Origin of the sequence: Tardiphaga sp. 37S4, from assembly GCF_021044645.1 — a bacterium.
Taxonomy (GTDB): Bacteria; Pseudomonadota; Alphaproteobacteria; order Rhizobiales; family Xanthobacteraceae; genus Tardiphaga; species Tardiphaga robiniae.
This window is the reverse complement of record NZ_CP088008.1, coordinates 2959778-3017448: the sequence shown is the minus strand read 5'-3', so window position 1 is coordinate 3017448 and position 57671 is coordinate 2959778. Positions and strand designations below refer to the sequence as shown.

The 57671-nt window shown below is 61.2% G+C and carries 48 protein-coding genes and 3 pseudogenes (2 of these 51 running past the window's edge); 20 read left to right on the top strand and 31 right to left on the bottom strand.

Translation table 11 applies throughout. The annotated features are described in order from the left end of the window. Window positions 1–71, bottom strand: partial view of a pyridoxamine 5'-phosphate oxidase family protein gene (locus tag LPB73_RS14670; protein ID WP_231080990.1) — the beginning only. 2005 nt of this gene lie to the left of the window's left edge; 71 of the gene's 2076 nt are visible here — the first part of the coding sequence; it begins with the start codon at window positions 69–71; the stop codon falls past the left edge of the window. A 57-nt stretch (window positions 72–128) separates the two neighbouring features. After that, window positions 129–746 carry a glutathione S-transferase family protein gene (locus tag LPB73_RS14665; RefSeq protein WP_231080989.1) on the bottom strand — a complete coding sequence of 206 codons (618 nt, stop codon included), beginning with the start codon at window positions 744–746 and terminating at the stop codon, window positions 129–131. 374 nt (window positions 747–1120) lie between these two features. On the opposite strand from LPB73_RS14665, the gene ccmI reads away from it, so the two are divergent. From ccmI to LPB73_RS14645, 4 genes are read left to right on the top strand one after another with little or no spacing between them, the layout of a single operon-like run. Beyond that, a complete protein-coding gene (gene ccmI / locus LPB73_RS14660; protein ID WP_231080988.1) occupies window positions 1121–2239 on the top strand; it encodes a c-type cytochrome biogenesis protein CcmI in 1119 nt (372 codons plus the stop codon). A gap of 6 nt (window positions 2240–2245) precedes the next feature. Further along, complete coding sequence (gene ccmE, locus LPB73_RS14655; RefSeq protein WP_231080987.1) at window positions 2246–2755, top strand: cytochrome c maturation protein CcmE; 510 nt, start codon at window positions 2246–2248, stop codon at window positions 2753–2755. Continuing rightward, window positions 2752–4734, top strand: a complete 1983-nt coding sequence (locus LPB73_RS14650) for a heme lyase CcmF/NrfE family subunit (protein ID WP_231080986.1) — start codon at window positions 2752–2754, stop codon at window positions 4732–4734. Before ccmE ends, LPB73_RS14650 begins: the two co-directional genes overlap by 4 nt. 4 nt (window positions 4735–4738) lie before the next feature. Beyond that, on the top strand, window positions 4739–5236 hold the full coding sequence (locus LPB73_RS14645) for a cytochrome c-type biogenesis protein (protein WP_231080985.1): 498 nt from the start codon (window positions 4739–4741) through the stop codon (window positions 5234–5236). Window positions 5237–5278: 42 nt separating this feature from the next. On the opposite strand, the gene LPB73_RS14640 is transcribed toward LPB73_RS14645, so the two are convergent. The 3 genes from LPB73_RS14640 to LPB73_RS14630 form a co-directional block, all read right to left on the bottom strand. Further along, the gene (locus LPB73_RS14640; protein ID WP_120290905.1) at window positions 5279–6010 is read right to left on the bottom strand and encodes a sulfite exporter TauE/SafE family protein; all 732 of its coding nucleotides are present in this window, start codon (window positions 6008–6010) and stop codon (window positions 5279–5281) included. 568 nt (window positions 6011–6578) lie between these two features. Beyond that, a complete protein-coding gene (locus LPB73_RS14635) occupies window positions 6579–8348 on the bottom strand; it encodes a hybrid sensor histidine kinase/response regulator (RefSeq protein WP_231080984.1) in 1770 nt (589 codons plus the stop codon). A gap of 51 nt (window positions 8349–8399) precedes the next feature. After that, window positions 8400–9062: a response regulator gene (locus LPB73_RS14630; protein WP_231081155.1), complete on the bottom strand. Its 663-nt coding sequence runs from the start codon at window positions 9060–9062 to the stop codon at window positions 8400–8402. 147 nt (window positions 9063–9209) lie between these two features. Here LPB73_RS14630 and LPB73_RS14625 point away from each other — a divergent pair. Further along, window positions 9210–9713 (top strand): annotated as a pseudogene (locus LPB73_RS14625) (IS630 family transposase); the annotation flags it as partial. A 43-nt stretch (window positions 9714–9756) separates the two neighbouring features. On the opposite strand, the gene LPB73_RS14620 reads toward LPB73_RS14625, so the two are convergent. After that, window positions 9757–10443, bottom strand: coding sequence for a GntR family transcriptional regulator (locus tag LPB73_RS14620; protein ID WP_231080983.1), 687 nt, complete (start codon window positions 10441–10443; stop codon window positions 9757–9759). Further along, window positions 10440–11348 carry an amidohydrolase family protein gene (locus LPB73_RS14615; protein ID WP_231080982.1) on the bottom strand — a complete coding sequence of 303 codons (909 nt, stop codon included), beginning with the start codon at window positions 11346–11348 and terminating at the stop codon, window positions 10440–10442. The genes LPB73_RS14620 and LPB73_RS14615 overlap by 4 nt, the downstream gene beginning before the upstream one ends. A 136-nt stretch (window positions 11349–11484) precedes the next feature. On the opposite strand from LPB73_RS14615, the gene LPB73_RS14610 reads away from it, so the two are divergent. From LPB73_RS14610 to LPB73_RS14595, 4 genes are all read left to right on the top strand, one after another. Further along, window positions 11485–12453, top strand: coding sequence for a Bug family tripartite tricarboxylate transporter substrate binding protein (locus LPB73_RS14610; RefSeq protein ID WP_231080981.1), 969 nt, complete (start codon window positions 11485–11487; stop codon window positions 12451–12453). 38 nt (window positions 12454–12491) lie between these two features. Continuing rightward, the gene (locus tag LPB73_RS14605; RefSeq protein WP_231080980.1) at window positions 12492–12887 is read left to right on the top strand and encodes a carboxymuconolactone decarboxylase family protein; all 396 of its coding nucleotides are present in this window, start codon (window positions 12492–12494) and stop codon (window positions 12885–12887) included. Between the two features lie 188 nt (window positions 12888–13075). After that, a complete protein-coding gene (locus tag LPB73_RS14600) occupies window positions 13076–14671 on the top strand; it encodes a Do family serine endopeptidase (protein ID WP_231080979.1) in 1596 nt (531 codons plus the stop codon). A gap of 279 nt (window positions 14672–14950) precedes the next feature. Continuing rightward, window positions 14951–15631, top strand: a complete 681-nt coding sequence (locus LPB73_RS14595; protein ID WP_068730718.1) for a response regulator transcription factor — start codon at window positions 14951–14953, stop codon at window positions 15629–15631. 94 nt (window positions 15632–15725) lie between these two features. On the opposite strand, the gene LPB73_RS14590 is transcribed toward LPB73_RS14595, so the two are convergent. The 4 genes from LPB73_RS14590 to LPB73_RS14575 form a co-directional block, all read right to left on the bottom strand. Then, entirely contained in the window at window positions 15726–17078 is a 1353-nt protein-coding gene (locus LPB73_RS14590) for a hypothetical protein (protein WP_231080978.1), read from the bottom strand. 312 nt (window positions 17079–17390) lie between these two features. Further along, window positions 17391–18047, bottom strand: a complete 657-nt coding sequence (locus LPB73_RS14585) for an HD domain-containing protein (RefSeq protein ID WP_175367416.1) — start codon at window positions 18045–18047, stop codon at window positions 17391–17393. 41 nt (window positions 18048–18088) lie between these two features. Continuing rightward, window positions 18089–19063 carry an alpha/beta fold hydrolase gene (locus LPB73_RS14580; RefSeq protein WP_199712083.1) on the bottom strand — a complete coding sequence of 325 codons (975 nt, stop codon included), beginning with the start codon at window positions 19061–19063 and terminating at the stop codon, window positions 18089–18091. 38 nt (window positions 19064–19101) lie between these two features. Then, a complete protein-coding gene (locus LPB73_RS14575) occupies window positions 19102–19842 on the bottom strand; it encodes an SDR family oxidoreductase (protein WP_231080977.1) in 741 nt (246 codons plus the stop codon). Window positions 19843–20090: 248 nt separating this feature from the next. On the opposite strand from LPB73_RS14575, the gene LPB73_RS14570 reads away from it, so the two are divergent. The 3 genes from LPB73_RS14570 (at window position 20091) to LPB73_RS14560 (ending at window position 26237) form a co-directional block, all read left to right on the top strand. Continuing rightward, window positions 20091–21674 carry a winged helix-turn-helix domain-containing tetratricopeptide repeat protein gene (locus LPB73_RS14570; RefSeq protein ID WP_231080976.1) on the top strand — a complete coding sequence of 528 codons (1584 nt, stop codon included), beginning with the start codon at window positions 20091–20093 and terminating at the stop codon, window positions 21672–21674. A 142-nt stretch (window positions 21675–21816) separates the two neighbouring features. Beyond that, on the top strand, window positions 21817–23277 hold the full coding sequence (locus LPB73_RS14565) for a sensor histidine kinase (RefSeq protein ID WP_231080975.1): 1461 nt from the start codon (window positions 21817–21819) through the stop codon (window positions 23275–23277). After that, window positions 23274–26237: a bifunctional [glutamine synthetase] adenylyltransferase/[glutamine synthetase]-adenylyl-L-tyrosine phosphorylase gene (locus tag LPB73_RS14560; protein ID WP_231080974.1), complete on the top strand. Its 2964-nt coding sequence runs from the start codon at window positions 23274–23276 to the stop codon at window positions 26235–26237. The genes LPB73_RS14565 and LPB73_RS14560 overlap by 4 nt, the downstream gene beginning before the upstream one ends. A gap of 87 nt (window positions 26238–26324) precedes the next feature. On the opposite strand, the gene LPB73_RS14555 is transcribed toward LPB73_RS14560, so the two are convergent. The 12 genes and pseudogenes from LPB73_RS14555 to LPB73_RS14500 form a co-directional block, all read right to left on the bottom strand. After that, a complete protein-coding gene (locus LPB73_RS14555; protein ID WP_231080973.1) occupies window positions 26325–27293 on the bottom strand; it encodes a Bug family tripartite tricarboxylate transporter substrate binding protein in 969 nt (322 codons plus the stop codon). Between the two features lie 362 nt (window positions 27294–27655). Then, window positions 27656–29980, bottom strand: a complete 2325-nt coding sequence (locus LPB73_RS14550) for a PAS domain-containing sensor histidine kinase (RefSeq protein WP_231080972.1) — start codon at window positions 29978–29980, stop codon at window positions 27656–27658. Between the two features lie 244 nt (window positions 29981–30224). Continuing rightward, window positions 30225–31193: a zinc-binding dehydrogenase gene (locus LPB73_RS14545; RefSeq protein WP_231080971.1), complete on the bottom strand. Its 969-nt coding sequence runs from the start codon at window positions 31191–31193 to the stop codon at window positions 30225–30227. 20 nt (window positions 31194–31213) lie between these two features. Further along, window positions 31214–32209 (bottom strand): NAD(P)H-dependent flavin oxidoreductase, encoded by a 996-nt coding sequence (locus LPB73_RS14540; RefSeq protein ID WP_231080970.1) that lies wholly within the window; start codon window positions 32207–32209, stop codon window positions 31214–31216. A 151-nt stretch (window positions 32210–32360) separates the two neighbouring features. Next, window positions 32361–32504: pseudogene (locus LPB73_RS14535) on the bottom strand (fumarylacetoacetate hydrolase family protein); the annotation flags it as partial. Next, window positions 32503–32808: pseudogene (locus tag LPB73_RS14530) on the bottom strand (2-dehydropantoate 2-reductase N-terminal domain-containing protein); the annotation flags it as partial. The pseudogenes LPB73_RS14530 and LPB73_RS14535, both read right to left, overlap by 2 nt. 112 nt (window positions 32809–32920) lie before the next feature. After that, a complete protein-coding gene (locus LPB73_RS14525; protein WP_231080968.1) occupies window positions 32921–33352 on the bottom strand; it encodes a CBS domain-containing protein in 432 nt (143 codons plus the stop codon). A gap of 272 nt (window positions 33353–33624) precedes the next feature. Continuing rightward, the gene (gene oxlT, locus LPB73_RS14520) at window positions 33625–34935 is read right to left on the bottom strand and encodes an oxalate/formate MFS antiporter (protein WP_231080967.1); all 1311 of its coding nucleotides are present in this window, start codon (window positions 34933–34935) and stop codon (window positions 33625–33627) included. 231 nt (window positions 34936–35166) lie between these two features. Further along, window positions 35167–36456, bottom strand: coding sequence for an oxalate/formate MFS antiporter (gene oxlT, locus LPB73_RS14515; protein ID WP_089267112.1), 1290 nt, complete (start codon window positions 36454–36456; stop codon window positions 35167–35169). A gap of 210 nt (window positions 36457–36666) precedes the next feature. Next, the gene (locus tag LPB73_RS14510; protein ID WP_089267113.1) at window positions 36667–38172 is read right to left on the bottom strand and encodes a tripartite tricarboxylate transporter permease; all 1506 of its coding nucleotides are present in this window, start codon (window positions 38170–38172) and stop codon (window positions 36667–36669) included. Between the two features lie 57 nt (window positions 38173–38229). Then, window positions 38230–38727: a tripartite tricarboxylate transporter TctB family protein gene (locus LPB73_RS14505; RefSeq protein WP_089267114.1), complete on the bottom strand. Its 498-nt coding sequence runs from the start codon at window positions 38725–38727 to the stop codon at window positions 38230–38232. An 89-nt stretch (window positions 38728–38816) separates the two neighbouring features. Then, window positions 38817–39830, bottom strand: a complete 1014-nt coding sequence (locus tag LPB73_RS14500) for a Bug family tripartite tricarboxylate transporter substrate binding protein (protein WP_089267115.1) — start codon at window positions 39828–39830, stop codon at window positions 38817–38819. Between the two features lie 174 nt (window positions 39831–40004). Here LPB73_RS14500 and LPB73_RS14495 point away from each other — a divergent pair, with 174 nt between their 5' ends. After that, a complete protein-coding gene (locus LPB73_RS14495; RefSeq protein WP_231080966.1) occupies window positions 40005–40313 on the top strand; it encodes a hypothetical protein in 309 nt (102 codons plus the stop codon). A gap of 13 nt (window positions 40314–40326) precedes the next feature. Here LPB73_RS14495 and LPB73_RS14490 read toward each other — a convergent pair whose 3' ends face one another. The 4 genes from LPB73_RS14490 to LPB73_RS14475 all read right to left on the bottom strand — a co-directional run bounded on the left by LPB73_RS14490 (window position 40327) and on the right by LPB73_RS14475 (window position 44614). Beyond that, the gene (locus LPB73_RS14490) at window positions 40327–40464 is read right to left on the bottom strand and encodes a hypothetical protein (RefSeq protein WP_170849697.1); all 138 of its coding nucleotides are present in this window, start codon (window positions 40462–40464) and stop codon (window positions 40327–40329) included. 233 nt (window positions 40465–40697) lie between these two features. Further along, entirely contained in the window at window positions 40698–41975 is a 1278-nt protein-coding gene (gene frc, locus LPB73_RS14485) for a formyl-CoA transferase (RefSeq protein ID WP_089267116.1), read from the bottom strand. A gap of 82 nt (window positions 41976–42057) precedes the next feature. Then, complete coding sequence (gene oxc, locus LPB73_RS14480) at window positions 42058–43797, bottom strand: oxalyl-CoA decarboxylase (RefSeq protein WP_120290953.1); 1740 nt, start codon at window positions 43795–43797, stop codon at window positions 42058–42060. Between the two features lie 85 nt (window positions 43798–43882). Further along, complete coding sequence (locus LPB73_RS14475) at window positions 43883–44614, bottom strand: GntR family transcriptional regulator (protein WP_068730533.1); 732 nt, start codon at window positions 44612–44614, stop codon at window positions 43883–43885. A 187-nt stretch (window positions 44615–44801) separates the two neighbouring features. On the opposite strand from LPB73_RS14475, the gene LPB73_RS14470 reads away from it, so the two are divergent. Further along, a complete protein-coding gene (locus LPB73_RS14470; protein WP_231080965.1) occupies window positions 44802–46964 on the top strand; it encodes an acetate--CoA ligase family protein in 2163 nt (720 codons plus the stop codon). Window positions 46965–47039: 75 nt separating this feature from the next. On the opposite strand, the gene pncB is transcribed toward LPB73_RS14470, so the two are convergent. Beyond that, window positions 47040–48341, bottom strand: coding sequence for a nicotinate phosphoribosyltransferase (gene pncB, locus LPB73_RS14465; protein WP_093758946.1), 1302 nt, complete (start codon window positions 48339–48341; stop codon window positions 47040–47042). 295 nt (window positions 48342–48636) lie between these two features. On the opposite strand from pncB, the gene LPB73_RS14460 reads away from it, so the two are divergent. Next, the gene (locus tag LPB73_RS14460) at window positions 48637–49485 is read left to right on the top strand and encodes a cyclase family protein (protein WP_170849696.1); all 849 of its coding nucleotides are present in this window, start codon (window positions 48637–48639) and stop codon (window positions 49483–49485) included. 129 nt (window positions 49486–49614) lie between these two features. Here LPB73_RS14460 and LPB73_RS14455 read toward each other — a convergent pair whose 3' ends face one another. The 3 genes from LPB73_RS14455 to LPB73_RS14445 form a co-directional block, all read right to left on the bottom strand. Continuing rightward, complete coding sequence (locus LPB73_RS14455) at window positions 49615–50397, bottom strand: ABC transporter ATP-binding protein (protein WP_231080964.1); 783 nt, start codon at window positions 50395–50397, stop codon at window positions 49615–49617. Continuing rightward, window positions 50394–51137, bottom strand: a complete 744-nt coding sequence (locus LPB73_RS14450) for an ABC transporter permease (RefSeq protein ID WP_158596829.1) — start codon at window positions 51135–51137, stop codon at window positions 50394–50396. The genes LPB73_RS14455 and LPB73_RS14450 overlap by 4 nt, the downstream gene beginning before the upstream one ends. A 61-nt stretch (window positions 51138–51198) precedes the next feature. Then, window positions 51199–52179, bottom strand: a complete 981-nt coding sequence (locus tag LPB73_RS14445) for an ABC transporter substrate-binding protein (RefSeq protein ID WP_231080963.1) — start codon at window positions 52177–52179, stop codon at window positions 51199–51201. A gap of 186 nt (window positions 52180–52365) precedes the next feature. Between LPB73_RS14445 and LPB73_RS14440 the strand changes: the two genes are divergently transcribed. The 5 genes from LPB73_RS14440 to LPB73_RS14420 all read left to right on the top strand — a co-directional run. Continuing rightward, a complete protein-coding gene (locus tag LPB73_RS14440; RefSeq protein WP_175367400.1) occupies window positions 52366–53226 on the top strand; it encodes an alpha/beta fold hydrolase in 861 nt (286 codons plus the stop codon). 3 nt (window positions 53227–53229) lie between these two features. Then, window positions 53230–54018: an enoyl-CoA hydratase-related protein gene (locus LPB73_RS14435; RefSeq protein WP_120290964.1), complete on the top strand. Its 789-nt coding sequence runs from the start codon at window positions 53230–53232 to the stop codon at window positions 54016–54018. 52 nt (window positions 54019–54070) lie between these two features. Next, a complete protein-coding gene (locus LPB73_RS14430) occupies window positions 54071–54880 on the top strand; it encodes an SDR family NAD(P)-dependent oxidoreductase (protein WP_089267123.1) in 810 nt (269 codons plus the stop codon). 305 nt (window positions 54881–55185) lie between these two features. Then, entirely contained in the window at window positions 55186–56406 is a 1221-nt protein-coding gene (locus tag LPB73_RS14425) for an ABC transporter substrate-binding protein (protein ID WP_120291209.1), read from the top strand. Between the two features lie 70 nt (window positions 56407–56476). Further along, window positions 56477–57671: the 5' portion of an ABC transporter permease gene (locus LPB73_RS14420; protein WP_231080962.1), read on the top strand. 704 nt of this gene lie beyond the right edge of the window; only the first 1195 of its 1899 coding nucleotides appear in the window; its start codon is at window positions 56477–56479; its stop codon lies off the right edge, out of view.

The following is a 57671-nucleotide window of genomic DNA, read 5'->3' as shown; positions in this document are numbered from 1 at the left end:
ACCTTTTCCTGAATCGCCTTCTCGCCGGCGTGCCAGATGTCCAGTTTTGATAGCGACATAGTATCGGTCATCGGTCCGCTCTCGTTGGCGGTGTCGGGCGTATGCCTGGATACGCCCGACACACGCAGTTAAGCCGCAGCGGCGAGGCCGACGGGGGTCTTGGCGAAAGGCACGAAGCCGGGCAGCGCTTCGATGCGGCGCAAGAAGGCGGTCACCTTGGGATAGCCGGACAGATCGACATTTCCTTCCGGCGCGCTTGCGATGTAGCTGTAGAGCGCCACATCCGCGATGGTCGGACCATTGCCGACAAGCCAGTCGCGATCGGCGAGATGCGCTTCGACCAGTGCCAACAAGGCGTGCGCGCGCTCGATGACTTCCTCTGGATTGAAGTTCCTGCCGAAAACGGTGATCAGCCGTGCAGCGGCAGGACCATAGGCCAGTTGGCCGGCAGCGACAGACAGCCAGCGCTGGATGGCCGCGCTTCCCTTCGCGTCATCGGGCAGCCACTCGGCTCGGCCGGATGTCTTGGCGAGATAAACGAGTATGGCGTTCGAGTCGGAGACAATGGTGCCACTGTCATCGAGGACCGGCACCTGACCGAACGGATTGAGCGCAAGGAAATCCGGCGTCTTGTGTGCGCCCGACTTCAGGTCAACCTCGATGAGTTCGTGGGGCAGGCCAAGGAGCGAAGCGAACAGATGCGCGCGATGAGAGTGGCCGGACAGTGGATGATGATAAAGCTTCATGATCTTGATCCTGAATTCGTGGTCGGGTTCATTCCCGTTCAGCGAATGCAAGTTGGTTCATGATCCGGCGCGCGAGAATGCACGCTCTGTGCACTTCATCATTGCGCCGGATGAAATAACCGCGGCCTTTGTCGGCGCGCGACAGGCCCGATAGCGGTTTCATCAATCGCGTCGATGGGTCTTCCCGGAGGGCATCCACGTCGCGGAGGGGGCGTTACTCGGAAAGCGGGCTCGCAGCCGCCGCAATCCTTGATCCAGAACAAGCGGCTGGACGTCGCGATGGCATAAAAGTCAATTGCGCGGCGTCGGCGGCCATGGTGTAACCCGGCAAAGACGTCGTTTAGATCGACTCAAGACTACGCCGGAACCCATTGATGGCCTTATGGTTTGTGTTCGCCTTGATGACCGCCGCAGCGACTTTCGCCGTGTTGTGGCCGCTTGGCCGGACCCGCTCCGATGCCGGGGGTACCGAGGCCACTGTCTATCGGGATCAGCTCGCTGAAATCACCCGCGATACCGCCGCCGGCCTGATCGGGCCGACCGAGGCGGAAGCGGCACGTGTCGAGATCAGCCGTCGTCTGCTGGCAGCGGTCGACGCGGAGGGCGCGGCGTCTGTGGGCAGCAGTCCCGGCTTTCGCCGCGCGGTGGCGCTGGTGGCGCTGATCGGCCTGCCGCTGCTGGCCATCGGCTTCTATCTGCCGCTCGGCTCGCCTGCTATGCCAGACTTTCCGCTCGCCGCGCGCAACCAGTCGCCCAGTCCCACCCAGCCGCTGGACAATCTCGTCGCTCAGGTCGAGCAGCATCTCGAGAAGAACCCGACCGATGGCCGTGGCTGGACCGTGCTTGCGCCGGTGCTGGCGAAGATCGGCCGCACCGACGATGCGGTGCGCGCGTTCCGCAATGCGATCACCTATGCCGGCGATACGGCCGCGCGGCGCGCCGATCTCGGCGAGGCCATGGCGATGGCCGCCAATGGCGTGATCACCGCGGATGCCAAGACCGAATTCGAACGCGCTGTCGCGCTCGATGCCGGTGAGGTCAAGGCCCGCTACTTCCTGGGCCTCGCGGCCGAGCAGGACGGGCGTGGCAGCGACGCGGCGGTGATCTGGCGCGACATGCTGGCAAAGGGACCTGCGGATGCGCCGTGGCGTCCGGTGGTCACGGCGGCCCTGGCGCGCGTCGGCGGCAGCGCTCCGAAATCAGGCCCGAACCTGCCGGCACTGTCGGAAGACACGATCGCGTCGGTACAGGGCATGAATGCAGGCGACCGCAATGCGATGATCCATGGCATGGTCGACCGGCTTGCCGCGCGGCTGAAGCAGGATGGCAGCGATGTCGAGGGATGGTTGCGGCTGGTGCGTGCCTATATGGTGCTCGGTGAGCGCGACAAGGCAAAGAGCGCGCTGGCGGATGCACGGGAGGCGGTCGGCACCGATGCCGAGCGGCTGCGCAAGCTGAACGATGGCCTGAAGGACTCCGGGCTGGATGGGTGACTTCCAATGACGCGCAAGCAGCGACGATTGACGATGATAGGTGGAGCGCTGGTGGTGCTCGCCATCGCGGCCGGACTTGTGCTCAACGCGATGCGCGACTCCATCGTGTTCTTCTCGACGCCGCAGATGGTTGCCGAAAAGCAGATCCCCGTTGGCAAGCGCTTTCGTCTCGGCGGCATGGTCGAGCAGGGCTCGCTGGTGCGTGGCGACAATCTCGCCGTGAGCTTCAAGGTCTCCGATGGTGGCGCAACCTTGCCGGTGAACTACAAGGGCATCCTGCCCGATCTGTTCCGCGAGGGGCAGGGCGTTGTCGCCGAAGGCGCGATGGATGCGTCGGGCGTGTTCAAGGCCGATACGGTCCTGGCGAAGCATGACGAGAACTACATGCCGAAGGAAGTCGCTGACGCGCTCAAGAAACAGGGGCGCTGGCAGGAAGGCGAGGGCGGCAAGCCGGTGATGTCGCAGGGCGCCGCCAAGCCCGTGGTGACCCCTGCAAAACAGAGTGTTTTGCAGTGATTGCCGAAGCCGGACATTACGCACTGGTGCTGGCGCTCGCGCTGGCGCTGATCCAGTCGACGGTGCCGATCATCGGTGCGCGGCTGCGCGATCCCGCGCTGATGAATGTCGCGCGCTCCACGGCACTGGCGCAGCTGCTGTTCGCGGGGCTGTCGTTTCTCGCGCTGACGACGCTCTATGTCACGTCGGATTTCTCGGTCGCCAACGTGTTCGAGAATTCGCATTCCGCAAAACCGCTGCTCTACAAGATCACCGGCGTGTGGGGAAACCACGAAGGCTCGATGCTATTGTGGGTGTCGATCCTCGCACTGTTCGGCGGGCTCGTCGCCGCCTTCGGCAATAATCTGCCGCTGTCGCTGCGTGCGCATGTGCTGGCGGTGCAGGGCTGGATCGCTGCGGCGTTCTATCTGTTCATCCTGATGACCTCGAACCCGTTCCTGCGTCTGGCGCAGCCGCCGCTCGAGGGGCGCGATCTCAATCCGGTGCTGCAGGATATCGGCCTCGCGGTGCATCCGCCGATGCTCTATCTCGGCTATGTCGGCTTCTCCATCGCATTCTCCTTCGCCGTCGCCGCATTGATCGAAGGCCGCATCGATGCCGCCTGGGCGCGCTGGGTGCGGCCATGGACGCTGGTGGCGTGGATCTTTCTGACGCTCGGCATCGCGATGGGCTCGTACTGGGCTTATTACGAACTCGGCTGGGGTGGCTGGTGGTTCTGGGATCCCGTCGAGAACGCCTCGCTGATGCCATGGCTGTCCGGCACCGCGTTGCTGCACTCCGCGGTGGTGATGGAGAAACGCAACGCGCTGAAGGTCTGGACCATCTTGCTGGCGATCCTGACGTTCTCGCTGTCGCTGCTCGGCACATTCCTGGTGCGCTCCGGCGTCCTCACCTCGGTTCATGCCTTCGCGACCGACCCGACGCGCGGCGTGTTCATCCTGCTGATCCTGTGCGTGTTCATCGGCGGCAGCCTGACGCTCTATATGTGGCGTGCATCGTCGCTGAAGCAGGGCGGACTGTTCGCGCCGATCTCGCGCGAGGGCGCGCTGGTGCTGAACAACCTGTTCCTCACCACGGCCTGCGCCACGGTGTTCATCGGCACGCTGTATCCGCTGGCGCTGGAAATGCTGACCGGCGAGAAAATCTCTGTCGGCGCGCCGTTCTTCAACCTCACATTCGGCCCGCTGTTCGTGCCGTTGCTGCTGGCGATGCCGTTCGGGCCGCTGCTGGCGTGGAAGCGCGGCGATCTCAGAGGCGTCACGCAGCGGCTGATGGCGGCTGGCATTGCCGCGCTGCTGGCGGTGGCATTGGTCTGGGCATGGACGACCGGCGGCCCGGCGCTGGCGCCGCTGGCGATCGGGCTCGGCGTGTTCGTGATCGCCGGATCGATCGTCGATATCGCCGAACGCACCATGCTGTTTCGTTTACCGTTCGGTACGGCGTTCCGCCGTGCGCGCGGATTGCCGCGCGCGGCCTGGGGCACGGCCTTTGCTCATGCCGGCATCGGCGTCGCGCTGATCGGTATCGTCTGCGAGAGCACGTGGAATACCGAATATATCGGCACCATGCAGCCGAACGATGTGGCGAAGCTTGCCGGCTATGAGCTCACGCTCAAGGACGTGACGCAGCGGCAGGGGCCGAATTTCCGTGAGAGCATCGCACGCTTCAGGGTGACGCGCGGCGACGACGAGATCGGCGAGATGACGCCATCGAAGCGCAACTTCGCGGCGCGGCAGTCCTCCACCACGGAAGCCGCGTTGCTGTCGCGCGGCGCCAGCCAGCTCTATATCTCGCTCGGGGAGGAAGCCGCGGGTGGCGCTGTCGCCGTGCGGATGTATCACAAGCCGCTGGTGCTGATGATCTGGTGGGGGCCGGTGCTGATGGCTTTTGGCGGGCTGCTGTCACTGTCCGACCGGCGGCTACGCGTCGGCGCGCCGAAGCCGGCCAAGGCATCGCGCGCACTGCAGCCGGCGGAGTGATGGCGTGACACGCATTGTCGCAAGCCTCATCGCCGTCATGTTCCTGCTCGCTGCGCCGCTCGCGCATGCGGTGCAGCCCGACGAGATCATGAAGGACCCGGCCCAGGAAGGCCGCGCGCGCAACCTGTCGAAGGAGCTGCGCTGCATGGTCTGTCAGAACCAGTCCATCGACGATTCCGATGCACCGCTGGCGCGCGACCTGCGCCTCTTGGTGCGCGAGCGTATCGCTACTGGCGAAAGCGACAAGCAGGTGCTGGATTTCCTTGTGGCGCGCTATGGCGAATTCGTGCTGCTGAAGCCGCGGCTCAACCTGCACACGCTGCTGCTGTGGCTGCTGACGCCACTGGTGCTGATCGGTGGTGGCGTTGCGCTATGGTGGCACAACCGGCGGCGGGGCCGGGCTGCAGGCGATGATGATGCCGTGATGAAACTCACCGCCGAGGAAGAAGCGCGGATCGAGCGGCTGATTGCCAAGGAAACGGTGCAGGACAAGCCGGTTTAGTTCGCCGACCCCGGCCAGCAGCCGACTATTGAGAGCTCGCATCTAGATCACAAGGCAAAGTCCCGAGAACAGCAACAAGCCCAGGATAATTCGTTTGAAGGCTGCTTCGTTGACCCGTCCGAACAGGACGATGCCTAAAGCCGTTCCAGCAGCCAAGGCGGGTAGAGACATGCCAAAGTTGATCAAGACCTTTAACGAAAGGCTGTGGTGCGAAAGCATGAGAGCAAGGGCGAAAAGCTGCATCACCCCTATGTAGGGTTGAACCAGACCGCGCTGCTGATTTTTCGGGAGACCATGGATGTCGCACCAGATCGCAGGAAGTGCGCCGGGCATCGCAGTCAATCCGCCGACCAGTCCCCCACCAAACCCTACCAGCGCGTTTCTGCTCTGGCTCTCCATCTGACGCGAGCAGGCAGGTGTTGGCCGGAACAAGGCATATGTCGCGTAAAGCGATACGAGAGCTCCAAAACCCAGTCTGAAGGTTCCAGTACCCACATTCTGCAGGAGATAGATCGCGATCGGAATGCCTAGCAGTCCACCCGCGATGAAAACGAGGCTGGTTTTCCATTGCATGTTCTTGCGTAGCGCAAACAGAGTGGCCGCTTGTACAGTGATGCTGCAAGCCATCATCAATGGCACGGCTTCCATAGGCGGAAAAACGTGTAGCAGGACAGCACCGGCGACCGCCGAGAACGCAAACCCGGAAAGGCCGGAAACGAACGCGCCCGCAAAAACCGCCCCGCTTAGCGTCAAATAAGCCGCTATGTCTGACATGGCATCGCTTCCTTTGGAACGGTGATCGTCTTCAATAGCGGGACAGCGTGGGGCGTCCGAACTCACTCAAGCGATAACAACAAATCCATCTAGTCGCCGTGGATCGCCGTTGTTGCCGTTTCGATAGGTTGGATACTCGACACGTGGTTCAGCATGTATCCTCCGACAACGTGCAAAATGCCGAAGCCAGCCAGGACAGCGATTGCCCACGCTTTGAGAGGAGACGGAGGGGGCGTTGGTCGACGGATGTGGGAGCTCTTGGTAACTGCCATATCCAAATTTCCTTCTTGCATGCGTTCGGAAAATTCGACTGTCACTTTGAAAGCGCGCTCCTGCTTCCAACTGCCGAATTCAAGATCGGCTGCTGCTCAAGCGCGTCCAGTTGGGGTGAACGATATCGCTGGGTTCATATGCGAGCGATACGGCAGATGTCGTATTTCGTCGTCGGCAAGGAGGCTAATGTCGAAAGGCCCTGCGCCACCGCAGGTGGCGCCGCCGTTGGAGATCAGCGCGGAGACGCTATCTCGACCGTGGCCCGGTGATCGCCAATCCGGGGCAGCTACATATTCTAGCGACCGCTATCGATCGATTCCTTGCCGTCAACACAGGCTGCAACGATCGCTTCGTGCAATTCCTCGCCGGTGATCGGCTTGTGCAGAATACGATGACCGCTGGCGATGGCTTCCTTGATCCGCGACGGCGAGGTATCGCCGGTCACGATGACGGCAGGGACCGAGCGGCCGATATGGGCGCAAAGGGCCCCGATTGCGTCCAGGCCCGTAGCCTCATCTCTGAGGCGGTAGTCGGCAATGATCAGATCGACCGGTGCATCGCCGGCCTCGATCGCCTCTGCATGAATCTGTTGCACCTCGGCGGCAGATCGGCCGGCATAGACGCGATGCCCCTGCAGGGAGAGCAACTGTACCATGATGTCGAGAACATTCCTCTCGTCTTCCACGACCATGATGCCGACGGCGATGCCGGCTGGTGATGCCTTGTTGTCGGGCAAAGGCGTTTCCACCGCACTGGCTATCGGAACCGTAACGGAAAACATCGAGCCGCGCCCGGTGACGGAGACCAGCTTTAGCGGATGTTGCAGCAGTACGGCGGTGCGGCGAACGATGGCGAGGCCAAGGCCGAGGCCGAGCGCGCGATCCCTCGCCGGGTTCTGCAATTGCACGAATTCCTCGAACACCATTGCTTGCTGATCTGCGGGGATGCCGGGGCCGGTATCCCATATCTGGATTTCCACCGAAGCGTCGCGCCTACGGCAGCCGAGCAGAACGCCGCCGGATCTCGTGTATCGAAAAGCGTTCGACAGCAGATTGTCCAAAACCCGTTTCAGCATCATGGGATCGCTGTCCACCAGCAGACGGCTTTCAACAACACGCCAATCAAGGCCGCGATCCTTCGCCACGGGCGCGAATTCGTTGCCGAGTTGATTGAAAAGTTGGGACAAATTCACCGTCTCCTTCGCAACAGTGACGACGCCGGCATCGAGCCGGGAGATGTCGAGCAGTCCATTCAGGAGGGCGCTGAGATTGCCGACAATGGATTTTGCCTTGCCGGCCAGATCGCGAGCATCGCCCGATGCGACAGCGCCGCGGTGACCCAGCGCCGCGAGCGTGGCGATCAGTAGACTCAAGGCATGGATCGGCTGGCGCAGGTCATGACTGGCGGCCGCAAGGAAACGCGTCTTCGCATGATCGGCCGCTTGCGCGCGGTCGCGTTCTTCCTGCAGGTGGCTCACCAGTTCGACATTTTCCAGACGCAACCTGATGGTCTCACGCAGCATGTGGTACGTTGTGCGGCAGTAATAGAGATTGATGGCCACAAGCCCCGCAAGCAGGGAGAGATATGCGCCGGAGATATCACCTCCATTGGTAATCGAGCGTACCGTGATCGGAAGCACCGTTGCGACGATCGAGCCGACGAGAGCAGGCGGAAAGGCCGAGAGCGACGGAACGGTGCCGCAGATCAGACCGGTCAAGACGATGACCGTGAATGAAAAAGGAATGGGCGCCTCAGGAAGGAACCCAACCCAGCCGAGCATTCCCCACAGCAGGCCTGACACGCAGGAAAACGCAGCCGCAAGCCAGGCCCATCGCAACGCGGACGTCGGCTCTCTATCTCGGCTGAAGAACCGGCGCGCCGCCAGAACGCGTATGGCAGTGAGCAGATACAACGCGCCGAGCCATCCGATCAACCAGCTCGCCGATACAACGCTCCTCAGTACGTATGCTGCCGCCAGGGAGATCAGGATGTTGGCGACCACCACTCCGTAGGAATTGCGATACAAAAGCTCGACGAGCGCCTCGCGTATCTTGTCTTCTTGCATCGAAACCTCTTCGCGCGCCGGTAGGTGCGGCGGCTTCGTTCGCGAGTTGCGCTAGCCCGCTGGAAGGCCGAGACGAATTGCGTAGGCTGTCAATTCAGCACCGCTGTGCAGATCAAGCTTCCGCATCAGATTCTCGCGATGTTTCCGGGCGGTCAGCGGGCTAATGCCGAGCCGGCTGGCGATGTCGCGGCTGGTGGCGCCGTGAGGGATCATCCCCAGGATTTGCCGCTCGCGCCGTGTAAGCGTGACCGGAGATATGATCGCAGCCGTGGGCTCCGGGGAGACGTTCGGGCCGTCATGCTGGTCCACCGCAAAACGAACCTCCTCCGCCACATAGGCGTTGCCTTTTCTGATGGCATCGATTGCAGCGATGAGCTCGGATGGATCGCCGCTCTTGGTCAAATAGCCATTCGCGCCTGCAGAAAAAGCTGCCCGAACGGAACGTGGCTCAACATTGGCGGTGACGACAAGAACTCGCAGCTCCGGCCATTCGGTTCTCAGGTTAGCTATGAACTGAAACCCGTTCACACCCGGCATGCCGAGATCGAGTATGAGAAGATCGGCGGAGCTTTCGTTCAGCAGCCGGTGAACGGCTTCACCATCCGCGGCTTCTCCACTGACTGTTAGCTCGTCGACGGTCGATAGAAGCTGTTTCAGACCTTGCCGAATGAAGGCATGATCGTCGGCAATGATCGTCCTCACCAGTCCGCTCATGTATCGCCCCGCTACAACGGCACCAGGATATAAATCAGCTCCAATCAAAGATTGGGATCCATGCATCCATTCGCCTGATGATCTTAATACAAAATACGCGAGTTGCCGTATTTTTACATATGGCCGCTGAGGCTCAGGACTCATTGAATCCAGGCGCTCGACCGCACTCAACCCGGCTTGCCGACGAAGAAGGGCCGCGTCGGGACGATGACCCACGACTACAAACGGCACGACCACCCTGTTTGCGGCCCTGAATATCCTCGACGGCACCGTTATCGGCCGCAATATGCAGCCCCCGCCGGCACCAGGAGTTCATCCGCTTCCTCAACACCATCGAGGGCCAGGTGCCGGCACGAAGGCGATCCACGCCATCATCGACAACTACGCCAACCACAAACATCCCAAGCTGCAAGAATGGCTGGCCCGGCATCCCGCTGGACGTTCCACTTCACACCAACCTCGGCATCATGGCTCAACGCTGTCGAAGGCTTCTTCGCAAAGCTTGCGAGACGCCGCCTCAAACGCGGCGTGTTCCGATCCGTCGATGATCTCAAAGCCGTCATCGATCGCTTCGTTATCGAAACCAACGCCGATCCAAAGCCCTTTGTCTGGACGGCCAATCCCAAACTCGTCCTCGACGCTATCAAAAGGGAAAGCGTCAATCCACTAGTGCAGCCGTTGCCGCGGCCGGCGTCTATTCGGTGGGCAACACCGCCTGGATATTCCGACCCGTGCGTTCGATATGCTCGCGCAGAATCCGTGTTGCATCGCGCGTGCGCCGCTCGATCATCGCATGGGCCATGGCTGTGTGTTCTGCAGGCACATCGCGATCCGGCTGATGCTTCTTCAGGAAGATGCGACGATAGCGATCGCTCTGGTCGTGCAGCGTCGCACAGAACTGCCGCAGCAGCGGCATCTGGCATGCTGAGATCAGTTCGGCATGGAAGGCGCGATGCGCAATCTCCCAGGCTTCCTGTTCAGCGGCCGAGCGTGAGCCGCGCTTGCAGCGGCTGAGCTGATGCAGCGAGCCGAGCACGCGTCCTTCCCAGGCGACATCGCCGTGTTCGATGGCTTCCTTGACGGCGAGGCCTTCGAGTTCGACGCGTAGCCGGATGATCTCGGCGAGATTGCTCGCCGAGACCGGCGTGACGCGATAGCCACGCTGGTCGATCAGCGCGACGAGTCCGTCGTTCTCCAGACGACACAGCGCTTCGCGCAGCGGGCTGAGGCTGACGCCGAAGACGGTGCGCAGGCGATCAAGATTGAGTTTGCTGCCCGGCAGCAGGTCGCCGCGCATGATCGAATCCCGCAAGCGGGCGACGAGCGTGGTGGACAATGTGGTCGGGATCGCGCCGGCCGTAGTGGTGTGTGCGGTGCTCATGATGCCTGTCCGATGCTCTCGAAACCGTAAAGCGAAGCCGGATTATCCACCAGTGCCAATTGCTGCGCTTTGGGATCCGGCAGCCAGAGCGGGATGAGATCGACGAGGTCGCCATCGTTCGGCATCGCGACCGGGCAGATCGGATGTGGCCAGTTGCTGCCCCAGAGGATGCGGTCGGGACGCGCTTCGACCACGCGCGCGATCATCGGCAGCATGTCGCGATGCGGATAGGACTCCGCAGAGAGGCGATACAGGCTGGCGAGCTTGATCCAGCAGCGGTCGGTGTCGAGCAATCGCAGCAAGGTTCGGAACGGTTCGGAGTCGACGCCTTCTGCAGCGCTGATCCGGGCGAGGTGATCCAGCACGAACGGACTGCGGACCTGCATCAGTTGAGGCGCGACATCGACGAGTTCGCTCGCTTTGTTGAAATGCAGCACGAGATGCCAGCCGAGATCGAAGGTCTCGTCCGCGAGACCCGCTAGATGCGCAAAGGATGCGCCGCCGCTGACGACGGTGGACATCCGGCAGCCGCGCATGCCGCGGAGGTGCATGTCTTCGAGCTCCTGCTGCGGCAGGCCCGACGGGATCACGGCCACCCCGCGCAGTCGTCGCGGATTGAGGTCGAGGGCCGCGAGGGTCGCACTATTGTCGGTGCCATGAGCGCCGCCATGCACGATGACGGCGCGGTCGATCCCGAGCGTTTCGTGGAGCTGCATCAGGTCGTCATAGGTGCAGTCTTCGGGCGTGTAGCTGCGCTGTTCGCTGAACGGAAATTCGACCTGCGGGCCGAAGACGTGGACATGGGTATCGCAGGCACCACGCGGCATCACGAATGCCGGCCGCTTCGGATGGCGATCGGGGCCGGGGCAGGGCTTCGGTGGGGCGCCAGGCGTATGCGCACTCATCGTGGCAACTCCCTTCAAATAAGCGATCTTTGTTCGCTGAAAATAAACGGTGGCAATCAGCCGATTTGACGACAGCCTTAAGTAGTGCCAACATAAAATCGACGAAGCAAGAAAAATCGATTATTTGGAGGTTCGCATGCGGCACGTGGTTTCTGCACTGGTGGCTCTGGTCATGGTTTCGCTGGTCGGCCAGGTTGCCCATGCAGGGTTTCCCGAACGCGGCATCAAGATCGTGGTGCCGTTTCCCGCCGGCGGATCGAACGACGTCGTTGCCCGCTTGCTTGGCACCAAGCTGCAGGAGCTCTGGGGACAGCCGGTGGTGATCGACAACCGTGCCGGCGGCGGCGGAAACATTGGCGCGGATGCCGTCGTGCGCTCGCCCGCCGATGGCTATACGTTGCTGCTGACGGCGCCCGGACCGCTCGCGGTCAATCAGTCGCTCTACGCGCAACTCCCCTTCAATCCCGCGCAGGATTTCACGCCGGTAGCGTTGATCGCGTCGGTTCCGATCGTGCTGGCGGTCAATCCGGGCGTGAAGGCGACGACGGTGGCGGAGCTGATCGCGCTCGCCAAGGCATCGCCGGGCAAACTCAATTTCGGCTCGTCCGGCCTGGGATCAACCAATCATCTGGCCGGCGAGCTGCTGAAGGCGCGCGCCGGCATCGATATCGTCCATGTGCCGTATCGCGGCGCGGCGCCGGCGATGAATGACCTGATCGCCGGTCAGATTCCGATGATGTTCGACAACATGCCGGCTATTCGTCCGCAGGTTCAGGGCGGCACGATCCGCGCGATTGCCGTGGCCGGCGCAGCACGTTCGCCTCTGTTCCCGGAGCTGCCGACCATGGCGGAGGCGGGTGTCGCGAATTTCGAGGCGTCGTCATGGTTTGGCCTCGTCGCGCCGGCCAAGATGCCGCCGGATGTGACGAAGGTGCTGATCGACGGGGTGACCAAGGTGCTGAAGGACCCCGACATGGTGAAGCGTCTCGCCGATGTCGGCGCCGAGCCCGGCACATTGTCAGGCGACGCGTTCGCGGCGTTTCTGCGCACGGAGTCTGATAAGTGGGGGCAAGTGGTCAAGACGGCGGGTGCCAAGGTCGAGTAGGAACCTCGGGCCGCAATCGATTTGAAAACGGGAATCACATGACGAAGAAAATTGCTGAACTCGACGAGCTGAAGTCCCGCTACGAGACCATGATTGGCTTCACGCCGCCGAAGATCGCGAAGCGGCTCGAACTCGGCATGCGCGTCGATCCCGCTCTGGTCACGGCGCTGGAGGACTGGCGGATTGCGGCGTTGACGCCGGATGCGCTGGACCAGAAGACCGTGCAATTGATGTCGTTCGCGATCCTGCTGGTCCAGACGTCCGAAGCTGCTGCCAATCACGCAAAGGCTGCGATCAAGGCCGGCGCCACGCTTGAGGAACTGCACGCAAGTGCAGGAATCGCGGCGCTGTTCCGCGGCGTTGCAGCCTTCAACATGGCCGGCGAAATCCTGGCCGGTCTGTTCCCGGAGACGGGTCAAAAGACCGGCGGTTGATACCGCCGCTGCATCTGCCGATATCGGGGTGATTCAGGCGCGGTTTTCCCTGCGTCACCCCGCCACACCTGCATCTCCCAGATTACCAAACCTTAATTCCCCTGCCAGCCCGCGGTAAGGTGGAAACCTCCATCTTCAGATCACACAAGGCGCCTTGCCCCCGCGCCGTTGCTCTGGAGATTTTCTCGATGTCCGACCGCCCCAACGATTTTTCCGAATTGCCGTCCTACAAGGCGTCCCGCCGTTCGCTGTTCTCTGCGCGTAAATTCGCGCTGATGGCGTCGGTTGTTGCGGGCGTTGGTGTTGCCGCTTATGGCCTGTCGCCCTCCAACGGTCCGGTCGACATCTTCACCACCACTGCGCACGCGCAGGTCGACAAGCAGGTCAAGTCGCAGGCCGCGCAGCCGGTCGGCTTCGCCGATATCGTCGAGCGCGTGAAGCCATCGGTGATCTCGGTCAAGGTCAACATGAAGGAAAAGGTCGCATCGAAGGATGACGACAACAACGGCGACTCGCCGTTCCAGCCGGGCTCCCCGATGGAGCGCTTCTTCAAGCGCTTCGGCCAGGACGGCGTGCCCCCGGGCATGCGCGGTGGTCCGCGCGGCGGCGGCCGTGGCGTCGTGAGCGGTCAGGGCTCGGGCTTCTTCATCTCGGCTGACGGTTTCGCCGTAACCAACAATCACGTGGTCGATGGCGCCGACAAGGTCGAGGTCTCGACCGACGACGGCAAGACCTATTCGGCCAAGGTGATCGGCACCGATCCGCGCACCGATCTGGCGCTGATCAAGGTCGAGGGCCGCACCGATTTCCCGTTCGCCAAGCTTGCCGACGGCAAGCCGCGGATCGGCGACTGGGTGCTGGCAGTCGGCAACCCGTTCGGACTCGGCGGCACCGTGACCGCAGGCATCGTCTCGGCCTCGGGTCGCGACATCGGCAGCGGTCCGTATGACGATTTCATCCAGATCGATGCGCCCGTGAACAAGGGCAATTCGGGTGGTCCGGCTTTCGATACGTCGGGCGAAGTGATGGGCGTCAACACCGCGATCTATTCGCCTTCGGGCGGCAGCGTCGGCATCGCGTTCTCGATCCCGGCCTCGACCGTGAAGACGGTGGTGGCGCAGCTCAAGGACAAGGGTTCGGTCTCGCGTGGCTGGATCGGCGTGCAGATTCAGCCGGTGACCCAGGATATCGCTGACAGTCTCGGCCTGAAGAAGGCGGAAGGTGCGCTGGTCGCCGAGCCGCAGGCCGATGGTCCGGCAGCCAAGGCCGGCATCAAGTCGGGTGACGTCATCACCGCGGTGAATGGCACGCCGGTGAAGGATGCACGCGAACTCGCCCGCACCATTGGCGGCTTCGCGCCGGGCAACACGGTGAAGATCAACGTGCTGCACAAGGGGGAGGACAAGGTTCTGTCCATGACCCTCGGCCAGTTGCCGAACACGGTAGAGGCGAAGGCCGATGTCGATAGCGGTGACAAGGGATCGTCATCGCGCGGCAGCGACGTGCCGCGGCTCGGCCTCACGGTCTCGCCCGCGAGCAGTGTCGCCGGTGCCGGCAAGGACGGCGTGGTCGTGACCGGCGTCGATCCGAAGAGTGCCGCTGCCGAGCGTGGCTTTAAGGAAGGCGACGTCATTCTCGAAGTCGCCGGCAAGAGCGTGACCAATCCCGGCGATGTGCGCGAGGCGATTGTCGCCGCGCACAACGACAACAAGAACAGCGTGCTGATCAGGGTTCGCTCGAACGGCTCCTCGAAGTTCGTGGCCGTTCCCCTCGCGAAGAGCTGATCACCGCACATGAACGGAGAGTGTCGCCGGCATAGTCGCCCCCGCTGACGGCTCTTTCCAGGGGGCGAGCCACAAACTCGCTCCCGCTGCTTCCTTTCGATGGAAAACGCCCCCCTCCGTTGAAAGGCCAATGGGCGGTGAAGTTTCCCCCAGCTTCACCGCCTATTCTTCTTTCTGCCCCGAAGGATAACCGGCGGGCATTCCGCCGCCTTGCATGAAAGCCCGGTGCGCGCCATGGTGACCGAGACTCACAAGATCCACAGCGAATCCGATCCCCAGATGCGTCTGCTCATCATCGAAGACGACCGCGAATCCGCCGACTATCTGGTCAAGGCTTTCCGTGAGGTCGGCCATGTCGCCGATCACGCCAGCGATGGCGAGGAAGGTTTCGCGCTCGCCGATTCCGGCGATTACGACGTGCTGGTGGTCGATCGCATGTTGCCGAAGCGCGATGGTCTCTCCGTCATCGGCGGCCTGCGCGACAAGGGTAACCGGACGCCGGCGCTGATCCTCTCGGCGCTGGGCCAGGTCGACGACCGCATCAAGGGCCTGCGCGCCGGCGGCGACGACTATCTGCCGAAGCCTTATTCATTCGCTGAGCTGCTCGCGCGCGTCGAAGTGCTGTCGCGCCGCCAGGGCGGTCCCGCTGAAGAAACGACCTATCGCGTCGGTGATCTCGAGCTCGACCGGCTGTCGCATGGCGTGACGCGCGGTGGCCAGGAACTGATCCTGCAGCCCCGCGAATTCCGGCTGCTCGAATATCTCATGAAACATGCCGGGCAGGTGGTCACCCGCACCATGCTGCTGGAAAACGTCTGGGATTATCATTTCGATCCGCAGACCAACGTGATCGATGTCCATATCTCGCGCCTGCGCTCGAAGATCGACAAGGGCTTTGAGCGTCCGCTGCTGCACACCATTCGCGGCGCCGGCTATATGGTCCGCGACGGCATGAAGTGAGCCAAATCTAGGTTCAGTTAGAAGATTGAGGCTTTACGCGGTCATTGCTGATCGTCATCGCGTCAATCGTCCCGGACTGCGAAAGTGATTGATCTCAATTGACGGGCGGGTGCGCGGGGGCTGCTCCGGCGACTGACCGTTCGGGAACCGACGCGCAGCGCGAGCCTTTAATGACCATCAGCGCCGTGCCCACGACGAGACCCGTGAAGAGCAGGTAGGTGAGAGACATGTTCTCCCCTGCATCTGCCAGCAGCAGGTAAGCGAACAGTCCTGCAGTCGATGCGGCGTAGCCGAGCCATGCAAGTTTCGGAAAGCGGAAGCCGCTCTCATCGCGCGAGAGGTCGAGCACCAGGTATATGGCCAGCAATGTGTTGCACAGCGCCGCGGGGAGCAGACCCATCACGATCTCGCGTTCGAATCCGAGATAGGACAGCACGCCGGAGATTTGAGCGATCACCGGGAACGGCAGGTAACGCGCATTGAGACAGGCGAGCCCGATGGACGCGACTTCGAATGCAAAGAAGTAACGATCGTGCATCTTCGGAAGCAGGTAGGGCATGATCATCAGAGATGCGCATGCGACAAGCAAAATGAACTCTGGGCCTTCTCGCTTGGACCGCGCGAGCAAGGCTGCCAGAGCCAGCCCGCCGAGCGCCGCCAATGCGAGCCCGATGGCGACACCCATCTGGTAGGGAAGACTCCCTGCGAACACCCAGATATTCGCGGCGTTCATGGTGAGGCGGTGGAACGTCTCAGCCTGCTCCATGTAGATGCTGAACACCGAGGCGATGGGTCTGCCGGCGACAACCACAGGAACGGCGAGGGCTGCATAGACCACGGGAACGGCGGCGAGCCATGCCCAGTGAATCTTGTCACGCAACATCATGCCAAGGACGAACGGCCCCAGGAATACGCCTTGGGCCTTCACCGCGACTGCGACCGCGAATGGCAAAATGCCGTTCCGATGCTGCATGAATGCCGCTATCGAAACGAGCGTGAAGAATGTCCAGATCGAGTCGGCCTGGCCCCACACCGCGCCGTTGAAGATCACTGTCGGCGCAAGCCAGACACAGCAAAAGGCAACGCACGCGCGCGATGGCGCCTTATTCGCCGACCACACGATCAGAGCTACCACGATCGCGCAGCCGAACTCGAATACGAACGAGATCGCCTTCACCAGAGTGAGGGGCTGGCCCAGCCCATCGAATTGCGCCGTGATCAACAACAGGTAACTGTAGAACGGCGTGTAGTTGGTGAAGGCCTCGCTAAGCCCGTCGATACCGCGGTCGCGCGCGAATATGTACCAGGGGATCAGGTATCGAACGGCGTCAGTGGTGGCATGCTCCCGAGCGAGGAAGCGGAGCAGGAAGCCTAGAAGAACGCATCCGATCACGATCAAGGAAACAGAAAGCCGCCGGCTATCCAACCGTCGAGCAAGCTTCTGCATCAACCTCAGTTCCTCCCCCAAGCTACTTCATCTACTGCCCGATGGCGGTATTTGGTAGCATCAATCGGCCGAGTTGCCGATGTCATTCTGGTTGTCGTCGGCCTCCAACCGGATCTGCCAATATCCATGGAGCTTTATCCTCTTCACCCATAACTAAGGAGATTAGGCAGGTTTACCCGTGATTCCCACACTTTCGCGCTCAATCAGGTCGCCGGCGAAGCTATGGCAGCGGGCGAGGTTGCCTTACGACAATCGTGACATTCTCCCGGAACCTGATTCTAATAAAGATACAGCGGCGGTCCGTCGCGCCGTCTATGGCTGTTCTTCGTCGAACGGCGCGTTGATCACCAGTTCGACGACGGAGCTTGCCTTGTAGCCCGCCACGAAACGTTCGCCGAAATCGCGAATGAAGTTGTCGTAAGTGGTGCCGGGTTGGGTCCGGGCGATATGGCAGAAGCAGCGAGTCATTTTCTGCTTCATTCCCAAACGTGGAAATTCCGCGACAATCGCCGCAACGTCGCTCGGCGGAATAAGGTCATACTGCAGGCCGACGACATCGAAGCAGATGCCGGCGGTGCAGAGCGCGACTTCGGCTTCCTTGAACAGCCCAATCGACGGCGTGGAATTGAGCGCAACGCTATCCCAGATCAACTGTGCACGGCTTCGGTCGAAGCCATGCTCCCGTGCAAAGAGACGCGCGAGGTCGGCGCCTTCTACTTCGAAGCGACGCGGTCCGGCGAAGCGTTCATTGAGCGTGATGTCATGCAGTAGTGCTGCGACGGCGAGAACCTCGCCGTCGTGCTCGATGTTCTGCAGTTGAGCGAGCCGCACCGCAAACAACCATGACCTGACGACATGGTTGAACAGGTATGGTTCGCAACTGTTCCGGGCGTGGTCGATCGCGCTGGCGATGATGGCCGTATCGGGGACGGTCACTCCCGCCAGTTGCCTGTCATTGATCTGTTGCATGTTCGTCGCCTCGCTCTACCGGACCGTGAAGGTTGCCTGTGCTAGCTCTTCAGGAATTTCAGCAGCTCGGCATTGACCTGATCTGCATGGGTCGCCGTGATGCCGTGCGGTGCGCCGGGATAATAGACATCCTTGGCACCCTTGATCAGCTTGGCTGATTTCACTGCGGAATCCTTCACGGGCACGATCTGATCGTCCTCGCCATGCAGGACGAGGGTGGGGATGTCGAACTTCTTCAGGTCTTCCGTGAAATCCGTCTCCGAGAACGCCTTCACGCTCTCATAGGCATTCTTCGCGCCGGCCTGCATGCTCCACAGCCAGAACTGATCCAGCGTGCCCTGCGAGACTTTCGCGCCGGGCCGGTTGGCGCCGTAAAAGGCGATCGCCAGATCCTTGTAGTATTGTGACCGATCTCCGGCCACACCTGCGCGGATGCCGTCGAACACCTCGATCGGCAGTCCCTCCGGATTGGCTGGTGTCTTCAGCATGATCGGTGGCACCGCCGCGATCAGCACCGCCTTCTTCACGCGCTTGGTGCCGTGGCGGCCGATGTAGCGTGCGACTTCGCCGCCGCCGGTGGAATGGCCGACCAGCGTCGCGTCCTTCAGATCGAGCGTCTCGATGACTGCGGCGAGATCGTCGGCATAACCGTTCATGTCATTGTTGTTCGAGGCCTGGCTGGAGCGGCCATGACCGCGGCGGTCATGGGCGACGACACGGTAACCATGCTGGGCGAGAAACAGCATCTGGCCGTCCCACGCGTCCGCGTTGAGCGGCCAGCCATGGGAGAAGGTAACGACCGGGCCCTTGCCCCAGTCCTTGTAATAGATTTCGGTGCCGTCCTTTGTGGTGATGGTGCTCATGGTGCGATGTCCTTTGTGAGCGTGAGGTTTGGTTGGCTTGTCGCCGGCCTTGCCCTCGGCGATCGAGGGCAAGCCGGCAGTGATCGCGGTGATGGCGGCAGCTGCGAGCAGATCGCGGCGGGAGGGTGTCGAGCGCGGAACGTCGTCGGTCATGGTCGGTCCTTGGTTGGCGGAGAGGCAGCTTGCGTCGATCAGCCCTTGAGCCAGTCGTCGAGATTTATCGCTCCGATGCGCGCGCCGGCATCGGGCGTCAGGGAGCGGTCATTGATCGGCGTGCCGAAATAACCCACGTGGATGTCGGCGATGACCTGGCGTGGGTCCCGCTTTGCCGTCAGATATTTGCGCCCGAGTGCGTCGAGCGGGAGCGGTTCGGGCCCGGCCACCTCGACTACGCCGTTCACCGGGGTGCCCAGGGCCAGGTCCACCATGGCGGCTGCCACGTCCGCAGATGCGATGGGCTGGATCAGGGCCGGCGCCAGGCGAATCACGTCGCCGTCCACGCCGCCTTGCACGATGGCGGGGATGAATTCGAAGAACTGCGTCGCCCGCAGGATCGTGTAGGGCATTCCAGACGCCTTGATGAGATCCTCCTGGGCCAGCTTGGCACGGAAATAGCCGCTGGCTTGAAGGCGCTCGGTCCCGACCACAGACAGGGCCAGATGATGCTGGACGTCTGCGGCCTTTTCCGCCGCGAGCAGGTTGCGGGTGGATGTCTGGAAGAATTCCATCACCGGCCCGTCCTCGAATGATGGTGAATTCGCCACGTCGATGACGACGTTTGTCCCGGACATGGCCTCGGCCAGTCCTTCCCGCGTCAGCGTGTTGACGCCCGTCGACGGCGAGGCGGCGAGGACCTTGTGGCCCAGCTTCCTCAAGCCGCTCACGACCTGCGTACCGATGAGGCCGCTACCTCCGATGACGACGATTTTCATGATATTTTCTCCCTTTCACACGGTGACGATCGTGTGGGCGGACCATGCGCCGCGGCGCACGGGAAGACTTTGCCGCAATCTTCGTTTTCTCTTGAGTTTCGCTTGGATGTTCGTTCAGAAAGGGCCGGCTGGCACGTCACCGCCGATGGCGCGCGACAGGCCAGTTGTGGGGTCGGTTCTGTTGCCTCCTGAAGGTCTTGACGGTTCATTGCCGCCGGCCGAAAACGCAGGCAGTCATGGAGCGCCGAGTGCCGTATCTGTTCGCAGGCTATGTCCTCGATCCCGACCGCAGAGAGTTGTCGCATGGCAGCGACAAGGTGGCTATCACGCCGCAGGCGTTCGACCTGCTGCTGCATCTGGTGAAGAACCGCGACCACGTCGTCAGCAAGGATGCCCTTCTCGATGCCGTGTGGGCGGGACGGATCGTGTCCGAATCGACGCTGGCCAGTCACATCAATGCGGTACGCAAGGCGCTGGGCGATAGCGGCGACGAACAGCGGCTGCTGAAGACGGTGGCGCGCAAGGGCTTTCGTTTCGTCGGCGATGTGACCGAGACGGCAATGCCGGCGCAGTCTGACGCGGCGGTTGCCGATCACGCCACATCGACGGCGAATCCGAACGCCGCGCTGACGTTGCCCGATCGGCCGTCGATCGCAGTATTGCCGTTCCTCAATCTGAGCGGCGATCCGCAGCAGGACTATTTCGTCGATGGCATGGTCGAGGACATCATCCTCGCACTGTCGCGGCTTCGCTGGCTGTTCGTCATCGCCCGCAATTCCAGTTTCACGTTTAAAGGCCGTGCCGTGGACGTCCGCGAGGTCGGGCGCGAACTTGGCGTGCGCTATGTACTGGAAGGCAGCGTGCGCCGTGTGGCGAATCGCGTGCGCATCACCGGACAGCTCGTCGATACCACCACGGGCATGCATCTGTGGGGCGAGCGCTTCGAGAGTGTCGTCGATGACATCTTCGATCTGCAGGACCAGGTCACGGAAAGCGTCGTGGGCGCCATCGCGCCGCAGCTTGAATTTGCCGAGATCGAACGCGCCAAGCGGAAACCGACTGAAAGCCTCGACGCCTACGATTACTACCTGCGCGGACTGGCGAATTTTCATGTGTCGACGCGCGATGGAATCGATGCAGCATTGGCGAATTTCTACAAAGCCATCGAGCTCGATCCCGACTTCGCTGCGGCCTATGGGATGGCTGCGGGATGCTTCTACTGGCGCAAGATGAATCGCTGGCTTTCCGATCGTGTGGCTGACGGGCGCGAAGCGGCGCGGCTTGCCGAGCGCGCCGTCACCCTCGGAAAGAACGACGCGGTAGCGCTGACACGCGGCGGCCATGCCTGGCCGCATTTCGGCGGCGACCTGCATGCCTGCGTCGCCTATGTCGATCGTGCGCTGGTGCTCAATCCCAATCTCTCGACGATCTGGTACCTCGGCGGCTATCAACGCGTTTCGCTCGGCGAACACGACGAGGCCATCGCCTATTTTTCACGCGCCATGCGGCTCAGTCCGCTCGATCCCGAGACATTCCAGATGCATACGGGAATCGCGATGTCGCATCTCTATTCGCGACGCTTTGATACCGCGCTCGATTGCTTGCGGGAGGCGTCGCGCGAGGTGCCGAACATTCTTCGGGTCGCCGCATTCCAGGCCGCTGCGCATGCCCTGGGTGGGCGAATGGAAGAGGCGCGTGAGGCGATGGGCCATGTGCGCCGGCTCGATCCCACATTGCGGCTCAGCAATATTGACGACTGGCTGCTGGTGCGGCGACCGCAGGACTTCGCACTTGCATCGGAAGGCCTGCGAAAAGCCGGCCTTCCGGAGTGAACCTGGCTGAAAGATAAAATTCCCACAGCACGGCGACATTACCAACATCTCATATTCACGCCCTGTTTGTTACAGCTTGCGCCTGCTAGAACAGGGCATGACTTCCAGAACCTTCCATTTCCGCACGTCCCGAGCGTGACCCGTGACGGCTATCGGTAAACTGTTTCGCACGACGGCCTTCCGGTTGACGTTGGCCTATCTGCTGCTGTTCGCGCTGTTTGCAGCATCGCTGCTCGGCTATTTCGCCTGGAATACACACCGGCTGATCAACGATCAGATCACGACCACGGTCGATGACGAAATGACCGAGCTGAGCGATCTGTTCGGGCGGCGCGGCTTGCGGGGAATCGTGGGCGCCATCGAGAACCGGGCGCTGCGTCCTGGCGCCAACCTCTATCTGATCACGACACCGGCGGGCCAATCCATCGCGGGCAATGTGTCCTCACTGGCGCCCGGCGTGATGGCGACCACGGGCTGGTCCGAGACCGCCTATCGCCGGCTCGACGATCCCGACTCGTCCAACCATCGCGCACTGGTGAAGGTAACGCAATTGAGCAGCGGCTTCCGGCTGCTGATCGGCCATGATCTCGAGGAACGTCGGCGCCTGTTCGACATCGTCGGCGATGCCGCGAAGTGGTCGGTGTTGATCGTCGTTGTCCTTGGACTCGGCGGCGGCATCTTCGTCGCCAGCCGCGTGCTGCGGCGGATCGACGCCATGACCGGCACCACCCAGCGCATCATGGCGGGCGATCTCTCCGGTCGTCTGCCGGTCGGACGCAGCGGCGACGAACTCGACCGTCTCGCGGAAAATCTCAACGCCATGCTGGAGCGCATTGAAGCGCTGATGACAGGACTGAAGGAAGTCTCGGACAATATCGCCCATGACCTCAAGACGCCGCTCACGCGGCTGCGCAATCGGGCCGAGGAGGCGCTGGCGCGATCCAGCAACGAGGCCGAATATCGTGCGGCGCTGGAACGCACCATCGAGGAATCCGATGGCCTGATCCGGACCTTCAATGCGCTGCTGATGATCGCACGTGCGGAATCAGGGCAGGCGCGCGGCAATATGGACAATTTCGACGCTGCTGAAGTGGCCGAGGGCATCCACGAGCTCTATGAACCGCTTGCTGAAGACAGCGATCTTACGCTGACCGTCAAGACCGCGGCTGCGCCGCTGCGCGGCAATCGCGAACTGATCAGCCAGGCGCTCGCCAATCTCGTCGAAAACGCCATCAAATATGGCAAACCTGCGATCACGGACGAGAATGCCGATAGCGCAGGCGCTGCGGCTGCCAAGGACATCGTGATCGAGGCGCGGCGCGATGGCGATCAGGTGCTGCTCAGCGTGTCCGATCATGGTCCAGGCATTCCCGAAGCCGATCGGAAACATGCGGTGGAGCGCTTCGTGCGGCTGGAAGCGAGCCGCACATTGCCCGGTTCCGGCCTCGGTCTCAGTCTTGCATCTGCCGTGGCCACGCTGCACGGCGGTGAATTGCAGCTGGGCGACAATCATCCAGGGTTGCGGGTCACGTTGGCGCTGCCGGCAGTGGCCGCCGAAGGCCTTGCGGGTCAAACGGGGAATGTGCCACAGAAGTCGGCATGACCTCAGCCGCAACAGGCGAGGGCCAGCTCCCGCTGGCCGCGCAATTCGTCAGCGGACCGCAGCTGTTCGCCCCCGCCGATGCCGAGCAGCGCTTCGGCGAATGGCTCGCCGATATCGCGCCGGACGATGCCGGCGCGTTTCGTGCGATCACCGACCAATTTCCGCACGTCAAGGCGATCCTGCTCGGCATTGCCGAGGCCTCGCCCTATCTGTTCGATCTGATCCGTGCCGATGCCGGTCGTGCATTGCGGCTGCTGCATTGCGATCCCGATCGCCATCTCACCACTCTGATCGCCGAGACCTCGGCGAATGTCGCTGCCGCCGGTGGCGATCCCGATGTCATGCATCTGCTGCGACGCATGAAATCAGAAGCGGCCTTGTTGATTGCGCTGTGCGACATCGGCGGCGTCTGGCCGGTGATGCGCGTCACGCGGGCGCTGACCGATCTCGCTGTGTCCTCCGTCCAGACGACGGTGCGTTATCTGCTGCGCCAGGACATGGCACGCAAGCGCATCCTGCCGCCGGATCCCGAGAATCCGGAGCAGGGCAGCGGCCTGATTGTGCTGGCGATGGGCAAGATGGGCGCCGGCGAACTGAACTATTCCAGCGACATAGACCTCATCGTTTTCTTCGATCTCGAAGCGCATACGCTGGCCGAGGATATCGAGCCGAATTCATTCTTCGTGCGCATCGCGCAGGGCGTGTCGCGGCTGCTGCAGCAGCGCACCGGCGACGGCTATGTGTTCCGCGTCGATCTGCGGCTGCGACCCGATCCCGCCTCGACGCCGGTAGCGGTCTCGACCGCGTCGGCGCTGCATTACTATGAGCGCGAGGGGCGTACATGGGAGCGCGCGGCAATGATCAAGGCGTTTCCTTGCGCCGGCGATTTCAAGGCCGGCGAGGCGCTGCTGGCCGAGATCGCGCCTTTCGTCTGGCGCAAGCATCTGGATTTCGCCGCGCTGGCCGATGTCCATGACATGAAACGGCAGATGCAGACGTTTCGCGGGCAGAATGAAATCTCCGTCGAGGGCCACAATGTCAAGGTCGGGCGTGGTGGCATCCGCGAGATCGAGTTCTTCGCCCAGACCCAGCAGTTGATTGCCGGCGGACGCCATCCCGAATTGCGCGTGCGGCCGACGCTGGAGGCGCTGAATATTCTCGCTGCCAGCAACTGGATCACCTTCGAGGCGCGCGATGAACTGACGCTCGCCTATGAATTCCTGCGCAGTGTCGAGCATCGGCTGCAGATGGTGGCCGACGAACAGACTCACTCGCTGCCCGACGACGTCGGCGCCATGGAACGCTTTGCGCGCTTCTTCGGCTATGACAGTCGTGAAGCCTTCGCCAGTGATTTGCTCGGGCATCTCAATTGCGTGCAGGGGCATTATGGCCGCCTGTTCGAGGGCGACCCCACCGATAACGTCCATCTTCCGGCGGTCGACTATAAAGCGGGCGCGACGGATCAGCGACTGCTCGAACATTTCACCAAGCTCGGTTTCCGCAAGCCGGCCATGGTGGCGGAGACGGTGCAGCACTGGATGACGGATGATTATCGCGCGCTCAAATATGAGGGCACGCGGCAGGCATTCATGGAATTCGTGCCTTCGCTGATCGTCGGGCTGGCCGATGCCGAGGAGCCAGATCTTGCGGTCGTCGCGTTCGATCGCTTCCTGCAGGCGTTGCAGCGCGGCGGCCGGCTGATCTCGCTGCTCAGCCAGAACCGCGATCTCGTCGCGCTGGTGGCGCTCGTGCTCGGCGCGGCGCCGCGTCTGGGTGACATGCTGGCGCGGCAACCGCAGATCATGGACGGCCTCATCGATCCGCGCTTCTTCGGCGCCATGCCGGACCAGCGCGAATTGTCGACGCGGCTGGCGGCGACCCTCGAAGACGCCAATTCCTATGAAGAGTTTCTCGATCGTCTGAGGCTGTTCGGGCAGGAGAGCCTGTTCCTGATCGGCACGCGCATTCTGTCGGGCACCGTGTCGGCGCAGCAGGCGGGCATCGCTTTCGCCGACGTCGCCGAAGGCATCGCGCATACGCTGCATGGACTGGTGCTCGATCAGTTCGTCGCCCAGCACGGCCGCATCAAGGATCAAGAGACCGCAATCGTCGCGATGGGCAAGCTCGGCAGCCGCGAGATGACGGCGGCGTCGGATCTCGATCTGATTTTGATTTACGACTTCGATCACGACGCGCCGGACTCAGATGGACCGCGCCCGCTGCACGGTGCGCAATATTTCGCGCGGCTGACGCAGCGCCTGATCAGCGCCTTCACCACGCGCACCAATTATGGCGTGCTCTACGAGGTCGATATGCGGCTTCGCCCGTCGGGCCGTGCAGGACCGCTGGCGTCGCGCGTAGATTCCTTCGCTGAATATCAGGAGACCGAGGCCTGGACCTGGGAGCACATGGCACTGACGCGCGCGCGGGTGATTTCGGCGACGCCCGCGTTCCGGGAGAAAATTGAACTGGTCATCCGCGACGTGCTGACGCGTCCGCGTGAAACCACGATCATCGCCAACGATGTTGCCGAGATGCGTCAGGCCATCGCCGAGGAGAAGGGCGAAGACGATATCTGGGACCTGAAACATGCCGCGGGTGGCATGGTCGATATCGAATTCATCGCGCAGTATCTGCAGCTGGTACATGCCGCAGAGAAGCCCGAGATCCTCAGCATCAGCACGCAACAGGTGCTGGAGAACGCGGCGCGGCTGGGCATTCTGTCGCCAGCCGCCGCCGATGTGCTGCGTCCGGCGGTGCGGCTCTATCACGACCTCACGCAGGTGCTGCGGCTGTGTGTGAGCGACAAGTTCAAGCCGGAGACGGCAGGCACGGATCTGTTGCGCATACTCGCACGCGTGAGCAACGAGCCCGACTTCTCCTCGCTGCAAGCGCGGGTGCGCGATATGCAAGCCGACGTGCGGCAGGTGTTCCGCCTGGTTGTGGAAGGCGCAAGTTAGCCTCCTCCTGGAAATTCAAGCTCGGCGAGCCGCAATTTCCAGGAGATCAGTTGCATCGACCGTCCGGTCGAGACGAGCGCGGCGCTATCATTGCTCCGGCTTGACCTTGCCGATCTCGACAACCGTCTTCCAGCGGGCGAGTTCTTTTTCCAGGAAGCTCTGAAATTCCGCGCTCGTATTGGCGACGACCTCGAAGCCGCTGTCGGTCAGCCGCTTCTTGAGATCGGGCGAGGTGAGGGCGGTGGTGATCGATGTTTCGAGCTTGGTCTTCACATCGGCCGGAAGGCCTTTGGGCGCGACGAAGGCCTGCCACGAATAGATATTGAGATCGTCGACGCCGACTTCCTTCATCGTTGGCGTCTGCGGGAATGAATCAGAGCGCGCGTCACTGGTAACGGCCAGAATTTTCATCTTGCCGCCTCGGATGTAGTTGGCGACTGCGCCGAGATTCTGGAAGGAGACGTCGACATGTCCGCCCATCAGGTCCGTATGGGCCTGCGAGCCACCCTTGTAGGGCGTGTGGATGCCGGTGGTCCCCGTTTTCTGCCAAAACAACACCGCCGTCAGATGGTCGGACGAGCCCACGCCCGATGAGGCGAACGTGACTTTGTCGGGATTCTTCTTGAGATAGTCGATGAGTTCCTGGACGGTATTGGCCGGGAAATCGGGGCGCGTGATCAGCACGTTGGGATTGCGCACAGCGACACTGAGCAGATCGAAATTCTGGAGCGGGTGATAGCCCGGGTCCTTGTAAAGCACCGGATTGATCGCGATGACCCCGATCGAGCCCACCATCAGAGTGTAGCCATCCGGCTTTGAGCGAGCGAGTTGCGTTGCGCCGATGGAGCCGTTGGCGCCGGGTTTGTTCTCGATGATGAAGGACTGCCCGAAGCTTTCCTGCATCTTCTGCGTCGTCATGCGCGCTGTCGTATCGCTGGCGCCGCCGGCAGTGAAAGGCACGATCACCGTGATGGATTTCGCGGGATAGTCTTGCGCGACTGCCATGCCTGGCACTGTCAGACAGAATGCCGCCACGGCGAGATGGCTCAGTTTCATCGTCGTTTCCTCCACTGGAATGCTTTTGTTTATTGAACAGGCGACAATCTCCGTGTCGCTCTTGTCTTGACGGCTCATCCATCTGCTGAAGAGCAGTGTGGTTCGTGAGTTCGGGAGCTCCCTTCAGTCGGCAACCGCTGGAGTTTTGTTGGTAGATACTTCGCAGATGGCCGCTTTGAAAATTGACAGGTCACACAGGAAAGAACAGCGGTCCCAGTCCAGACCGGCCGTGCCGACGCGCCAATATAGCGACCTGCAACCTTTAGTATAGGTATGGGCAGGGGCCTCCCAAGCGGCCATTTGACGCTTGGGCATCATGCCATGGGCGTTGGCTCGGCCGGGTCAGCGGTAAGCATCGACGCCTAGGCGGCCTCGGAGATTTCCGCTGGCCTGTGTCTGCCGCGGAGCGGGATGGTGACGCAGACCACGGTGCCGGTGCCAAGCTTGGAGCGCAGCTTCATCGATCCGCCATGCAGGTTGGTCAGCGATTTGGCGATAGCGAGGCCGAGGCCCGAGCCGTGATAGGTCTTGGCGAGCTGGCTCTCGACCTGCTCGAACGGGCGTCCCAGACGCTTCAGCGACTGCGGGGCGATGCCGATGCCACTATCGGCGATCATCAGAGCGACGGAGTTGCGCAGCACGCGGCTGCGCACGGTGACACGGCCGCCATCGGGTGTGAACTTCACGGCATTCGAGAGCAGATTGACCAGGATCTGCTTGATGGCGCGGCGGTCGGCCACCACCGGTGCATCAGCCGCGATGTCGGCACTGAGTGTCAGATTCTTGTCGTCGGCGCGGCCGGAGACGACACGCAGAGCTTCGGACAGCGTCTGTCCGAGATCGAGCGGCTCGAGGTCCAGCTGCATACGACCCGCCTCGATCTTCGACATATCGAGAATGTCATTGATGACTTCGAGCAGATAGTGACCGCTGGTGAGAATGTCGTGGCAGTATTCGGCATATTTGTCCGAGCCGAGATTGCCGAACATGCCGCTGCCCATGATTTCCGAGAAGCCGATAATGGCATTCAGCGGCGTGCGCAGTTCGTGGCTCATATTGGCCAGGAATTTCGACTTGGTCTGGTTGGCTTCCTCGGCGCGGTTCTTCTCGTCGGAGTATTTCTGCGCGAGGTCCGCAAGTTCGAGCGCCTGTTTCTCCAGCGCAGCCTGGGAGTGCTTGAGATCGATGACGCTGGCGCGAAGGCGCAGATCGTTGTCGACCAGCTTGTGCTCGTGCTCCTTGATGCGGGTGATGTCGGTTCCGACGGAAACATAGCCGCCGTCCTTGGTGCGGCGTTCGCTGATATGCAGCCAGCTGCCGTCCTCGATCTGCGCTTCGAAGGTACGCGCGCCAGGCGCCGCAGCGCCGGATTCCGCGAGACGCGAGCGGACCTCGGGCATGCTGCCGACTTCGAGCACGGTCTCGTAGGACGTCCCGGGCGACACCGCCGAGTCCGGCAGCTTGTGCAGGCGCTGGAAATGCGAGTTGCAGAGCACCAGGCGATCTTCCGCGTCCCACAGCACGAAGGCTTCGGGAATGGTCTCGATGGCGTCGCGCAGCCGGACGTCGGCCTCGACGGTCTTCTCGGCGAGGCTCTTCTGTTCGGTGACGTCGATGGCGATGCCGATCAGATGCTGGCTGCCATCGTTCTGGCCCTGCGCGAGTTCGCAGCGCAATTGCAGCCAGATCCAGTGGCCGTTGCTGTGCTGCATGCGGAAGGTCTGGTCGATGTGATCGATCTTGAACGAAATCAATTGATCGGCGATCTCGAACAGGTTGATGTCGTCGGATTGTACCAGCGCGTTGACTTCGCCGAAGGTCAGGAGGTCGCTGCGGCTGTCGAGGCCCAGCATGGTGAACATCGACTGCGACCAGAAGATGCGACCGCGCGACAGATCCCAGTCCCACAATCCGCAGCGGCCGCGATTGAGGGCGGTGTCGATGCGGCCGCGTACGGCGTCGTTGATCGCGTCGCCTTCGCGGGCGCGGGTCGATTGCCAGTGGAAGGCGAAACCGAGGATCAGCACCACGAAGCCGGTGGTGGCCGAGAGCGTGATCGACAGTGCGGAGTCCGAGCGCCAGATCGGCTCGTTGTTCTCCTGAATGACGACCACCTGACCCGGCAGCGCCTTGACGATGCGACGGGTGGCCAATGCATGGCTGTTGTCGGGCAACTTCACATCGACAACGTCAGTGCGCTGACCCTGCGCAGCCATGGCCTGTGTCGCACTGAGGACGTCGAGGATACGGTTGGCGTCGCCCGGCGGCAGGTCGATCGGCACGCGCGCGAGAATGCTTTGATCGGCGCCCAGCACGATGACGTGGCGTCCCCCCGCGATCCCCCAGGATGGAATCAAACTGGGCAGCAGGCTCTGCAGGCGCTCGACGGCGGCAGAGCGATCCTGACGGATGGTGCCGTTGCGTTCGAGACGTTCGGCGAGCAGATCGGCGAGCGCCGCGAGATCGCGCTTCATCGATGCCTGCTTCTGCCGGCTCTGATCGACCACCAGCACGAAGGCGCCGAAGAAGATCGTGATGAGAAAAGCGATGATGAGTGTAGGGACAGCTCGGCGAAGTGCCGGCTCTGCGATCAGCAGCCTGTGATAGGCCGGTTTCGCGATAGACTGCGCCAATCCTTTGATCGAATCGGATTGGACGCATGCGTTGTCCGCATGCGCACGCGCCATACCTAAGCCCCCTCGAAGAATCTCGCCCGCGTCGCTCGAAACAACTGCCCCGCCACTTCGAATCGCAAGACCAATAAGAATCCACTTTGCCAGGGCTGTCGAGAGTCAACGAAACGTTAACGTGAAATAAATCGTATCCACCGGAGAATTTCATCACTGTTCGGTACTTGCATGAGTCCGAAACAGGAACGCCGCGCATGAGAATCACGCGCGGCGTTGAAATCAATGACTCGCAGAACGCACGTTACAACGTGACCACGATCTTGCCGAGATGCTTGTTGGCTTCCATGTGGTCGAACGCCGTTCCGATGTCGTCGAATGTGTAGACCTTGTCGATCGGCAGTTTCAGTTGGCCGGCTTCGATAGCGGGCCAGATGTCCGCACGCACCGCGCTGAAGATGTCGCGAATCTCCTGCATCGATCGCGTGCGGAAGGTCACGCCGATATAGTTGATGCGGCGTGCGGCATGGAGATCGAAATTGAAATCGCCATGCGTGCCGCCGAGGCGGCCGACATTGACGATGCGGCCCATCACCTTCGTGGCTTTCATATTCTGGTTGGCGACGGGGCCCGAGATCTGGTCGACGATCAGATCGACGCCGTCGCCGTCCGTGGCTTTGAGCACCTGATCGACCCAGCCGGCATCTTTCGAATCGATGGCGAGGTCGGCGCCGAAGTCCTTTAGTCGGGCGCGACGTGCGGCGTCGGTGGATGAACCGATCACCGTCTTTGCGCCCTTGAGCTTGGCGATCTGCAGCGCCATCAGGCCGACGCCGGAGCTGGCGCCCTGGATCAGGACGGATTGGCCGGGCTGCAGTCCGCCATTCGTCACCAGCGCATTGTGCATCGTGGTGATGGCGACGGGCAGGGTGCAGGCATCCTCGAAGCTCATGCTGGCTGGCATGTGGAACAGCCGGCCGTGATCCGTGACGGCGAATTCGGCAAAGGCCGCACCGCCGGAACCCATCACGCGATCCCCGACCTTGACGCCCTTGGCCTCCGGGCCGAGTTCGGCGATCTCGCCCGCCCACTCCATTCCCAGCACCGTGCCGACGCCGCCGGCAGCACCGTGGACATGGCCTTTGGTCATGCCGAGGTCGGCGCGGTTGAGGCCGCAGGCCTTCACCTTGACCAGCACCTGCGTGCCGGTGGGCGAGGGCTTCGGGGCATCACCGATCGCAGCGCCATTGGCGCCGTAGACATAAGCTTTCATGGCTCTGCTTTCCGTTCCGTCTATTCAGCGGCCTGGCGCTGGCCGCCACCAAGCATGGCTTCGAAGCGTGCGCGGATAATCGTCTCGGCATCATGCATGATGCGCGACACGAGTTCCTGGCAGCTCGGGATGTCGTGGATCAGGCCCTGGACCTGGCCGGCCGACCAGATGCCATCTTCGGCATCGCCGTGCGAATAGACCAGCTTGCCGCGGGCGCCGGCGACAAGTTCCTTGATCTGCTCGAAAGTGGCGCCTTCCTTCTCCATGGCGACGACCTGTTTGCTCACCGCGTTCCTGGCGACGCGCGAGGTGTTGCGCATGGTGCGGAAGATCAGGTCGGTCTCGCACTCGTCATTGGCGACGATGCGCTCCTTCACCAGCTGATGGATCGGGCTTTCCTTGGTGCACATGAAGCGCGTGCCCATATTGATGCCCTCGGCACCAAGCGCGAGCGCGGCGACAAGGCCGCGGCCATCGCCGAAGCCGCCCGAGGCGATCATCGGGATCCTGATCTTGTCGGCTGCGGCCGGGATCAGGATCAGGCCGGGGGTGTCGTCCTCGCCGGGATGACCGGCGCATTCGAAGCCGTCGATGGAGATCGCATCGACGCCCATCCGCTCGGCGGAGAGGCCGTGGCGCACGCTGGTGCATTTATGAATGACCTTGATGCCGTGCTTCTTAAATTCGGTGACGTGTTCCTGCGGCTTGTTGCCGGCAGTCTCGACCACCTTGATCCCGGCCTCGATGATGGCCTGGCGATATTCCGCATAAGGCGGTGGCTTAATGGTCGGCAGGATCGTGAGATTTACGCCGAACGGCTTGTCGGTCATGTCGCGGCAGCGCGCGATTTCCTTGGTGAGGTCTTCCGGCGTCGGCTGGGTCAGTGCGGTGATCAGGCCGAGCGCGCCGGCATTGGCAACTGCGGCGACGAGCTCGGCGCGGCCGACCCACTGCATGCCGCCCTGGACGATCGGGTGTTCGACACCCACGAGCTCGGTGAAGCGCGTCTTGATCATGATTGGTCCTCTGTTCCCTCGCAGGCGCATCGGGTGGGCCCGATGAGGCTTGTTGATCTTTGGGGGGCGGAGGATGCCGTCGCACCGGGTGAATGTCCATCGGACAGCCGGCGGTGCGCCATGCGGATTTGGCGGGGCGAGTGCCTAATTCCTATTGGTGGAATTCGTTATGTAGCTCGCCGATACCTTCGATCGCGATGGTTACGGTGTTGACAGGCTCCTTCATCACGCCGACGCCGACAGGGGTGCCGCAGCAGATCAGATCGCCCGGCAGCAGGGTCATGTCGTGGGAGATTCATCGCGGTGACAATGCGTGTCCTTGGTCCGAGCAGCGGCTGCATCTGTTCGATCACACCGGTGATCGAATGGGCCTTCAGGAAAATGATGACATAATCCTGCTCGCCGAGTTCTGCTGGATCGTCGGTGCAGGGGATATGCACGACGTGTTCTTCTCCTGCTATCAGCAGCTTCAGTCCATTTGCGCGCATCGCCGCAAGATGCGCGCCGCGCGCGACAAGGCTGACATCGGCGCCAGCCCGCGCGAGCTGAACGCCGAGATAGCCGCCGATGGCGTCGGCGCCGTAGATGCAGATCTTCATGAAATGTCACCAAGGCAACGGGCGCGGACAAGGCAAAAGAACTGGCATCACGGACCGCTGGCGGTCCGTGTCGATCCCGGTATGAAACGCGAAGTGAGCTTGAGGCTAGGCCTCAGGCGACCGCTGCATGCGCTTGCGGTGTATCCTCATGATCGAGCGCCCTGCTGATGTCGCGGATGCTGATCACGCCGATCAGCGTGTGATCGTCGATGACCGGGACGTGCCGAATGTGATGCTTGTTCATCAGGTGTCGCACATGTTCGAGCGTGTCGGTCGAGTGGCAGGAAATCAATTCCTGGACCGAGATCATATCCGAGACCTTGCGATTGACGCCGGCGGCGCCGTGTTCGGCGATCGCGCGCACCACGTCGCGTTCCGAGAACATGCCGACAGCGGTGTTGCCCTCGGTGCGGCACACGTCCTTCACGACCAGTGCGCTGATATTGCCCGTCCGGAGTAACTGCGCCGCGATGGCGACGGTCTCGTTCATGCGGACAGTCGCGATACGGGTGCTCTTCCTACGCAGGATATCTCCGACTTGCATGGCAATAACCTCCCTTGGCTGATCGGCTGAGGATCGATCTTGTAGGCGCAAGATTGGTATACGGTATGCCAGTTGTCAACGCGGAAACGAGAATATCGAAGCCCGGTGGTCAAGAAAGAAAGTCAGTATTTCTGACGTTTATTGCTGCGTGGCGTGTGTTTTTCGACGTGCTTCTATCGCACCGGCGAATCCAGTTGGAGGTCTGGCATGCCAGTTGGGCATGAAAGAAGGGGCGCACTCGCGCGCGCCCCTTCTCGGCATAGCCCGATCGATCAGGCGGTTTTGGCGCTCTGCGGTGCCGCTTCTGTCATCACAGGTTCGCTTCCCAGAATGAATGCGCGCCGCATCGGCTTGATAACGAACAAAGCGAGCAACGCAGCCGTGGCATTGAGTGCAACGGCGATCACAAACACGGCCTGCCATCCATAGCTGGCTGCAATCAGGCTCGCGAGTGGTACCAACAACGCCGCCGTGCCCTTCGCGGTATAGAGCATGCCGTTATTCGTCGCGGCATATTTGGCACCGAACGTATCGCCTGACGTCGCCGGAAACAGACTGTAGATCTCACCGAACACGCCGAAATAGACCGCCGTCGCTAGCACGAAGACGAGTGGGTTGTGGCCATAGGCCGATAGTGTCAGCAGCATCAGCGCGGCCGTGCCGAAGGCGATGAACATGGTGTGTTCACGACCGATCTGATCCGACAACCAACCGAAGAGCGGGCGGCCGAACCCGTCAAAGATGCGATCGAGCGAGATGGCGAAGGTCAGTGCTGCCATCTGGAAGCCGGCTAATGTCACCGGAGAATTCGCAATATTGTAGTCATGCGCGATGGGCGCGATCTGCGCTGCGGTCATCAAGCCACCGGCGGCGACCATCACGAAGACCAGATACATGACCCAGAAGATCGGGCTGCGCAGGACTTGCGGCGGCGTGAAATCCGTCTTTGTCTGCGGCAGATTGAGTTGTTTCCTCGTTACCGGCACGGCCTGCCCAGGCGGACGCATGAAGAAGGCGAGCATGAACACGATCACGCCCTGGCCAATGCCGAAGGTGAAGAACGCATGTTGATAGCCGCTCTCGGCAATCATATGCGCGATCGGCACGACGGTGATCGCAGCGCCGGCGCCGAAGCCTGCAGCTGTGGCGCCGGCAGCGAGGCCGCGGCGATCGGGAAACCACTTCAGCGCGTTGCCGACGCAGGTGCCGTAGACTGAACCGGCGCCGATGCCGCCGACGACGGCGCCGGCGTAAAGCATCACCAGTGAGTCCGCATAGGAATTCAGCACCCAGGCGAGGCTGATCATGGCTCCGCCGAACATGATGACGACGCGGGGACCGTATTTGTCGACGAACCACGCTTCGACCGGCACCAGCCAGGTTTCGACGACGACGAACAGCGTGAAGGCGAGCTGGATCGCGGCGCGACCCCAGTGATACTTGGCGTCGATCGGATCGACGAACAGCGTCCATCCGTATTGCAGATTGGCGATCATCGCCATGCAGACGATGCCCATTACGAGTTGGATCCAGCGGAAGCTGCCGGGTGGGTTGGACGCGGTGGTGAAGTCTGGATGAGCCATCGTGTTTCCTCCAATGCGCGCTTTTTCCCTTGCGGCGTGGTGTCGCTAAGGTTGTGGCGTATTGCCGCAGGCGTCGCTTGGTCGGAGACTGGTATATTATATTCCACGATGCAAGGTGGTCTTGGCCAATTGTTGCGTGAAGACGATCACGCCTTGGCGAGCAGCGCATCGCCCACGCAAAACGCGCCCAGCCAGGGCTGAGCGCGTTGTTTTCTTGAGGCTTTTTGCGTTTTAGGTCGCAAGCGCCTTGCTGACGACGACCTTACGCCAAGGCTTCAGCACCGCGATCGCGAGCAGTGATGCCAGGATATTGGCACCGGCGGCGATCAGGAACACGCTGTCCCACGTGCCCGACGACTGCTGCATGTAGTTCGCGACCGGCACCAGAAGTGCTGCCGTCCCCTTTGCGGTATAGAGCAGGCCGGCATTGGTCGTTGCGAACTTGGAGCCGAAGGTGTCCGTACACGTCGATGGGAAGAGCGAGTAGATCTCACCCCATGCGAAGAACACGAAGCCCGACAGCAGCACGAACCACAGGGGATCGTGGCCCCACATATACAGCGCCCAGATGCCCACGCCTTCCATGCCGAAGGCAATGAACATGGTGTTCTCGCGACCGATCATGTCGGAGATCCAGCCGAAGAACGGACGCGTGAGACCGTTGAGTACGCGGTCGATGGTGGCTGCGAAGGTGACCGCCGTCATCGTCATGGCCATCAGCGTGACGGGGACGTTGTCGATCTTCCAGTCAGCCGCAATCGGCTTCAGGTTGGCCGTCACCATCAGGCCGCCGGCACCGACGATCACGAACATGAAGTACATCAGCCAGAAGATCGGATGGCGGATGACTTCTGTCGGCGCGTAGTTACGGCGGGTCTGGATCACGTTGGCGTTCTGCGTGACCGCCGGTACCTGTCCAGCCTTTGGCGCGAACAGGAAGAAGGAGAGGATCACGATGATGATGCCTTGCCCGAGACCGAAATACAGAAATGCGGTCTGGAAGCCGGAATCCTGGATCATGGCCTGGATCGGCGCAACCGTGAGGGCGGAGCCGGCACCAAAGCCTGCGGCGGTGATGCCAGCCGCGAGGCCGCGCTTGTCAGGAAACCACTTCAGGGCATTGCCGACGCAGGTGCCGTAGACGCCGCCAGCGCCGATGCCCGCAACGATCATGCCGAGATAGAAGCCGTTGAGCGTTTCCGCCTGTGCATTGATCGCCCAGCCGATGCCGCAGAGGATGCCGCCGATAAGGACGACGAGCTTCGGGCCGTATTTATCGACGAACCATCCTTCGACCGGCACCAGCCAGGTCTCGAACAGAACGAAGAGGGTGAAGGCCCACTGGATCGACGCACGATCCCAGCCGAACTTCTTCTGGATGTCGGGGACGAAGAAGGTCCAGCCGTATTGATAGTTGGCGATCATCACCATCGCGCCAACGCCGATGGCAAGTTGTGTCCAGCGGTAGGCATCGCTGACACGTGCGGCAGCTGGCGCCACCCCGTGAACTGCATCAGTCATAGTTCCTCCTAAAGCGCTGTTCTATTGAGAGCTCGACAGCTGCGAAGGATAGTTTGGTATATGATATGCCAACTAACAAGCGAAATCTTGCCAATTTGCCGCTGCAAGTTTCGCATGACTGAATGCTGTACTGCGATACTACAAGACAGCACAAAGCCGGCGGTCCAGACCGCCGGCTTTGTGGGTTTGAACAGTTATTTGTATCGTTACTTACGCTGCTGCAGTGCGAGTACGCAGCCGGGTGAAGCCGTTCTGGATCACCGACCAGAACAGCGCGATCAGGCCGAGGATCATAATGCTGCTCACCAGCGTGTTCGAGAAGAAGATCCCGAGCGATCCCTGCGACCCCAGCAGCGACTGACGGAAGGCTTCCTCGGCCTTGTCGCCGAGCACGATGGCCAGCACCAGCGGGGCGAGGGGATAGTTACACTTCTTCAGTGCGTAACCGATGATTCCGAATACCAGCATCATCACCACGTCGAAGGTCGAGTTGTGGACGGAGTAGGCTCCGATCGCACAGAGCACCAGGATAAGAGGTGCGATGATGCTGAATGGAACCCGCAGGATCGCTGCGAAGATCGGTACGCAGGTCAGCACGATGATCAGGCCGACGAGGTTGCCGAGATACATCGAGGCGATCAGGCCCCAGACGAACTCCTTCTGCTCGACGAATAGCATCGGGCCAGGCTGCAGGCCCCAGATCAGCAGACCACCAAGAAGCACAGCGGCAGTTGGCGAACCGGGGACGCCGAGTGACAGCATCGGAAGCAGGGCTGCGGTGCCGGCGGCATGCGCGGCCGTTTCCGGCGCGATGACGCCTTCGATCTCGCCTTTGCCGAAGTTATTGCCGTTCTTGGAGACGCGCTTGGCGATCCCGTAACTCATGAACGATGCCGGTGTCGCACCTGCCGGCGTGACACCCATCCAGCAACCAATCACGCAGGAGCGCAGTGACGTCATCCAGTATTGCGGCAGGCTCATCCAGGTGCGGAGCACGACGCGAAGATCGATCTTCGCCTTGCCGCCCTGGAAGCGCAGGCCTTCCTCCATGGTGAGGAAGATTTCGCCAAGGCCGAACAGGCCGATGACTGCGATCAGGAAGTCGAAGCCATTGAGGAGTTCGGTCGAGCCAAACGTGAGTCGCAGTTGTCCGGTAATGGAATCGAGGCCGACCGCGGCGAGGGCAAAACCGATCATCATCGCCGCAATGGTCTTGAAAGGTGGCTCCTTACTCAGCCCGACGAAACTGCAGAACGCCAGGAAATAGACCGCGAATTTCTCCGCGGGCCCGAATCGTAAGGCGAAGCCTGCGACCAGCGGCGCGACCAGGGTGATCATGACGACGGCGAACAGCGCACCAACGAAAGAGGACGTGAAGGCGGCGGTCAGTGCTTCGGCAGCCTTGCCCTGCTGGGCCATCGGATAGCCGTCGAATGTCGTGGCGACCGACCATGGCTCTCCGGGGATGTTGAACAGGATCGAGGTGATCGCACCTCCGAACAATGCGCCCCAATAGATGCAGGACAGCATGATGATGGCCGATGTCGGCGGCATGCTGAAGGTGAGGGGCAGCAGGATCGCAACGCCATTGGCGCCGCCAAGGCCGGGCAGCACGCCGATGATGACGCCAAGCACGATGCCGAGCACCATCACCGCGATGTTGAATGGCTGCAGCGCGACCGCAAAGCCCTGGAACAGATTAGCAATTTCTTCCATTTCGAGTAGTCCTCAGAAAGAGACCGGCAGACGCAACGGAATTAAAGATCGCGGAAATCAGAGACCGAGCAGATCCTCGAGGGGCCCTTTGGGGAGCGGCACGAGAAACCAGCGTTCAAAGATCAGGTAGGTGACGACAGGCATGCCAAGAGAGATCGCGGCGATGATCGGCCACTCATATTTGCCGAGCCAACGCATGAACCATGCGATGAAGATCATCGACGACACGTAGAGTCCGATGAACGGCAGGACGCCGACATAGATGCCGGTGGGAATGACGACACTGAAGACCTGGCGCAGCTGGCCCCATTCGGCGAACAGGCTGCCGTCGTCCTCGCGCAGCGTGTTCCAAATATTGACGAGGCTGGAGATGATGATGAACAGCCCGATATAGAACGGAAAGAATCCGGCTTTCGGTCCCTCTGCGCCCCAGTTGATGCCGGCCTTGACGCTGCCATAGACGACGATGGCGCCGAACAGGCCGATGACGGTGGTGACGCCGGCTTCGACCGATTTGTGAGATGGGCCTGCGTTGTGAGATTGCTGCGTGGTCATGGAAAACTCTGTGTGAGAGATCAGCATCGATCAGCGTGTTGCATGTGCCAGACCTGATGTGCGATCAGGTCCGGCACATGGCGCCTGCGTCAGTTGCCTTGCGCGAGGAAGCCGGCTTCCTTCATCAGCGTCTCGTGGCGCTTCTCTTCGGTGCCAACCCAGCTGGCATATTCACCGCCGGTCATGAAGGTCGTGTTGAAGGCGCCGCTCTTCATCAGGTCCTGCCACTCGGGCGTCGCGCGGACCTTCTTGAACAGCTCGACATAATAATCGATCTGATCCTTCGTCGCTTTCGGCCCCATGAAGATGCCGCGCAGCATCACATATTCGATGTCGAGCCCCTGTGACTTGCAGGTCGGAATGTCCTTCCAGCCCTTGCCGTCGGCGACCTGCTCGTCATAGGCCATCGGCTTGCTGTCGAAGACGCAGAGCGGACGCACCTTGCCGCCGCGCCACTGCGCGACTGCCTCGATCGGATTGTTCACGGTTGAATCGACATGCTGACCAACGAGCTGCACTGCGACTTCACCGCCGCCCTTGTAAGGGATGTAAGTGAACTTGCTGCCGATCGCTTTCTCGACTGCGACCGTGATGATCTGGTCTTCCTGCTTCGAGCCCGTGCCGCCCATCTTGATCGTGCCGGCTGGTGCGGCCTTCACGGCGTCGATATAGTCCTTCACGGTCTTGTAGGGCTTGTCGGCATTCACCCACAGTACGAACTCGTCGAGTGCCAGCATCGCGACCGGCGTGAGATCCTTCCAGTTGAAGGGAATGCCGGTGGCGAGCGGTGTCGTGAACAGGTTCGACAACGTGATGATGATCTTGTGCGGATTGTTGTTCGCCGACTTCACGTCGAGGAAACCTTCACCGCCCGCGCCTCCCGACTTGTTGATGACGACAAGCGGCTGTTTCATCAGACTGTGCTTGGTGATGATGCCCTGAATGGTGCGCGCCATCTGATCGGCGCCGCCGCCGGTGCCCGCGGGAACGATCAATTCGACGGGGCGCGTCGGCTCCCATGCAGCAGATGCCGGGAGAGACGCTCCCAGGCAGAGAATGGATGCAGCGGCGGCCAGCGTGAGACATGAACCTAGGCGTTTCATTGTTTCTCTCCCATTCGTTTTGATAGCGTCGATCGTTCGTCGACTTTGAAATCGTCAGTGCGTGGTCGGGTCTTCCTTCGAATGTCCTGACTGCAGGTGTTCAAACGCGCCCTTGCATGCGCCATATGCGCACGTCAGACTGTCGAGCATCGAAGCGGCTCGCCTGCAAAAAGGATGAGTGGTCTGGATCGCTCTGTCATTGCGCATACGGCATTGCGTGCCCGCGAAGGCAGCGCAGCCTTTGTCCTCCCCAGGTATGCTTTCTATTCAGACGTGAAGCATTACCGTTCGCGCATTTTGGTATGCGATATGCCAAGCGGCAAGCGATTAGAGCCGTTAAAAGCCGGGGAGGCTGAAATGTCGCAGGGAGCGCGAGACGTCGCTGCGATGCAACTACACAAACAAAAAAAGGCCCCGGAAATCCGGGGCCAGTCGTCGGGAGGAACGCAGAGAATTTTGCGCGGGCTGGCCGCGCAAAAGTAGTGAAGTTGCAGCCTTACAGGCCGAAGCGGGGCAGGTCGCCGTTGCGGGCCGAGATGCGCGCGCTGGCCATCAGCGCGCGATCGAGCGAGGCCATGAAGCGAGCGAAGAAGCTGGTGGACGTGGTGAGGTCGAGAGAAGCAGTCTTCGACATGATTTGATCCTTTGCTGGAGGCCGCCGCGTCTTGGCGCCTCATCATCTGGGATCAATTTACGTATACCAGATGCCAAGGACAATTGTCTTGTTTGCATGGCAGCATGAGAATTTTGCAGTGCGATATAGATCGATTTGATTTTCTTATTAAAGTTCCGCGTTGACCACCGTAAATGAAAAAGGCCGCCAATCGGCGGCCTTTCGCATGTAACTATCTGAAATAACTGGCGAAATTACTCAGCGGCAACCTTGCGCGGCGGATCGAGCGCGCCTGAATCGTGGATTTCGGCCACTTGATGATCGCTGAAGCCCAGCACCTGCTTGAGGATTTCGTCGGTATGCTCGCCGAGCAGGGGCGAGCGGGTCACTTCGGTAGGGCTTTCCGATAGCTTAATCGGATTACCCACCGACAGATACTTGCCGCGCTCGGGGTGATCGACCTCGACCACGGTGCCGGTCGCACGCAGTGACTGGTCTTCGGCCAGTTCCTTCATGGACAGGATCGGGCCGCACGGGATGTCGTCCTGGTTCAGGATTTCCATCGCCTCGAACTTGGTCTTGGTCATCGTCCACTGTTCGATGCGCGCGAAGATCGCGTTGAGCTTGGGCAGGCGCACCGCCGGCTTGGCATAGGCCGGGTCGGTCTTCCAGGTCGGTTCGCCGATCACGTCGCAGATCTTCTCCCACACCGGCGCCTGAGTGATGAAGTAGATGTAGGCGTTCGGGTCGGTTTCCCAGCCCTTGCACTTCAGGATGCGGCCGGGCTGACCACCGCCGGAGTCGTTGCCGGCGCGGGGCACGGCATCGCCGAACGGAATGCCTTCGCCGAACTGGCTGTATTCCTTGAGCGGACCGTGAGCGAGGCGCTGCTGGTCGCGCAACTTGACGCGCGACAGGTTGAGCACGCCGTCCTGCATCGCAGCGGTGACCTTCTGGCCCTTGCCGGTTTGCGTGCGCTGATACAGCGCGGTGACGATGCCGAGAGCGAGATGCAAGCCAGTGCCGCTATCGCCGATCTGTGCGCCGGTGACGAGTGGCAGGCCGTCGCGGAAGCCGGTGGTGGAAGCTGCGCCGCCGGTGCACTGCGCGACGTTCTCATAGACCTTGCAGTCCTCATAGGGACCAGGACCAAACCCCTTGATCGAGGCGACGATCATCTTCGGGTTGATCTGCTGAATCTTTTCGAACGGGAAGCCCATGCGGTCGAGCACGCCGGGTCCGAAGTTCTCGACGAGAACATCGCACTCTTTCATCAGCGCGGTGAGGACTTCCTTACCCTTCGGGTTCTTAGTGTCGAGCGTGATCGAACGCTTGTTGTGGTTCAGCATGGTGAAATATAGGCTGTCCACGTTCGGCACGTCCTGCAATTGGCCGCGGGTGATGTCGCCAACGCCGGGGCGTTCGACCTTGATCACATCGGCGCCGAACCATGCCAGCAATTGCGTGCAGGTCGGGCCAGATTGAACGTGGGTGAAGTCCAGAATGCGAACGCCTTTGAGCGCCTGTGTCATTGTTTTGCTCCCGTAAACTAGTTTTGCCGCCTCGGCATATGAGAAAAGGAGACGGGGTCTCTCGACCCCGACTGATGCGGTGTTACTTCTTCTTGCTGAGCACGCTCTGCGGATTGAGGTTGCCGATACGGCCGCTCTCGCTGCCGGCCGCCGGATCGATCACCGCGTTAATGAGCGTCGGCTTGCCGGAATCCATCGCCGCATTGACGGCGCGCTTGAGTTCGTCGGGCGAGGTCGCGTTGATGCCGACGCCGCCGAAGGCTTCCATCATCTTGTCGTAGCGTGAGCCCTTGACGAAGACCGTGGGCGCCACGTCGGAGCCGCCGGTCGGATTGACATCGGTGCCGCGATAGATGCCGTCATTGTTGAAGACGACGATGCAGACCGGCAGATTGTAACGGCAGATCGTCTCGACCTCCATGCCGGAGAAACCGAAGGCGCTGTCGCCTTCGATCGCGAGCACGGGCTTGCCGGTCTCGACCGCAGCGGCGATGCAATAGCCCATGCCGATGCCCATGATGCCCCAGGTGCCGACATCGATGCGCTTGCGCGGCTGATACATGTCGACGATGCCGCGGGCAAGGTCGAGCGTGTTGGCGCCTTCATTGACGAGCATCGCGTCGGGACGTTCGGCGATGATGGTGCGCAGAACACCAAGCGCGCCGTGGTAATCCATCGGCGAGTTGTTGTTCATCAGCTTTGGCGCCATCTTCGCGACGTTCTCGTCGCGCTTCGTGGTGACTGCTGATGTCCAGTCGGACGATGCCTTCTGCCAGCTCTTGCCCATGCCATCGAGCAGGGCGGTGACGCAGGAGCCGATATCGCCAACGACGGGCGCGACGATCTCGACGTTGGAATCCATTTCCTTCGGCTCGATGTCGATCTGGATGAACTTCTTGGGCGCGCTGCCCCAGGCCTTGCCCTTGCCGTGCGACAGCAGCCAGTTCAGGCGTGCGCCGATCAGCATGACGACGTCCGAATCCTTCAGCACGGTGGAGCGCGCAGCGCCCGCGCACTGCGGATGCGTGTCCGGGAGGAGGCCCTTGGCCATGCTCATCGGCAGGAACGGAATGCCGGATGTCTCGACGAGTGCCTTCACGGCATCGTCGGCCTGCGCATAGGCTGCACCTTTGCCAAGAATGATCAGTGGCTTCTTGGCCGATTTTAGCACGTCGAGCGCGCGCTTGATCGAATCCGGGGCAGGGATCTGCGCCGGCGCGGCGTCGATCACCTTCACGAGCGACTTCTTGCCTGCATCGGCATTCATCACCTGACCGAACAGCTTGGCCGGCAGATCGAGATAGACACCGCCGGGACGACCGGACACCGCGGCGCGGATCGCGCGGGCGAGGCCGATACCGATGTCGGCCGCATGCAGCACGCGGAACGCGGCCTTGCAGAGCGGCTTGGCGATCGCGAGCTGATCCATTTCTTCATAGTCGCCCTGCTGCAGGTCGACGATCTCGCGCTCGGACGAGCCGGAGATCAGGATCATCGGGAAGCAGTTGGTGGTGGCATGGGCCAGCGCCGTAAGGCCGTTGAGGAAGCCGGGTGCCGACACGGTCAAACAGACGCCAGGCTTCTTGGTGAGATAGCCGGCGATCGATGCGGCATAGCCGGCGGCCTGTTCGTGACGGAACGACAGCACCCGGATGCCCTCGGCCTGCGCCATGCGGCCGAAGTCGGTAATTGGAATGCCCGGCACGCCATAGATCGTGTTGAGGCCATTGAGCTTGAGCGCATCGATGATCAGATGGAAGCCATCGGTCAATTCCTGCTCGGCGGCTGCGTTGGTATCGATGCTCTGGACTACTGCGGACATCCCGCTCTCCCTGACTTTTCTTGTGACTGTTGGTCGTTGCTCAATTGGACGTGGTGCGGAGTGGTGAACCGTCGCGAGACGGCGCTTACGTAAACAATTCCTGGCCGTGGGCTTCGACATAAGAAGCCAGACCGAGCGTGTGATCGCGCGCGCGCTTTTCCGCGAGCTCGGTGTTGCGCTCCTCAAGCGCTTCGATGATGGCCAGATGTTCGGGCAGGGACGTCGCGGTACGGTCCGTGCGTCCGATGGTCAGCTGACGATAGCCACGCACATGCAGCAGAATATCGTTGGTCATATCGACCAGCACCGGCGACTCGCTGAGCGAGATCAGTGCCTGGTGGAAAGCGATATTCGCTTTCGAATATTCCTCAACGTGGTCCTGTGGCAGACGGTCCTTGTTGAAGTCCTTGAAAAAGTCGCGCAGCGCCGAGATATCTTTTTTGCGTGCGGTAGTCGTGATCAGACGCGCGGCCATGCTTTCCAGCGCCGCCCAGGCGCGGATCATGTCGACGATCTCGACCTTGGTCTTTCTGACAACGACGATGCCGCGGCGTGGCACAGTCTTTACGAAGCCATCCTGCTCCAGCATCGCAATGGCTTCGCGGATAGGTGTGCGGCTGACACCGAGCCGTTCCGACAGAGCGCGCTCGTCAAGCATCACCGGATCGGGTGAGGTGTAGATGTCCATCTTAAGAATGGCTTCTTTCAAGGCTTCATAGGCCTTGGTCTTGAAGCTGGTCTCCGGTGCAATCCGAACGATCGCAATATCGGCTTCAGACATGACGGACGGCGCCTTGGTTTGTTTTCGCGTGGGCATGAATCATCTCCAGTCGAGATGTCCTACCACAGAAATAACGTCAAGAATTTTTGGCATACCAGATGCCAGGATGTCAAGATGACAGCTATTTCAGCAATTTTGCGCTGCAACGCGCCTTGACAATCAAGTTTCTGGCATACCAAATGCCATCAATCCGTCTATTGGAAAAGACGTGAAGGAGGAAGCCATGTCCCAATCGAATCTTGCCGTCAAAGAAGCAACACCATCGGCGAAACAGGCCGTCCGCAAAGTTCTCGATGCGGTCAAAGCCGACAAGCGCACCAGCCTGACCGCCCCCGAGGGCAAGCTTGTGTGTGACGCATACGGCATTCCCGTGCCGAAAGAAGGCGTGGCCACCTCAGCCGCTGACGCTGCCAAGATGGCAAGCGGCATGGGCTTCCCGGTCGTGATGAAGATCGTCTCGCCGGACATTCTCCACAAGACCGAAGCGGGCGGTGTCATTGTCGGCGTCAAGACCGCCGAAGAGGCGCAGAAAGCTTACGACACCATTCTGGCCAATGCCAAAAAGTACAAGGCCGATGCCAAGATAGAAGGTATCCAGGTTCAGCAGATGCTGATGGGCGGCACCGAAGTGATCATCGGTTCGATCACCGATGGTTCGTTCGGCAAGCTGGTGGCCTTCGGCCTCGGCGGCGTGCTCGTCGAAGTGCTGAAGGACGTCACTTTCCGTCTCGCGCCGGCGACCAATGATGACGCGCTGTCGATGCTCGATGGCATTCAGGCCGCAGAGATGCTGCACGGTGTGCGCGGCGGCGATCCCGCCAACCGCGAGGCGCTGGCCGACATCATCGTCAAGGTATCGCAGCTCGTCAGCGATTTCCCGGAAATGGTCGAACTCGATCTCAACCCGGTCTTCGCCACCAAGAAAGACGCGATTGCCGCCGACGTGCGCATCGTCGTCGACTTCGACTACAAGCCGCGCCCTGCGCCGCGCTCCAACGCCGAAATCGTCACGGCGATGAACCGCATCATGATGCCGAAGGCCGTCGCTGTGATCGGCGCTTCCGCCGAAGATGGCAAGATCGGCAATTCGGTGATGAAGAACCTCATCAACGGCGGCTACAAGGGCGACATCTACCCGATCCATCCGAAGGCCGAAGAGATCATGGGCCGCAAGGCCTATAAGAGCGTCAAGGATGTCCCGGGCGTGATCGACACCGCGGTATTCGCAATTCCCGCCAAGTTCGTTGCAGGTGCGTTGATCGAATGCGGCGAGAAGAAAATTCCGGGCGCGGTGTTGATCCCATCGGGCTTTGCCGAAGCCAACGAGCCTGCGCTGCAGGAAGAGATTGTCGAAATCGGCAAGAAATATGACGTCCGTCTGATGGGGCCGAATATCTATGGCTTCTATTATACGCCGGCCAATCTCTGCGCGACTTTCTGTACAGCCTATGACGTGAAGGGTTCGGCGGCATTGTCGTCGCAGTCCGGCGGCATCGGTATGGCGATCATCGGCTTCTCGCGCTCCGCCAAGATGGGCGTGTCGGCGATCGTCGGCCTCGGCAACAAGTCGGATATCGATGAGGATGATCTGCTGGCGTTCTTCGAGCAGGATCCCAACACCACGATCATCGCGCAGCACTGCGAGGATCTGAAGGATGGCCGTGCCTTCGCGGAAGCCGCCAAGCGCGTCTCCAAGATCAAGCCGGTTGTCGTACTGAAGGCCGGCCGCACCTCGGCCGGCGCCAAGGCGGCCTCGTCGCATACCGGCGCACTTGCCGGCAACGACAAGATCTATGAGGACGTGTTGAAGCAGTCGGGCGTCATTCGCGCCCGCTCGCTGCGCCAGCTGCTCGAATTCGCCCGTGGCATTCCCGTGCTGCCGACGCCGAAGGGCGAGAACGTGCTGATCATCACCGGTGCCGGTGGGTCGGGCGTGCTGCTGTCGGATGCGGTGGTCGATAACGGCATGTCGCTGATGGCGATGCCGCCGGATCTGGATGCGGCGTTCCGCAAGTTCATCCCGCCATTCGGCGCCGCCGGCAACCCGGTCGACATCACCGGTGGCGAACCGCCGATCACTTACGTCAACACCGTGAAGCTGGGCCTCACCGATGATCGCATCCACTCGCTGATCCTCGGCTACTGGCACACGATCGTGACGCCGCCGATGGTGTTCGCGCGCAACATGGTCGAGATCAAGAACGAGATGAAGGCCAAGGGCATCGAAAAGCCGATGGTGGCTTCGCTCGCGGGCGACGTGGAAGTCGAGGAAGCCGCCGAATATCTCTACCAGAACGGCATTCCGGCTTACGCTTATTCGACCGAACTCCCGGTCGAGGTGCTTGGTGCCAAGTACAAGTGGGCACGCGGAGCGGGCCTGCTGTAAGCAGCTTCGACCTATACACAAAAACAAAGCGCCGTCCGGGAAACCGGGCGGCGCTTTTTGCGTTTGCGGTTCTGGCTAGACGATCACCGGCTGCTCGGCGACGCCCTCGCGGCCGAAGATGCGCAGATAGCGTTCGATCTCCGCAGGGCTGCTGCCGGTGGTCTTGGCCGGATTGTCCGACAGCTTCACGGCCGAGCGGCCGTTGGCATAGGTGACCTTGCAGACCAGGCTGATCGGGTCGAGTGAATCGAGCCCGCGCGGATGGGCGCCTCGGAAGTCGTTGGTGGCCATGGTGCCCCAGCCGAAGCTCTCGCGGATGCGGCCGCGGAAGCGCTGATGCAGATCGATCATCAGATCGACTTCGAGACCGTCGCTGAACATCGCGCGCTTCTTGCGCGGATCCTCGCCACGCATGGCGTACCAGGCGATCATCTCTTCGCCGGCCGCAACCGGCTCCTTGCTGTCCATGCGCATGCCGGTCCATTGTGAGGCCCAGGGCGGTGCGTCGCGCAGGAACTGCGTCATGCCGAATGTATCGGGCAGAATGATCAGCAATTCGCCGTCATAGACCTCCTGCCATTTCGCCAGCACGTCATATTGCGCGGTCTTCAGCTGTTCGTCGTTTTCAGCGAGGCAGGCGAACACCATCGGCAGTTCGTGCGAATTGGTGCCGATGGCTTCGAATGAATGCTTGAAGGCGAGCAGGGCGTTCGACGTTCCGACGAAGCTGCGGCCAAGCTCGTTGGCCATCGCGTCCGTCACCCATTCTTGCCACAGGAAGCCGTGGCGGCGACGGGTGCCGAATTCCGCGAGCCGCATGTCCGGATAGGATTTCAGCTTCTTGATCTTGTTCCAGATCTTGGTCTTGGTCTGGGCGTAGAGAATATCCAGCTCGAACTTGTCCAGCGTGGCCATGGCGATCCGCGACCGCAATTCGCTGACGATGGCGAGGGCGTAGATCTCCCACATCGTCACTTCGGCCCAGTCACCTTCGAAGGTGAGAACATATTGACCATCGATGGTCTCAAGCTTGTAGTCAGGCAACCTGAAGCTGCGCAGATATTCGATATATTCAGGACGGAAAATGTCGCGGCGGCCATAGAAGCGGTTACCGGCCAGCCAGATCAGTTCGTTCTCCCGGAATGAAAGCGTGCGGGCGTGATCGAGCTGCGCGCGCAGCACCGCTTCCGGAATGATCTCGGCAAGGCGGACGGTCTTGGTCCGGTTGATCAGGCCGAAGGTCACGGGCACCTTCGGATAAAGCATCCAGATGAACTGATGCATCAGGAATTTGTAGAAGTCGGTGTCCAGCAGCGACCGGATGATCGGATCAAGCCGGTAGTTGTGATTGTGGACCCGGGTGGCGAAATCCATCATGGCAACGCCACTCCTGGTAACGTGCCTGATCGTGGCACCTGCACCGAAACGGCAGTGGCCGCATCGCTGACGCTGTCTTTGCAGCAGTTCATTAAATTGGCGTATCCGCCGGGTTTATCGATGTCAACGCAAGCGCTGAACGGCGCTTTCACAATCGAGGATTGTCGTGGCAGCCCAGCGTTTGTCCATCTGTTTTTGGCCCTGATCCTGCATCTGCGGGCATTGCGCAGAATTGTTTGCACGCTTACGATTCCCACCTGCCGGTGGGCGCCCCGAAACGATGAAGGACAGCACCATGAAAGTCGTCGATCTCTCCCACGTCATGAACATCCACACGCCCGGCTGGGTCGGCTATGCCGGCAACAAGATGTATTATGCGCAGAACCTGCAGACGCAGATGATCGTGGCGCAGCGGATCGAGACGGCGCTGCATGCCGGCACCCATTTCGACGGCGCGATGCACGCCACCGACGGGCGCAAGGGCGACATGGCCTCGCTGCCGCTGGATTACCTGTTCAATCGCGGCGTGGTGGTCGACATCTCAAGCCAGATGCATGACTGGGCGGTCATCACGCCGGAGATGCTTGAGAAATCCGGCGCGGATATTCGCGAAGGCGACATTCTGATCCTGCACACCGGCTGGCACAAATATTATGAAGGTCAGGCGCAGCAGGATCTGGTGAAATACTTCTGCTATCACCCCGGTCCGAATCTCGACACGCTGCACTGGATGCTGGAGAAGAAGATCAAATGGTTCGGCATGGACACGGGTTCCTGCGATCACTCGATGAACACCTCGATCCGCAACATGCGGCCGGACATCGCTGCGCAGTTCACCAAGAAGCACGGCAAGACGCCGGCGGAATTCTTCGGCACGTTTGAGTATAATCACAAGCTCTCGGGCCGCCACGTGACTGCCGACATGTTTCCGTTCCACAATTACGCGTTCCAGGAAGGCTTGTTGCATGCCGAGAATATCGGCGGCGACATCGAGCTAATGCTGAACCAGCGTTGCCTGATCGGCGCATTCCCGTGGCGCTATGATGGGCTTGAGTCATGTCCGTGTCGTATCCTGTGCTTCACGGATACGGGCGATGCCTCGGTGGAAGCCATGGGGAACGCGGCGAAGGCGATCATGGGGTGATGTAGTTTAGGTCCACACCGTCATGGCCGTGGCTCGTCCTGGCCATCCCCGTCCGTCTGGACTAGCGGCCAAGTCGTGGATGCCCGGGACACGTCCGGGCATGACGTGGAGAGGTCGGTGGATCGTTGTCTAGCGCCTCAGCCTCGCATCTGGCGCGTTTGCCTGCAGTGTATTCTGAATCGCCTCGCGGAGCAGGGGATAGTCCGCACGATCCCAGTCCGACATTCGCACGTCCGCCAAAAGCGCCGCTGACTTGCCGAACACGACGATGCGGTCGCCCACCGCCATGGCCTCTTCGAGCTGATGCGTAATCAGGATCGCGGTCGATTTGAACTCCCGTGCCAGATCGACGAAGGTCTTGCGCAGCTCGTTGGCGGTGACTTCATCGAGCGCACTGAAAGACTCATCCGCCAGTAGAATTTCCGGCTGCACGGCGAAAGCTCGAGCGATGGCCACGCGTTGCCGCATGCCGCCGGAGAGCTCACGTGGATAGGCGTTCGCGAATTTTTCCAATCCCAGCCGCTTCAGCCAGGTCATCGCGCGCTCCTGCTGAACATCTTCGGCGATGCCGATCAGTTCGAGCGGGAGCTTGACGTTGTCGAGTGCGGAGCGCCACGGAAACAGCCGGTCCTGCTGGAAGATCGTCGCGATCTTGCCGCGGAAGGCGTTGAAGTCGTCATAGGGTGTTTTTCCGCCGATGGTGATGCTGCCGGCGGTGGGATGTTCGAGGCCGATCAACAGATCGAACAGCGTTGACTTTCCGCAGCCGGTCTTGCCGACTATGGCGATGAGTTCGCCGGGATTGATCCGCAGCGACAACTGGTCGATGGCCGTAATCGATTGACCCGATGTGGTCTGGCGGAAGACCTTGCGCAGGCCGGCGATCTCGATGGGCGCTGAAGCTGCCGTCATGCCCGCCACCGCAATACGTGCGTTTCGAGCCTGACGAGCAATGCCTCGAGGAAGAACAGCAGCACGACCAGCACCAGCGTCCAGGCAAACACGTCGGCCACCGAGAACAACTCCTGTGCCACCGAGAGCTGATGCCCGATGCCGGTCACTGCGCCGACGAGTTCAGCGATGGTGACGACGCGAATGGCCAGGCTGAGCGTGATCTTCCAGCTTGTGATGATCCCTGGCGTGATCGCCGGGAGCATCAGCTTGTGGAAGAACTGCAGCGGCGTGGGCCGGAAGGAGCGGATCATTTGTTTCAGGTCGCGCGACACCTCGCGCATGTTGTCGAGCGCATCGACTGTGAAGACCGGCGCGCAGACCACGACCAGCACGAAGACGATGCGAAACTCGACGCCCTTGAACCACAGCACCGCGAACAGGATCCAGGAGACGACCGGCACGGCCATCAGGATCCGCACCATCGGCCGCAGATATTTCTCGATGCTTTCGGACAGATACATCAGCACTGCCACCAGCAGTCCGATGACGAAGGAGACGACCAGCGACAGCAGCACGCGGCCGAGCGTCACCGCGACGTCGAGAGGCGTGATCTTGGCAAGGCTCTGCGCAATGCGGCCGAGGCCTGGGATCGCGAAAGCGGGAATGCCCAGCGACGGTGCCAGATAGGACATGACCTGCCAGACCATCGCGAAGAGCACGATCGATATGATCGTCTCGCGCGGCAGGCTGGAGATCATCAGGCTTCGCGGTGACCTTGCGAAGATCGGTTCCTCGAATGGCGTGGCAGGTCTCGGCTCGTCAGGGGGCATAGATGATCGCTTCGTCAGGCAGCTTTGGATGGAAGCCGGCGGCGACGGCGCGCTCGAACGTATCCCAGATGCTCTTGCGTTCGGTGGCGTCCCAGGCTGGCTTGGCGTCGAAGTCCCAGCGCTTGGCGAGCACGGCTTCCTTCAAGATGCCGGGCGGCAGCTTCACGGTCTCGACTGCGATCTTGTCGGCACCATCCGGATCGCTGCGCAGATATTTGGTGACGTCCGCAAGCGCCGCGACGAACTTCTTCGGCGCATCCGGGGCTTTCTTGATGGTATCCTCGCGCATGGCATAGACCAGCTCCCAGCCGGTGGTGCCCGCAATCTCTTTCCATCCGTCATTGGCGTTGAAGATGATCTTCAGCGACGGATCGTCCTTCATCATCATGGTGGCGATCGGCTCGATGATCATCGCGGCATCGACGCGGCCGGCGGCAAGCTGCGCACGCGCTACAGCGAAATTCGCGTTGACCAATGTCATGTCCTTGGCCAGGTCCATCTTTTTGGACTTCGCGTAGATCGACAGGATCTGGAATTGCCCGCTGCCCATATCGGCGGCGAGTTGCTTGCCTTTCAGGTCGGCGAGCGACTTGATGGCCGGGTCCTTGGTGATGATGACGAGATCGGCGAGCGTGGCACCTGTTGCGACGATTTGCAGCGGCACGCCTTCGAGGCGCAGCTTCTGGAAGTAGGTGGGCCCGCCGATCAGCGTGTCGATTTCGCCGGTAGCGAGGCCCGCATAATAAGAGGAGAAAGAAGGATAGACCTGAACTTCGGCCTCGAAACCGTTCTTGGTATCGAACTTCTGCGCCTTCATGATGTTGACGATGATCGGCGCGAAGACGGGAAGTGTCAGGCTACCCACGCGGATTTTTGTCGGCGCCTGCGCCTGCGAATTTGCTGCGAGCGCGCTGCTCATCAGCGTAGCAGCCGTGCCCATTGTGAAGGCGCGTCGCGAAAGACCGGTCATGACATCTCCTCAAGAAACGTTGTGGCGCGTGGCTTTTCGATCGGTTTATGCGGCGGTGCGATATTTGTTTGTTTGCAAATGATATGCCAAAATTGAATCCACTAAATCCTCTTGCAGTCATGAAATAACGCTACTAGCATTTCATTTGTGTGCAAATGAAATCTGCTCTGGCTGCAGGAGGCGACGATGCCGCACGTGACGACGCCCGACGGGACGCAACTCTATTATGAGGAAGTCGGTACCGGGAGTCCTGTGGTTTTCGTTCATGAGTATGCGGGAGATTACCGCACCTGGGAGCCGCAGCTTCGTTACTTCTCACGCTCCTATCGCTGCGTTACTTATAGTCAGCGCGGTTATCCGCCATCGGATGTACCGACCGATCCAGCGCGTTACGGCCAGGATATTGCGCGCGATGACGTCATCGCATTGATGGATGCACTGAAGATCGACAAGGCGCATATCGTCGGTCATTCCATGGGCGCGTCGACGGCGCTGCATGTCGGCATTCACTATCCGGATCGCTGTTTGTCGGTAACCGCCGCAAGCTGCGGTTACGGCTCCAGTCCCGATCCTGCCTTTGTGGAGCAGGGCCGTGCAGCCTCGCGCGAAACCGCAAAAATGTTCGAGACGGTCGATTTTCCGACCGCTGCAGCGCGCTATGCCGATGGTGCAACGCGTCAGACGCACAAGAACAAGGACCCGCGTGGTTTCGCCGAGTTTGCGCGCATGCTGGCGGATCATTCTCCGGTCGGGCACGCGCTGACCATGCGCGAGCTGCAGGCCAAGCGGCCGATGCTGTGGGAGATGAAGCCGCAACTCGAGAAATTCACGCCGCCACTGCTGATCATCGTTGGCGACGAGGACGATTGGTGCCTCGATCCCAGCATCTTTCTCAAGCGTACGGTGCCGACAGCAGGTCTTCTGGTATTGCCGCGTGCCGGCCATACCATCACCAGCGAAGAGCCGGCGGCATTCAATGCAGCGCTGGCTGAGCTTTTCCCGGCGGCCGAGTCCGGTCGCTGGATGTCGCACAAGCCGGCGGCCTGAGCGATGAGCACGCCCGGCGATATCGTCATTGATATTGCGGACGGCATCGCGACGCTGCGTCTGGCCAATCCGGCACGACGTAACGCGATCTCCACGGCGATGTGGAACAAGATCGCCGCCTTTGCCGGCGACGTCGCCACCCGCAAGGATATCCGTGTCGTGGTCATCCGCGGCGAGGGCGACCTGATGTTTTCCGCAGGCGCAGACATTTCCGACTTTGCCACGGCTCGATCAGGCGAGGGCAATGCCCGGGCCTATGACGATCTGGTCGAGAATACCTGTCTGGCGATCGAGGCGATCCCGCAGCCGACCATCGGCCTGATCTATGGCGGCTGCATGGGTGCCGGGTCATCCGTTGCTGCGAGTTGCGACATGCGCGTTGCTGCGGATGATGCCTTCTTCGCAGTACCCGCCGCCAAGCTTGGTCTGGGCTACGATCCGCGCGGTATCGCGCGCTTTATCCGCGTGTTCGGCGCCGGTGCGACGCGGCAAGTCTTGTTCACGGCGGATCGTCTGCCTGCCATACGCGCTCATGCGCTGGGCGCTGTGCATATCATCGCACCGAAGGCTGACATTGAATCGCTGGCCGGCGAGCTTGCAAGGAAGATCGCGGGCAATGCGCCGCTGACCATCAAGGCGGCCAAGGCTGCCATTCGTGCGCTGAGCACGAGTAATGCCGAACTCCTGGCTGAAGCCGAGCAGTTCTATGCCGCGGCGGACGCCAGCGCCGACTACGCCGAAGGCCGCAAGGCCTTTGCCGAGAAACGACCCCCGCGCTTTACAGGAAGCTGATTGACCTAAGAATTTTCGTTTTCATTTCCGCCAACCTCAGAAGGACACGCACATGGATCTCCAACTCAAAGGCAAATGCGCTCTCGTCACCGGCGGCAGCGAAGGTATCGGCAAGGCGATTGCCATGACGCTGGCAAAGGAGGGCGTCAATGTCGCCATCTGCGCCCGTCGCATGGAGCCGCTGGAGAAAACGGCTGAAGAAATCCGCAACGCCTACGGGGTGACGGTGGTCGCGATTACCGCCGACCTCACCAAGGATGCGGATGCCAAGGCTTTCGTCGAGAAGGCCGCCAAGGAACTCGGCAGCATCGATCTGATGATCAACAATGCCGGTTCGGCGCCGGGCGGCGTGATCGAGACGCTCACCGAAGCCGACTGGGAACAGGCGCTGCAGCTCAAATTCATGGGCTATGTGCGCTGCTTGCGCTACGCGCTGCCCATCATGGTCAAGCAGGGTGGTGGCCGCGTGGTCAATCTGATCGGCAATGACGGCGTCAAGCCATCCTATTGGGAAATCGCACCGGGTGCTGCGAACGCTGCTGGTCAGAACATGACCCTGTCGCTCGCCGGTCAGTACGGCCGTCACAACATCTCGTTCTGCGCCGTCAATCCGGGTCCGGTTCGTACCGAGCGCTGGGCCGGCCTCGTCAACGCCATGTCGCGCGACATGAAGATCTCCTACGAGGAAGCCGACAAGCTGGCGCCGGCCTCGATCCCGCTCGGCCGCATCGCCGAAGTCGAGGAAGTTGCAAACCTTGTTGTCATGCTCGCGTCGCCTCTGGTGCAGATGGCCAACGGCACGATGATCGAAATCGATGGCGGTCAGGACAAGGCGCTGATGGACCGTTTCCGCGATCGGTAGTCGTCAAAACAGGACGCGCGGCGGCGGAATACCCCGCCGCGCGGCTCTGCGAAATTACGCCGCAGTTGCGCACGCAATCTGCTGACATTGGATGATCAAAACTTCAGCGGTGTGCTAGGCATGTTGCACCAAGACCAGTCTTGACAACAAAGTGAGTGCGCCGGACTATTTGCGTACAAACTAATTCACGTTGCAAACATGGGGCTGCAAGCGACGCAAGGGCGAACGGTCGATCCGTTTCTTGCGAAGGCTTCGGCGAGAATCACTTCTATCGCAAACGTCGATCACAACGGAGTTCGATCATGATGACGGCTCGTTCCCTTCACTCACTCGCGATTGCCGGCACAATGGCCGGCGCACTGACATTGTCGTTCGGCCACGCGGTTCTCGCGCAGGACACGATCAAGATCGGTGAGCTCAACAGCTACAAGACACAGACCGCGTTCCTCGATCCCTACAAGAAGGGCTGGGAGCTGGCGATCGAACAGATCAATGCCAAGGGCGGCGTGCTCGGCAAGAAGCTTGAAGTTATTTCGCGCGACGATGGCTCGACGCCGGGCGATGCAGTGCGCGTGGCCGATGAGCTGGTGACGCGCGAAGGCGTCAACATCATCGCCGGAACGTTCCTCTCGCATATCGGTCTCGCGGTGACCGAATTCGCCGGCAAGAAGAAAGTGTTCTTCCTCGCTGCCGAGCCGCTGACCGACAAGATCACCTGGCAGAACGGCAACAAGTATACGTTCCGCCTGCGCGCCACGACCTATATGCAGGTCGCAATGCTGCTGCCGGATGCGCTGGCTGCCAAGAAGAAGCGCTGGGCGCTGGTCTATCCGAACTTCGAATACGGCCAGGCCGCGGTCGCGACCTTCAAGGAAATGATGAAGGCCAAGCAGCCTGACATCGAATTCGTCACCGAGCAGGCACCGCCGCTCGGCAAGGTCGATGCCGGCGCCGTGGTGCAGGCCATCGACGATGCCAAGCCGGACGCGATCTTTAACGTGCTGTTCGGCGCGGACTTCTCCAAGCTGGTCCGTGAAGGCACCACACGTGGCGTGTTCAAGGATCGCACCGTCGTAAGCCTTCTGTCGGGCGAACCGGAATATCTCGATCCGGTGAAGGAAGAAGCGCCGGTCGGCTGGATCGTCACCGGCTATCCCTGGGACAAGATCAAGACCCCGGAATACCTGGCTTTCCTGACGGCCTATCAGAAGAAGTACAACGACTATCCGCGTCTTGGTTCGATCGTCGGCTATGTCACGATGACTTCTCTGGCTGCCGGTATCGCCAAGGCAGGTTCGACTGACACCGACAAGCTGATTACGGCCTTCGAAGGTCTGAAGCTCGACAGCCCGTTCGGTCCGTTCATGTATCGCGCCAGCGATCACCAGGCGACGATGGGCGCTTACGTGGGCAAGATCGCGCTTGAGGGCGGCAAGGGCACCATGGCCGACTTCAAATATGTCGATGGTGCATCGGTGCTGCCCAGCGACGCCGAAGTGAAGAAGCTCCGTCCCGCGACCGAGTAAGAGGAAGTACGACGATGATCGCCGTTGATACTCTCCCCGCATGTTCAACGCGGGGAGGGGGATTCCTCCGATGAGTTTCAACGCGTTTCTGTTTCAGGCACTGAACGGCCTGTCGGCCGCCTCCGGCCTGTTCTTCGTGGCGGCCGGGTTGTCGCTGATTTTCGGCGTCACCCGGATCGTCAATATCGCTCACGGGTCCCTCTATATGATCGGGACCTATATCGCCTACAGCATCGCCACCAAGGTCGGCGGTGCCGTCGGCTTCTGGGGCGGCATTGTTCTGACCGCATTGCTGGTGGCCCTGATCGGCGCCGCGATCGAGATCCTTCTGCTGCGGCGGATTTATCGCGCGCCTGAGCTGTTTCAATTGCTCGCCACTTTCGCGCTGGTGCTCGTTATCAACGACGCGACGCTGTGGATCTGGGGTCCTGAGGATTTGCTTGGCCCGCGCGCGCCAGGCCTGACCGGCTCCATCGAGGTGCTCGGCCGCCGGCTGCCCACTTACGATATCTTCCTGATTTTCGTCGGCCCGTTCGTGCTGTGGATGCTGCATCTGGCGCTGGCCAAGACCCGCTTCGGTCGCTTGATGCGCGCGGCGACGCAGGACCGCGAAATGGTCGGCGCGCTCGGTGTCAACCAGGCCATGCTGTTCACGGGCGTGTTCGCGCTCGGCGCTTTGCTCGCTGGCCTTGGCGGCGCGCTGCAGATTGCGCGCGAGCCGGCGACGCTGGCGACCGACCTGATCGTGATCGGCGACGCCTTCGTCGTCGTCGTCGTCGGTGGCATGGGCTCGATCTCCGGCGCCTATCTTGCCGCGGTCATCATCGCCGAGGTCAAGGCGCTGTGCATCGGCCTCGGCGTCGTGAGTTTTGGCGGCTTCACGGTCAATTTCTCCAAACTGACGCTGGTGGCGGAATTTCTCGTGATGGCCGCGGTGCTGATCGCACGGCCCTACGGCTTGCTCGGTCGGGAGCAGGTGGCTGTGCGCAGTGTCGCGGAGCCCGAAGAGCCGCTACGTCCGGCGACAACGGCCACGAAGATCGCGGGCCTCATCCTTCTTGTCGTTCTCGTGTGCCTGCCACTGATCGCCAAGAGCTCGCCCTATACGCTGGTGCTCGGCATTGACGTGTTGATCGCCGTGCTGTTCGCGACCAGCCTTCATTTCATCATGGGGCCGGGCGGCATGCATTCGTTCGGCCACGCAGCCTACTTCGGCTTGGGTGCTTACGGCGCCGCATTGCTGGTAAAATGGTTTGCGGCGCCGA

Bases quoted from the DNA above. Each gene is read 5' to 3' on its own strand.
- LPB73_RS14610 (WP_231080981.1), top strand. From the start codon at position 11,485: ATGCGGCACGTGGTTTCTGCACTGGTGGCTCTGGTCATGGTTTCGCTG.
- LPB73_RS14600 (WP_231080979.1), top strand. From the start codon at position 13,076: ATGTCCGACCGCCCCAACGATTTTTCCGAATTGCCGTCCTACAAGGCG.
- LPB73_RS14545 (WP_231080971.1), bottom strand. From the start codon at position 31,193: ATGAAAGCTTATGTCTACGGCGCCAATGGCGCTGCGATCGGTGATGCC.
- LPB73_RS14450 (WP_158596829.1), bottom strand. From the start codon at position 51,137: ATGATCTCCAGCCTGCCGCGCGAGACGATCATATCGATCGTGCTCTTC.
- LPB73_RS14440 (WP_175367400.1), top strand. From the start codon at position 52,366: ATGCCGCACGTGACGACGCCCGACGGGACGCAACTCTATTATGAGGAA.
- LPB73_RS14490 (WP_170849697.1), bottom strand. From the start codon at position 40,464: ATGTCGAAGACTGCTTCTCTCGACCTCACCACGTCCACCAGCTTCTTC.
- LPB73_RS14560 (WP_231080974.1), top strand. From the start codon at position 23,274: ATGACCTCAGCCGCAACAGGCGAGGGCCAGCTCCCGCTGGCCGCGCAA.
- LPB73_RS14630 (WP_231081155.1), bottom strand. From the start codon at position 9,062: ATGAGCGGACTGGTGAGGACGATCATTGCCGACGATCATGCCTTCATT.
- frc (WP_089267116.1), bottom strand. From the start codon at position 41,975: ATGACACAGGCGCTCAAAGGCGTTCGCATTCTGGACTTCACCCACGTT.
- LPB73_RS14460 (WP_170849696.1), top strand. From the start codon at position 48,637: ATGAAAGTCGTCGATCTCTCCCACGTCATGAACATCCACACGCCCGGC.
- LPB73_RS14500 (WP_089267115.1), bottom strand. From the start codon at position 39,830: ATGAAACGCCTAGGTTCATGTCTCACGCTGGCCGCCGCTGCATCCATT.
- LPB73_RS14445 (WP_231080963.1), bottom strand. From the start codon at position 52,179: ATGACCGGTCTTTCGCGACGCGCCTTCACAATGGGCACGGCTGCTACG.
- LPB73_RS14525 (WP_231080968.1), bottom strand. From the start codon at position 33,352: ATGCAAGTCGGAGATATCCTGCGTAGGAAGAGCACCCGTATCGCGACT.
- LPB73_RS14510 (WP_089267113.1), bottom strand. From the start codon at position 38,172: ATGGAAGAAATTGCTAATCTGTTCCAGGGCTTTGCGGTCGCGCTGCAG.
- LPB73_RS14495 (WP_231080966.1), top strand. From the start codon at position 40,005: ATGAGTGGTCTGGATCGCTCTGTCATTGCGCATACGGCATTGCGTGCC.
- LPB73_RS14475 (WP_068730533.1), bottom strand. From the start codon at position 44,614: ATGCCCACGCGAAAACAAACCAAGGCGCCGTCCGTCATGTCTGAAGCC.
- LPB73_RS14590 (WP_231080978.1), bottom strand. From the start codon at position 17,078: ATGCAGAAGCTTGCTCGACGGTTGGATAGCCGGCGGCTTTCTGTTTCC.
- LPB73_RS14635 (WP_231080984.1), bottom strand. From the start codon at position 8,348: ATGCAAGAAGACAAGATACGCGAGGCGCTCGTCGAGCTTTTGTATCGC.
- LPB73_RS14595 (WP_068730718.1), top strand. From the start codon at position 14,951: ATGCGTCTGCTCATCATCGAAGACGACCGCGAATCCGCCGACTATCTG.
- oxlT (WP_231080967.1), bottom strand. From the start codon at position 34,935: ATGGCTCATCCAGACTTCACCACCGCGTCCAACCCACCCGGCAGCTTC.
- LPB73_RS14640 (WP_120290905.1), bottom strand. From the start codon at position 6,010: ATGTCAGACATAGCGGCTTATTTGACGCTAAGCGGGGCGGTTTTTGCG.
- LPB73_RS14575 (WP_231080977.1), bottom strand. From the start codon at position 19,842: ATGAAAATCGTCGTCATCGGAGGTAGCGGCCTCATCGGTACGCAGGTC.
- LPB73_RS14435 (WP_120290964.1), top strand. From the start codon at position 53,230: ATGAGCACGCCCGGCGATATCGTCATTGATATTGCGGACGGCATCGCG.
- LPB73_RS14585 (WP_175367416.1), bottom strand. From the start codon at position 18,047: ATGCAACAGATCAATGACAGGCAACTGGCGGGAGTGACCGTCCCCGAT.
- oxlT (WP_089267112.1), bottom strand. From the start codon at position 36,456: ATGACTGATGCAGTTCACGGGGTGGCGCCAGCTGCCGCACGTGTCAGC.
- ccmI (WP_231080988.1), top strand. From the start codon at position 1,121: ATGGCCTTATGGTTTGTGTTCGCCTTGATGACCGCCGCAGCGACTTTC.
- LPB73_RS14425 (WP_120291209.1), top strand. From the start codon at position 55,186: ATGACGGCTCGTTCCCTTCACTCACTCGCGATTGCCGGCACAATGGCC.
- LPB73_RS14620 (WP_231080983.1), bottom strand. From the start codon at position 10,443: ATGAGCACCGCACACACCACTACGGCCGGCGCGATCCCGACCACATTG.
- oxc (WP_120290953.1), bottom strand. From the start codon at position 43,797: ATGTCCGCAGTAGTCCAGAGCATCGATACCAACGCAGCCGCCGAGCAG.
- LPB73_RS14550 (WP_231080972.1), bottom strand. From the start codon at position 29,980: ATGGCGCGTGCGCATGCGGACAACGCATGCGTCCAATCCGATTCGATC.
- LPB73_RS14555 (WP_231080973.1), bottom strand. From the start codon at position 27,293: ATGAAACTGAGCCATCTCGCCGTGGCGGCATTCTGTCTGACAGTGCCA.
- LPB73_RS14455 (WP_231080964.1), bottom strand. From the start codon at position 50,397: ATGACGGCAGCTTCAGCGCCCATCGAGATCGCCGGCCTGCGCAAGGTC.
- LPB73_RS14665 (WP_231080989.1), bottom strand. From the start codon at position 746: ATGAAGCTTTATCATCATCCACTGTCCGGCCACTCTCATCGCGCGCAT.
- LPB73_RS14615 (WP_231080982.1), bottom strand. From the start codon at position 11,348: ATGAGTGCGCATACGCCTGGCGCCCCACCGAAGCCCTGCCCCGGCCCC.
- LPB73_RS14505 (WP_089267114.1), bottom strand. From the start codon at position 38,727: ATGACCACGCAGCAATCTCACAACGCAGGCCCATCTCACAAATCGGTC.
- LPB73_RS14540 (WP_231080970.1), bottom strand. From the start codon at position 32,209: ATGATCAAGACGCGCTTCACCGAGCTCGTGGGTGTCGAACACCCGATC.
- LPB73_RS14605 (WP_231080980.1), top strand. From the start codon at position 12,492: ATGACGAAGAAAATTGCTGAACTCGACGAGCTGAAGTCCCGCTACGAG.
- LPB73_RS14470 (WP_231080965.1), top strand. From the start codon at position 44,802: ATGTCCCAATCGAATCTTGCCGTCAAAGAAGCAACACCATCGGCGAAA.
- LPB73_RS14580 (WP_199712083.1), bottom strand. From the start codon at position 19,063: ATGACCGACGACGTTCCGCGCTCGACACCCTCCCGCCGCGATCTGCTC.
- pncB (WP_093758946.1), bottom strand. From the start codon at position 48,341: ATGATGGATTTCGCCACCCGGGTCCACAATCACAACTACCGGCTTGAT.
- LPB73_RS14430 (WP_089267123.1), top strand. From the start codon at position 54,071: ATGGATCTCCAACTCAAAGGCAAATGCGCTCTCGTCACCGGCGGCAGC.
- ccmE (WP_231080987.1), top strand. From the start codon at position 2,246: ATGACGCGCAAGCAGCGACGATTGACGATGATAGGTGGAGCGCTGGTG.